The sequence below is a fragment of the Meishania litoralis genome, from assembly GCF_042611095.1.
GTDB classification, from domain to species: Bacteria; Bacteroidota; Bacteroidia; order Flavobacteriales; family Flavobacteriaceae; genus Meishania; species Meishania litoralis.
The window spans coordinates 173,015-230,685 of the sequence record NZ_JBHFPV010000004.1; the positions used below are offsets into that span (position 1 = coordinate 173,015).

Consider the following 57,671-nt stretch of genomic DNA (forward strand, 5'->3'; position numbering starts at 1 on the left):
ACCTTGTTCTAGATTATGAACAGCTGGAAGATTATCAGGATAGTAAGCCGGCCATTTGCCGGATCCCGTACGCCATCCGTATTCACCGCCACTGGTCACATGGCATATTCTCGTTGGGCGGTACCAAGGCATTCCTATATCCCACTCCATATCGGCATCATAGGCGAAAAGTTCACCGTCTTGATTGAATGCCATATCAAAAGGATTTCGGTATCCTGCGGAGATAAGCTCCCAATCCGTTCCATCCGGATTGAACTTCGCGACCCACCCTCCAGGAGCCTTGATGTCATTGGCGTGTCCACGGGCATCTAAATAAGGTTCGAAAAGATTGTCTTCGCCCCAATTGGTAGGCAACAAGCTATTTTCCTTCAATGTTTCGGGTACCAAAACATGATTCCCGGCAATAAAATAGATTTGTGTACCATCTGGTGAAAGCACAAAACTATGTGGCCCGTGTTCGCCGGCACCGTTTAATTTTAATAACATTTCGGTTTTGTCGAGCGTACCGTCGCCATCGGTATCCGTTAGACGATACACCCCACTACCATATTCCTTTTCATCGGGCAGGTCGTCGCTCCAATTTTTATTTACCGCAACGTAAAGGCTGTTGAAGGCCCAAAGTAGGCCATGGGCATGACCAATTTTAAGATTTAGCGGTATTATTTCATCGGCATTTATGACGCTGCCTTCCGATGGTGCTTTGAACTTATATATTTTTCCGTACTGATCGCAGGAAAAAAGCCAATTGTCCGGACCTTGGGCTAAAGCGACCCATGATCCCTGTTCATTCTCACTCGGGCTGTAGAGTTCCTCTAGTTCAAATCCATTGGGTACGTTTAATGATATGTCATCTATCGTAATCTTTTGGGGTTCGATAGAATGAACTTCTTTTTCTTGCTTGCATGAAATAAAAAAATAAATAAGGGCGATTAATTGGGTGGCCTTCTTCATACCTGAAATTTAATGTAACTAATATACCAAAAATACCTTTTAATGAGCCCAATGAAAATAAGGACGGCGATGGTATAAGATCTTGAGTGAAACAAAAGTTCGTTACCGCACTATTTATTACTTCATATAAACCTTTATCCAATCAGTAAATGCCTTCGCATTTTTAGAGGCCTCAGGTGCAGTATCTGAAAATGGTTTTTTTTCTTCTGCCAATGCCTTAAAGTAATCGGAAAACATGTATGCAGAAATTTCGTTGGGATGGTCAAGACCTCTTGAGGTCGGGAAAGAATTCTTATAGAAGGGAATGTCATCAACGGTTTTATAATTAGGATTTTGTAATGAGTCTTTTTGAACGAAGTAATTGCCGTTCATTTTTCTTATGATAAAAACCTTATCTACGAAGTCTTTGCCCATAACAGGAATTCCCTTGCCTTTCTTCAAAAGTGTGCGCAACCAATAATACGAATCTTTATCTACGGGATTCGAAATTAGCCACTCTGCAATAGGTGCATCAGGATTTGATACCTGATCAACTTTAATACTTTCATCGACCGTAATATCTGCGCGTACAAAATTCCAATTCTCGGTATAGAGTTTTGTAAATCTTGACTTATATGTTCGCTGTAGCGAGTGCATTTGCTCGTGTACCAAGAGCCCGCCTAATTTGACGACAAGTGCTTGCTCATCTTCAGGAGTCATATTTTCGCTCCATTCCTTTGTCAAATAGTCGATATGCCTTTGGCTTAAAATAATATAAGTTCCTCTGGTATGGGCGAAGCCACCACATAACCAATCCTCTATTTTTATGAAACGCCATGGTTGATCCGCCATCAGCGAAATACTATTTTTTTCAAGAATTTCTATTACCCTTTCGGTAACATATGAAATACACTTTTTTTCCTTTGGTGTAAAATTGGTAACTGCCGAGGCGAATTTTTTTCTTGCAAACACTCGGGCACTATCAACTTGCTGCAATGGAGGATTCTCTCCTACAAAAGCTGATATTTCACGAATCTGGAGTTGAGAAAAATAGGGTTCAAAAGTTTCGTCCAAAATGGCGATTTCTCCTTTTTCTTTCTTCAGAAAATCTATTCTGGGGTGTACCAAATTGCTTTTGCGAACGATATCGATTTGATAATCGGTAAGACTATATTTTGGATCAATACGATCTTTGAAATTCCCATCACCTTGAATATTAGGAACATCGTCTGGTATATTATCATCATCAATAATATGCTTAAGGGAAAGATTATGCCCTACTTCATGGGCGATTACAAAAGCTTGCATGTATTTAAGTTCACGGTCATCCTCTTCTTCGGTACGCTCTCCTAAAGCTATAAATGTAAAGTTTCCATTCATCATCCCCCTTCCTAGAGGTCCTTTATTTCCATCTACCGCGTTAACGAAAAACATGTTGACCACATCATCTTGTCCTCTCAATATTCCTTCTTTTCTCACATTTTCGACTATTTCATCAAGATTGATTAGACCATCTCTGGTCTTGGTGTCATTGTAGAAAATAGGTTCCAGAAAGCGAAAATCGACCCCTGCTTTTTCGTACGATCTATCAACTAGTTCTTCTGGAACAGCAATGGAGGCCGGATTGTCACCTTTGTCGCTTTGTACTACTATCGGTTGAATGATAAGCACATAGGGTGAACTAGTTTTTTTTTGTTGAGAACATCCTAAAAAATGGATTGTAATCAATAAGAATCCAAGAATAGCATGTTTCATACAAATTCTAATTTGTTGTACGGCCAAAATAAACTTTTATTTTTTTTAAAACAATGATTAAGTTTCAAGGCCATTGAACAAAGATGGATAGCTTAAGGAATAGATTTTCTCAAACCCTCATAAACGACGATACCAACCGCATTTGCCAAATTCAAACTGCGTATACGACTATTGTACAAGGGAATTCTATAGAGCATGTCGGTATTTTTTCCGATAATGTCTTTTGAAAGTCCAACGGACTCCTTTCCAAATATTAAAAACATATCTTCTTCGAATTCGATGGACCAATGCTCTTTTTTTCCATGACTTGAAAAGAATGCCATTTTTTTATCCGCATGAAGTGAGAAGAAATCACCAACGTTCTCATAAATAGATGGTGAAAGATATTTCCAATAATCAAGTCCCGCCCGTTTAAGGTGTTTGTCATTAAGTTCGAACCCGAAAGGTTTTACCAAGTGCAGTCTTGAACCTGTAGCCAGTGCCAATCTGCCGATATTACCGGTATTATTGGGTATTTCAGGTTCTATTAGCACAATATTGAATCCCATTTAACTAATAATCGATTTTAAATACAGCTATTCGACTTTTTTTCTGGCCCATGGCGTTCTTCTCAAGAATTTTAAACTTGACTTTATGGAAGGGTTGTTATTGAAGCAATTGATATTTATTTCGGATGCCAATTCATTCCATGTGTAATTTTGGGTAAGGTGTTCCATTATGTCCAATAATTTTACACCATGAAGTGGATTGTTCGGTTGTTCATGATTTTCAGTCATGGTCAAGTGCTTTAAAAAAGGAATTGATCTACGCCTTAAATGAAAAAACTCCGGTAATCAGCCGGAGTTTATTCATCAATCAAAAAACGAACAGTCATGATAAACTGTTGTTGTGCTTCACAAATTACAACTTTTGTTCCATTTTTCCAATTTATGGAAAATTTAACATCTAACTTGTGTCTTGGCCTGTAAATTCCGCCAGTTTGACGGGTTATCTATCCAAGATAGGTCTTCAATATTTTACTTCTCGAAGTGTGTTTCAACCTTCGAATCGCCTTTTCTTTTATTTGACGCACCCTTTCCCTTGTAAGGTCGAAGGTTTCACCTATTTCTTCCAACGTCATCGAATGTTGTCCGGCTAAGCCAAAATACAAACGAATTACATCAGCTTCCCTTGGTGTCAAAGTTTCCAGGGCACGTTCGATCTCGGTTCTTAGTGATTCATGCAACAATTCTTTGTCAGGATTTGGAGATTCACCGCTACGAAGTACGTCGTAGAGATTTGAATCTTCACCGTCGATCAATGGGGCATCCATCGAGACGTGACGCCCTGAGTTTTTTAAGGATTGTTTTACATCTTCGACGGTCATGTCCAACTCTTTTGCAATTTCCTCGGCGGATGGCTGACGCTCATGTGCTTGCTCCAAAAAAGCAAAAGTCTTGTTGATCTTGTTTATAGATCCGATTTTGTTCAAAGGCAAGCGCACGATACGCGATTGCTCGGCCAATGCCTGTAAGATGGACTGACGGATCCACCATACGGCGTACGAAATAAATTTAAATCCACGTGTTTCGTCAAAACGTTGGGCGGCCTTGATCAGGCCAAGGTTTCCCTCGTTGATCAAATCCGGTAAAGTAAGTCCTTGGTTTTGGTACTGCTTGGCGACCGATACCACGAATCGAAGATTGGCCTTTGTGAGTTTTTCAAGAGCGATCTGGTCGCCTGCCTTGATGCGTTGTGCCAATTCTACTTCTTCATCTGCGGTAATCAAGTCAACTTTGCCTATTTCTTGCAAGTACTTGTCCAAAGATGCGGTTTCCCTATTGGTAACCTGTTTTGTGATCTTGAGCTGTCTCATGTACGTAAATTAAGTTCAAATTGTATAGACTGCATATACTTATACGTAAAATTCGCAGGAATGTTACAAAACAGATTAAAAACTTCGATTTATCGGGTAAAAGACATAAAAAAGGCCCCGATTTATGTATCGGAGCCTTTTTAGAAATTTCTAATAATCAGAGATCGTTAATCCCTTCTAGGTTTACGATCGCGGTTGTCACGACGGTTGTCCCTTCCGCGATTATTGTCCCTTCGTGGTGGTCTTTCCGTAAAACCTTCTGGTTTTGGTAAAAGAGCCTTTCTTGAGACCCTTTCTTTCTTGGTACGGGGATCGATGCCTGTATATTTTACGTCGAAAACATCGCCCATGTTTACCACATCGGAAACGTTCTCGGTTCGTTCCCATGCCAATTCAGATACGTGAAGCAAAATTTCATTGCCCGGAGCTTCGGTATATTCTACCACGGCCCCAAAATCGAGCATCTTGATAACTTTAACTTCGTAAACACTGCCAACTTCGGGTTTGAACATCAACGAATCGATTTTTGCCAGTACGGCATCGATTCCGTTTTGGTCGGTGCCCAAAATCTCAACAATGCCCTCTTCGGTCACAGGGTCTTCATTGATTACGATGGTAGTATTCGTTTCTTTCTGAAGCTCTTGAATCACTTTTCCGCCGGGGCCAATAAGTGCACCGATAAACTCATTAGGGATGGTTCTAGTGACCATTTTGGGCGCATGTGCTTTTACATCTGCGTTCGGAGCGGCAATGGTATCGGTTAATTTTTCTAGAATATGTAAACGACCGTCGCGAGCTTGTTTTAAAGCTTTAACCAAGATTTCATAAGACAGGCCTTTCACCTTGATATCCATCTGGCAAGCCGTAATTCCGTCAGCGGTTCCGGTAACTTTGAAGTCCATATCACCAAGATGATCTTCATCGCCTAAAATATCGGAAAGGACGGCATATTTTCCAGAATCGGTATCGGTAATCAGTCCCATTGCAATCCCTGAAACGGGTTTTTTCAATTGTACACCGGCATCCATTAGTGCCATAGTACCTGAACATACGGTCGCCATTGAGGAAGAACCATTCGATTCCAATACTTCTGAAACCACACGCACGGTATAAGGGCAATCATCGGGAACCATGCCTTTTAAGGCACGCTGCGCCAAATTACCATGACCTACTTCCCTTCTAGATGTACCACGGATGGGCCGTGCCTCTCCCGTCGAGAAAGGTGGAAAGTTGTAGTGTAGGTAAAAACGTTCCTCACCCTCATGTGAAGGCATGTCTATCTGATTCGAATCCCTCGATGTTCCCAAGGTTACGGTAGCAAGAGCCTGGGTTTCGCCCCGGGTAAAAATAGCCGAACCATGCGTCGACGGCAGGTAATCTACCTCGCACCAGATGGGACGAATTTCATCGGTCTTGCGACCGTCCAATCGTAAACCTTCATTTAAGGTAAGGTCGCGGACGGCAGCTTTTTCGGCCTTGTAAAAATATTTAGAGACCAAATCGCCAAAATCTTCGAGTTCTTCTTCCGAGAAAGTTGCTACGACCTCTTCTTTGATGGCTTCGAAAGCAGCACTTCTTTCATGCTTGGCAGAACCTGCTTTGGCGACTGCATATACTTTGTCATAGGTAAGCTCATGTACTTTTTTCGCCAAGTTCTCGTCTTCTCTTTCGGGCTCGTATTCGCGCGTTTCTTTCTTACCGAAAGCTTCGGCCAATTTTAATTGGGCGGCACATTGTACCTTAATGGCCTCGTGCGCATATTTGATCGCCTCGGTCATTTCTTCCTCCGAAATCTCGTCCATTTCACCTTCTACCATCATAACGGAATCGGCAGAAGCACCGATTATCATATCGATATCCGATTCTTCCAATTGTGCTCTAGTGGGGTTGATGATGAACTCACCGTTTACACGTCCTACCCTAACTTCTGAAATGGCGCATTCGAACGGGAAGTCCGATAGCTGTATCGCTGCCGACGCCGCCAGACCGGCCATGGCATCGGGCATTACGTTTTCATCGTGTGACATCAATTGGATCATCACCTGGGTCTCAGAATGATAATCTTTTGGAAAAAGTGGTCGCAGTACGCGGTCTACCAAGCGCATGGTCAAGACTTCTCCATCGCTAGGTCTGGCCTCTCTTTTGAAGAAGCCGCCCGGGTAACGTCCGGCGGCAGCGAACTTTTCACGGTAATCTACGGTAAGCGGTAGAAAATCGACATCGCTTTGCTTGTAGTTTGAAACTACCGTACACAATAACATACATTTGCCGGATTGCACGACGACAGAACCATGCGCCTGTTTCGCCAATTTTCCGGTTTCGATGGAAATTTCCCTTCCATCGCCAAGGTCGATGACCTCTTTAAATACTTTTGGAATCATAAATTTGATTTTATTCCGCACGTGCGGAACTGTTAAACAATGGTCATCCGGATGTTGAGACCGGAAGGTTGTGTTGTTGTGTCGACCAATGAAAAACCAAGTGTAGCTTTTTATGCTTGCCCTCCGAACCAATTTTCGGATTTCATATTCAGGACTTGGAATATATATAAAATTCAGGGCCGGAAATTACCGACCCTTAACTTTTATAAATTACTTTCTTATATTCAATTCTTTGATAAGCTCTCGATATTTTACAATATCCTTCTTTTTTAAATAATCGAGAAGACTTCTTCTTTTACCTACCAAACGTACCAGTGAACGCTCGGTGTTGAAGTCTTTGTGATTTCTTTTTAGGTGACCGGTCAAATGGTTGATGCGATGCGTGAACAATGCGATCTGCCCTTCGGTCGAACCTGTGTTTTCAGCGTTACCCCCATGTTTCTTGAAGATTTCGGCCTTTACTTCTTTGGTTAAATACATTCCAATATTATTTTAAATGATTATTATGTATCCGACTGTCTTTTCCTTCGACAAGCTCAGGACGAGACAATCAGGCGGCAAAGATAAGATTATTATGGCTTTGACGTAAGATTATGTGATTTTTTTTGAGGTGGAAGAATTTCGCGTAGACCGGTACGCCTCCTAAAAATCACAACCTGTCGGGAGTGGTTCTTCCGTTTCCAAATCTTTGGCAAATTCAATGTCAAGATCTTCGGCCAAGAATCCCTTTGTCACGGAACCCCTGAACACTTTGTTAGAATATCCTGAATTGTTCATGTGCACACGAACGTAGATTTCCAAATCGGCCGCGATTTCGACAGGGCCGCCCGTTCGCGTAAAAGGCTGTTCGTTCGTATGGCTATGTGTCAAAATCCTTCTATAAATAAGATTTCCGTCCAGATCGAATACTTCCCACCAATCGGCATATTGATTACAACCTGTGTCCGGGCTTTTGAGGGTTACGCTTAAGGTATATGAATTTTCACCACCCGATACGGTCACGTTCGTAACTTCGGCCAATCCGGTATTTTGTTGATACATGGCCATTTCCTTGGTCATGGCAATGGCAATGGTATTTTCTTTATCGGTTGAACAGCAACAAAACCATACGATTATAAAGGGAATAACATGAAAAGGTTTCATGATTGCCGCTTAGGCCCGAATCGGGTTATTCTGGATCAAATCAATGTACAGATTTATTTTCTTCTTAAGGTCTCTGCGGTGAACTATAAAATCAAGGAAACCATGTTCGAGAACAAATTCGGCGGTCTGAAAGCCTTCGGGGAGTTCTTTGCCCGTGGCCTCTTTAACTACTCTTGGCCCGGCAAAACCGATCAGTGCACCGGGCTCTGCAATATTGATATCGCCCAACATGGCATACGAAGCCGTGGTGCCTCCAGTGGTAGGGTCGGTGCACAACGAAATATAAGGTAGCCCCGCATCGGAAAGCTGTGCCAGTTTCGCAGATGTCTTTGCCAATTGCATCAATGAAAGTGCAGCTTCCATCATTCTTGCCCCACCAGATTTCGAAATCATTACAAATGGTGTCTTTTTCTTGATCGCATGGTCGATGGCACGGGCTATTTTTTCACCTACCACACTCCCCATCGATCCACCGATAAAACTGAAATCCATACAGGCCACGGTAAGGTCTTTGCCCATCGATTTTCCCCTCGCGGTACGCACCGCATCTTTAAGTGACGTTTTTTTCTGGGCAGCCTTCAATCTTTCCGAATACTTCTTGGTATCAACGAACTTCAATGGATCCTTCGAGGTAAGCTTTGCATCCAATTCGGTAAACTTGTTATCGTCGAAAAGAATTCCGAAATACTCTTTGCTTCCAATACGTACGTGGTAATCATCTTCGGGGCTTACATAAAAATTCTTGGCGAGATCTTCGAACTCGACAATTTTACCTGTCGGTGATTTATACCAAAGTCCTTTCGGGGTATCTTTTTTCTGGTCGGTAGAAGTCTGAATTCCCTTTTCTTTTCTTTTGAACCAAGACGACATAGTATCGATTTTTTGGGTTTGGCAATTGGTGTTCAACTACTATAACGTATTCACATTATTAAGGTCTTCGAAAGCTTTTTTCAAACGATCGATAAAGGCTTTTTCGCCTTCGCGAAGCCAAACTCGGGGGTCATAGAATTTCTTGTTGGGTTCGTCGGCCCCGTTCGGGTTTCCTATTTGGGATTGAAGAAAATCTTTTTTGTCTTGTATATAGTCACGAACACCCGAAAGGAAGGCATATTGCATATCGGTATCGATATTCATTTTTATTACGCCATAGCCGATGGCCTCACGTATTTCTTCGATGGTCGAACCTGAACCGCCATGAAACACAAAATCGATATGATTATGGCCAACGCCATATTTTTCGGAAATATATTCTTGCGAGTTCTTAAGAATTTTCGGGGTCAACTTTACGTTGCCGGGCTTGTAGACACCATGCACATTGCCAAATGCCGCGGCCACCGTAAACCTGTGACTGACCTTCGAGAGTTCTTCATAGGCATAGGCCACTTCTTCGGGCTGGGTATATAGTTTTGAATCGTCTACATCTGAATTATCGACGCCGTCTTCTTCTCCGCCGGTTATGCCCAACTCGATTTCGAGCGTCATATTCATTTTGGCCATGCGTTCTAAGTAAACCTTGCAGAGTTCTATATTTTCCTCGATCGGCTCTTCTGAAAGGTCGATCATGTGCGAGCTAAACAATGATTTTCCGGTTTCGGCAAAATGTTTTTCGCTGGCGTCAAGAAGGCCATCGATCCACGGCAACAATTTCTTGGCGCAGTGATCGGTATGCAAAATAACCGTGGCACCATATGCCTCGGCAAGTTGATGAACGTGTTTGGCACCTGCGATGGCTCCTTGAATCGCTGCTTTTTGGCCTTCGTTCGAAAGTCCCTTGCCTGCATTGAACTGGGCTCCTCCATTTGAAAACTGTATAATGACAGGAGCATTCAAGCTTGCCGCGGTCTCGAGTACTCCATTTATAGTATTGGAGCCGATAACATTAACGGCCGGAAGTGCGAACCCCCTCTCCTTGGCATAATTGAAAATATTTTGAACGTCATCGCCGGTGGCTACACCCGGTTTTATATTGTGGGCCATAATTTTTAGGTCTATCGGTTTGTAAATTGAACGGCTAAAGTAATAAATTATTAACTCTAAAAAGGATAATTGATGCCGATTTGAAGTACGGAATTCGAAAAGTTATATGTTCGAAACCATCTTTTTGACTGCTCTTCAGCAGGATTATACGTCTTGAAACCCAAATCTACCCTGAAAAGAAAATACGTAAAATCGTAGCGTAGGCCGAACCCCGTACCCAATGCTATGTCGGCCAATGAGCCGATACCGTTAAAAGTGGCATCGGGGTCATCAACATTATCAAAGACGTTCCAAATGTTGCCGGCATCGGCGAACAGGGCGCCATTGATATCACCGACCACCGGAAAACGGTATTCCAAATTAAATGCAAGTTTCAAGTTGGCCTCATTAAAATTGTTGATGGCGCGGGTCTTTCCGGGCCCCAACGAATATGGGTACCAAGCCCTGTTGTCGTTAGAACCGCCGGCGAAATAACTTCGCACGAACGGAATATTGTCAGAATTGCCATAAGGCACGGCGATACCCAAAAAACTATGGAACGCCAAAACATTCGACCGCCTAAGATCCCAATACTTCACATAGTCGAACTCGGTCTTTATATATTGTGAATAAGGAACGTTGAAGACCAAAAGTTTATCATTTTCTTGGTCAAAGGGTATCAAATATGAAAGCCCCGATAGAAGATTTCCGGCACTTTCGAGCTTCCAACGGAACCTATAAAAACTATTGTCGGTCAGGCCATTCCTATTATTGGTGTTCAAGGTATAGTTACTGGCAAAAATAAGATTGTTCTCCGTCAGCCTTTCTCGACGTTCCTCAATGCGCACAACGTCAATATAATCCTCATCCGATGTCGGTATAAGTCCTTGGTTTTTGACGGCTTTTATAAAACCGGCCGTACCATCGGGTGTATCGGGGTCATCATCGGGCAATAGCAAACTGGCATTTCCGTCATCATCAAAAGTATAGAAATCAGATACTAAGGGGTTGCCGATATAATTTTTAACCGGATTTGTTGCAATGTCGTTCAATTGATTATAAGCACTGGTGTACACGTTGAAAAAACGATCCGGATTCAGATTCTTCACGAATTGAACGTTCAATAGTTCCAATGAATGTCGCCTAAAATCAGATGGTGCCCAATTGTAGCCAAAAATCGTATTGAAAGTCCGTTTATCGAGACCTATATTTCTTTGCGAAGTGGTGCCCAAAGTGACCCTGGTCTGGGGCAACATATAGTTGGCTATGATTTTGTCGGTCTTAATGAAAGGAAACCAGATTCTGGGGAAATTGAGGCTAAGGTCGACCCCCCATTCAAGGATATTGAAAAAACGGTTGTCATCGATTATTGGGTCTTTTGACGCTCCCAGGTTTACACGCCCCGACAAGCTTAGGTTCTCGGCTCCCCTGAACAAATTTCTGGCCTGTAGCGATTGAGTGAGCCCCATACCTATCTGCTGGAAGTTTGAACGTGTTACATTGAACTCTGAACCCGATGAATATTTAGGCCTTGCGGAAAGGTAAATATTGGCGGTCAGATCTGTATTCGTACTATCTTCCTCTATCACGATACTCGGATATTTGAATACATTTAGGTTGGTAATCTGACGATAGGTTCGTATGCGGTCTATTTCCCTGTAGATACTATCCTTTTCAAAAAAAATGGCATCGGTAAGGGTCTTGGGTTTGAAGCGTAATTTATTTCTGTAAAATATGGTATAGTCACCAAAACGTTCAAACTTAAGCTCGCCATCGCGCTCGTCAAAAAGAAAATCGGTATAGATATTGACCTTGTCGAACTTATGGACCTTATATTCAGAAGTGGTCAGGACATTTTCTTGCCTCGCCCTTAGATCATCTATTTGTAAAAGAACATCAAGTTCTTTGTCGACGCCTTTAGCTGTCGAATCGCGTAAAATTTCAAAACCAATGGAACTTTCCTGAAAATTGTAGACCCCTGAATTTTTGAAAATCGCCGTCAACCTTTCACGTTCAAGGGCAAAATCTAGTGAATTGAACTGTTTTCCTTTGCTGATCAGCGATGCTTCACTGTGGGCAAAGTACAATGAATCGATGGCCTTAGAAGAAATATCATGCGTAATTGAATCAATGAAATAGGGTTGTCCAAGGTTTATTTTGTAAGCCACCCCGACCCGCTGTTTTCGCTTTTTACCAACAATTTCATAGGTAGTGCTGTTGTTGAAATAACCTTTGCCGCTGTAATATGCACTAAGACGCTGCAAGGTCTTGCGGGTGGCACTTGTGTCCAATATCACAGGGGCCTCGCCAATGTTCTTGAGCCATTCGCTCATGCCTTTGACCAAAAATGACTCTCCCAGTCTATTGACCTGTTTTTCCGATAGCAGGTCGACCAAACGTTGCTTGCGCTTCTGTTTACGGTAAAGCCATGCCTGAAAAGAAGAATCAGGATTCACTTTGGCCAAATTGTAAAGGTTTAGGCGCAGTGGATACCCCAAAAGACTGCTATTGGGTTCTTGAATGATCAAACTCTCTATCTCTTCGTTGTTGACCTTTTCGTCGTCAACGAAAACCGTGTTCTTGACGATTAATGATTCGTCATCTTCAACGCGTCGAAGCGTATTGCACGATGAAATCGCCACCGCTAGCAATAATAAGCTTATTTTAGCCATGCATCTTGGATTGCGCAACGGGGTCATCATAGAAATCAAAAATACATTTTTTGTATGGTTGTCAAAAGCCAAATAAAACTTATCAAAAGCTTACAGCAAAAAAAGTACCGCAGTAAAAACCGAATGTTCGTGGTAGAGGGAATCAAGATGGTTCAAGAGCTTTTGAATTCAAATTTTACGGTCTTTAAGATCTTTACCACCGATTTGTCGAATTTCAAGACTCGGGCAGATATTGTTGAGGTTGTTTCCAATTCTGAACTACGCCAAATGAGCGGCCTTAAGAATCCTAATCAGGCCTTGGGGGCCTTTTACATTCCTGAATCGAAAACGGTTGATTTTGATGATTGGATATTGGTGCTCGACGATGTTCGGGATCCTGGAAATTTGGGTACCATTATCAGGCTGTGTGATTGGTTCGGCATAAAAAATTTGGTCTGTTCGAAGAACACGGTCGATTGTTATAACCCAAAAGTACTTCAGGCCAGTATGGGCTCGATAGCACGGGTAAATGTTGTCTATAATGATTTGGAGCATTTTCTGGATAATACAGGTAAACCTTTATATGGCGCCTTTATGAGTGGAAGTTCGGTTTACAAAGAGCAACTTCCTAAGGGCGGAATATTGGTCATGGGCAACGAAGCCAATGGGATCTCAAAGAACGTGGAAAAATTGATATCTTCTAAAATAGCCATTCCACAGTTTGGCGATAGTACAACTGAAAGCCTGAATGTCGCCACCGCTACGGCAATTTTATTGAATGAAATCAGGAGAAAATAGCTTGATCGATTTTATTCGAAGGTAAAATTGATGAATATGCCTCGGGTTCGCATGGCGTCCAAATTACCGGTCCAAGGACTGTTAGGCTCCAAATCGCGAACAAGTTCGTCGGTAATGGCGAAAACACCGCGGATCGACGGGGTGAATTTGAAATATTCAAGATAAAAGTCGATGCCGAAACCGAGTTCGTAGTTATAGACCCATTTTGTCATGCGAAAAGTTCCGGCCGAATTGTCATCAATACTGCTCTCGTTGCTTCCTAAATTTAGAGATGCGGATCCACCCCCAATTATGAATGGCTTCCAGTTTCCGAAGCGTTTTGTACTTACTTTTAGCAACAGCGGAAAGTTGATATAAGTCGATTTGACCTCCCTGACCGTATTGCGCTTAATGTCATCCTCCCCGGTAAACCCTGGAAAGTTCAGTATTCGCGAATTGTAAAGTAATCCGGGTTCGAAACGTAGATCTAAAAAGCGATTTAGCCGCAATTCACCTATAAGTCCGACATTGAATCCTATTGACTGATCGACCAAAATGTCATCGGTGAAATCTTTGTAATCAAACTTGAAATCATAACGGTTGAATCCCAAAAAGTAACCCCAGTTGAGCAAAGGCTCATCTTCGTTCTCTAAATTGAGTACCGGATTTTCCTTAAATTGGGAATAGCCATTTTGGCTTAAAATGACACCTAACGCCACCAGAAAAAACAACTTCTTCATTTACGCAAATTAAAAGGGCCGGAAATGGGAAAATGAATCCTGCCGAACCGACCTCAAATTTTGATAACGACCATTGGTTTGTAGTGTAACAAGTCAATTGGCCTTAGTTGCAATATAGATAGAGGCGACGCCCATCGTCTGAGGCCTGTTCTCTACATCTATAAACCCGATTTTGCGCAAAATATTGTTGAAGTCCTCACCATGCGGAAAAACCGAGGCTGATTCGCTCAAATAGCCATATGCGCTATTGTCTTTTGAAAAAATGCGGCCGATGACAGGCAAAATGTATTTCGTATATAATCGGTAGCCCTGTTTGAAGGGGGGTTTCGTCGGAATAGAAGTTTCCAATACTATAAAAGTGCCTTTTGGCCGTAAAACACGGTATATTTCCAAGAGTCCTTTTTCCAAAGTTTCGAAATTTCGCACCCCGAAGGCAACCGTAACGGCATCGAAAGAATTCTTCTCAAAAGGGAGGTTTTCGCTGTCGCCGACGACCATTTCGATAACATTTTCCATATTTTTTTTTCGCACTTTTTTTCTACCAACATCAAGCATGCCCGGGGAAATGTCGAGACCTACGATTTTTTCTGCCCCGGTTTGTGTTAAATTGATGGCCAGGTCACCTGTTCCCGTGGCTATGTCGAGTATGTTTTTCGGCTTTTTTGTCTTCAGTAGATCGACTACCCTACGACGCCATTTTACGTCAATGCCAAAAGAAATCACTCGGTTCAGTCCGTCATAATTGTCACTAATTGTATCGAACATTTTTGTAACCTGCTCTTTTTTGCCGAGTTGGGAGTCCTTATAGGGAATTACTTTTTTTGCCATCGTGTAATTTTCGTCAAAGATACTATAAGACAGGTTCGATTAATGGTATATGAAGACAATAATGAAGATCCTTCAGAGTTCTTTACTTGTGTTTTTTAAAGGGCAATCGAATTTATTTGTGTAATTTCGTATTGCAATATTTGCGAATTTTTTGCGAAATGGGCTTTACTATGGCTTTCGAACCCGATTGGGTTTTTCTTTCTGATTCTTGTTTGAAGATATTTGGCTTCGGCGTAAATACAACTTAAATTCTAAATGAAAATAATAATTGCCGGCGCAGGCGAGGTAGGCTTTCATTTGGCAAAGCTTCTTTCTTATGAATCGCAGGATATTACCTTGATCGATACAAAGAAGGAAAGCCTTGCATATGCAGACAGCCATCTTGATATCAGGGTGTTACGTGGCGATGCCACCTCGATAGAGGTATTGACCGATGCAAAGGTACAGACCTCAGACCTGGTTATCGCGGTCACTTCTTCTGAAACGACGAATATCACCCTTTGTATGCTTGCCAAACAGTTGGGCAGTAAACGAACCATTGCCAGAATATCGAATACCGAGTTCATCGAAAATAAAGATGCCATTAAATTCTCGGAGTTGGGAATCGACGAACTTATTTCTCCCGAAGAATTGGCAGCGGCCGAAATTCAGCTTTTGTTGAACAAGTCGGCCTTTAACGACACCTATGAATTCGAAAAAGGCGAGTTGATCATGATCGGGGTTTCTTTGGGTAAAACCGCCCCTTTTGTCGGCAAAATGGTAAAGGAGGCCGCGAAAATTTTTCCCGAACTACATTTTATGCCGATAGCCCTGCAACGTTTGGGTACGCAATTCACGGTTATTCCGCGTGGGGATACTATTTTTAAGGAGGGTGACCGGGTATATTTTATTACCGTGAAGGAAGGCGTTGATGAACTTTACAAGCTTACCGGAAAAAAGAAGCGCGAAGTAAAAAATGTAATGATTCTGGGAGGCAGTAAAGTGGGGTATAAAGCGGCCCGAGACCTATGTGCAAAAAGTTTCAACGTTAAATTGATCGAGAAGGATAAAGAAAAGGCCTTTGATTTGGCAGATGAACTTCCGAACGCCTTGGTGATCAATGGTGATGGTAGAAATGTCGAACTTCTTGAAGAGGAGAGTTTAGACTCGATGGATGCCTTCGTCGCCGTTACTGGAAATTCGGAAACGAACATTATGTCTTGTTTGGTCGCCAAGTCCAAACATATCAGAAAGACGATCGCTTTAGTAGAGAATATGGATTATTTTCAACTGTCGCATTCCATTGGTATCGATTCTTTGATAAATAAGAAACTTTTGGCCGCCAATAACATTTTTCGGCATATAAGAAAAGGTGAGATCGTTGCGTTGATGCGCCTGAACAATCTCAATGCAGAGATTTTGGAATTTGTGGTAAAGCCTGATTCAAAAGTTACGGGCAACGTCATACGCGAACTCGATTTTCCTAAATCGGCTACCATAGGGGGGGTGGTAAGAGATGGCCAAGGTATTATTGCCCTTGGTGGTTTTGAGATTATGGCCGGCGACAGGGTGGTCGTATGTTGCCTGCCCGAAGTCATACCCGTCATAGAGCGTTTATTCTTATAAAATGGAGCTGAACTCCAGAATCATAATACATTTAATGGGCCTGCTATTGCTTTGCAACGGCGGTTTTATGCTTTTGGCCGCCCTGGTGAGTGGCATATATGATGATGGGGCTACCCTTGACATTGCCATTGCCGCAGTGACAACCTTGTTCACAGGGGTTACGGCGATGTATTTTACCCGCGGACATAAGAAAGAAGTCAAACGTAAAGAAGGGTATATAATAGTCACGTTTGGCTGGATAGTAATGTCTTTATCAGGCATGTTGCCCTATTTGTTTTCAGGTTCGATACCGACCATTACCAATGCCTTTTTCGAGACTATTTCGGGCTATACGACCACAGGAGCCTCTATTTTAGACGATATCGAGGCATTGCCCGAAGGCATTCTTTTTTGGCGCAGCCTTACACATTGGATAGGGGGTATGGGAATAATTGTCTTGGCCATTGCCATACTACCGCTTTTGGGCATAGGTGGCATGCAGTTGTTCGCGGCGGAAGCCCCCGGCCCCAGCGCCGATAAATTGCACCCGCGTATTACCGATACCGCTAAAAGGCTGTGGTATATCTATGTAGGGTACACCCTCGCCGAAACCTTGCTGCTGAAACTTGCGGGCATGTCTTTTTTCGATGCCATAAACCATTCATTGGCAACATTGTCAACGGGGGGGTTTTCAACCAAGAATCTGAGCCTTGCCTTTTGGAATGATCAGCCGCTCATTCAATATATCGTTATACTATTTATGTTTTTGGCAGGTACGAATTTCGTACTCAGTTATTTCGCTTTTAAAGGTAAGGTACAACGTGTGTTGAAAGATGAGGAATTCAAATATTATGGTGCGCTTATCGTATTTTTTACATTGATTGCCACATTGGTGATTTATTTTAAGGCCGAGGTTCCGGTTTCAGAATATCATCCAAAAGTTCTGGGTACGGCCGAAAGTTCGTTTCGACATGCCCTATTTCAGGTAATTGCCGTAATTACGACAACTGGATTTGTGTCAGCCGATTTTACTAGTTGGACGCCGTTCTTGACCATCTTCTTTTTCGGGCTGATGTTTTTGGGGGGATCTGCCGGATCCACTGCGGGCGGTATCAAGGTGATGCGGCATGTATTGATCATTAAGAACGGTCTGCTCGAATTTAAGCGAACCTTGCACCCAAGTGCCATTATTCCGGTGCGGTATAACAATAAGACGGTAAAGGAGCATATTGTCTACAACATTATCGGTTTTTTGATTTTGTACATGCTACTTTTTATCATCGGTGCCCTGGTCTTGGGTGCTCTGGGATTGGACTTCGTAACCGCTATTGGAGGGGCGGCTTCATCGTTGGGCAATGTGGGCCCGGCCTTTGGCAGTTTGAATCCACTGAGCAACTTTAACGGATTGCCCGATCTTGGTAAATGGTGGTGCGGATTTCTGATGCTGGCCGGTCGTTTGGAACTTTTTACGGTCTTGATCTTATTGACCCCCTATTTTTGGAAACGAACTTAAAGATAATATCGGTTCTGTAGAGACCTTATCAATTTTAACCTTCGAAATTTCATATTTTTCGTTTGAACAAACGCAACAAAATTGTCACTGGTCATAGGCTCTGTGAGCGAACTCTTGAGTCTAGGGGTTAAGAGGGTAGTGGTGCGAAAAGCTTACTATACTACTGATTTGATCCTTGCCATGGCCTCACGGATCTCTTTTTCCGATGCGGCATACGAAATACGAATACAATTGCCATTGCCAAAGGCATCACCGGTTACGGTAGCAACATTGGCGGCCTCCAAAAGATACATTGCAAAATCGGACGCGTTGTTGATTAAACTACCGTTCAAGGTCTTTCCAAAAAAAGCGGAGACATCGGGAAAAACATAGAATGCCCCTTCGGGTTCATTGCAATTGAATCCTTCAATTTCGCCTAGAAGATCCAATATCAATTTTCTACGTGTTTGAAACTCATCGACCATATATCGGATGCGGTCCGGCGACTCGGTCAAAGCGGTTATCACGGCACGCTGAGCAATGCAGTTGGCACCACTGGTAACTTGACCTTGAAGTTTGTTGCAGGCTCTTGCCAAATAAGCGGGGGCACCGATATACCCGATACGCCAGCCTGTCATCGCGAATGCCTTGGCCACCCCGTTCACGGTTACCGTTCGCTCATACATATCTGAAAATTGGGCCATTGAGGCATGTGCGGTGACACCGTAATTAATGTGTTCATAAATCTCATCGCTCACGACGATGATCTGTGGGTGTTTTTGCAAGACATCTGCCAGGGCCCGGAGCTCATTTTTGCTGTAAATAGACCCGCTGGGGTTACAAGGAGAGCTGTACCATAACATCTTTGTTCGGGGCGTAATGGCAGCTTCTAGCCGTTCGGGGGTCATTTTGAAATCGTTTTCAAGCGAGGTTGGTACCTCTACGGGAACTCCATCGGCTAATTTGACAATATCGGAATAACTTACCCAATACGGACAGGGCAGAATGACTTCATCACCTTTGTTCAGGCAAACCTGAGCTATGTTGTACAATGATTGCTTGGCACCCGTGGAGACCACGATCTGTGCCGGTTCATAGATGAGGTTATTGTCTCGCTTGAACTTGGTTATTATAGCTTGTTTTAATTCGACATAGCCATCGACCGGAGTGTACGAATTGTAACCGTCGTTCACGGCCTGAATTGCGGCATTTTTTATATAGTCAGGAATGTCAAAATCGGGCTCGCCTAAACTTAATCCGATGATATCTTTGCCCGAAGCCCTTAGTTCACGGGCCTTTGCGGCCATTTCTAGAGTAGCGGAAGGAGTAACGCTGTTAATCCTGTCCGAAAGTTGTTCGTTCATTGTGAATTTAAAATTACTAGTACTGCAGTGAAGGCTGTTTGCCCAATTCCTTTAAATGTTTGAAGTGCGAAATTATAGCTTTTCTAGTAGTTTTATATTCGTTATAAGGTAAATTAAATTCTTTGGCCGTTTGTTTAACGATTTTTGAGATTTTTGTGTAATGAATATGGCTGATATTAGGAAAAATATGATGTTCGACCTGATGGTTCAACCCACCTGTAAACCAATTGACGATTCGGTTTTTGGTGCCAAAGTTGACCGTTGTGAACAACTGATGTATGGCCCAAGTATTTTTCATGTTGCCGCTTTCATCGGGTAGGGGCGTTTCCGCTTCGTCAACAATATGGGCCAATTGAAAAACGACGCTCAAAATGACCCCTGCGACATAGTGCATGATAAAGAAGCCCAAAAGAACTTTCCACCAAACTATGTCAATGAATATCAGTGGAATGATAATCCAAATAGTCAGGTAGAGCATCTTTGTTATTACCAACGTGCTCCAATTGATGACAGGGTTGGGCAACTTGCCATAGGCCAATTTTCGCTTCATATAACGATACATTTGCTGAAAATCGGTAGTTACGGCCCAATTGAAGGTTAGCAGTCCATAAAGGAAAATGGAATAAAAATGTTGGAATTTATGGTGTTTCTTCCACTCGGCATGTTTTGAGAAACGCAGTATACGGCCCGCTTCCATGTCTTCATCATGTTCGTGGATGTTCGTATATGTATGGTGGAGCACATTGTGCTGTACTTGCCAATTGTAAACGTTTCCCGCTAAGATGTAAATGCTGCTCCCCATTATTTTATTGACCCATTTTTTGTTCGAATACGCCCCGTGGTTTCCATCATGCATGACGTTCATTCCTACACCGGCCATACCGATTCCCATTACGATGGTCAATAAAAGATTTGCCCAATTTGGCAACCCTAATGTTAATATCAAAAAATAAGGGGTCAAGAAAAGGGCGAACATGATGACGGTTTTCAGGTGCAAACGCCAATTACCGGTTTTTTTAAGCTTATTCTCTTTGAAATAGTCATTGACCCTTTGGTTCAAGGTCTTGAAAAATTTAGCTGAATCTTTTCGGGAAAATCTAATGGTCGTATTCTCCATAGGATGAAATCTTTTAAATAAAAAAGAGCAATCGCCTTTTTTGTCGAAGGGATTTAATATGGACAGGAAATCGCGCCTTCGAATATACTATTTTTGTTCAAATACAAAGATAAGCATGAGTGCACAAATATTGTTCGAATATTTCCCAAACTTGACCCAAAGCCAAAAATCACAATTTGAACGGCTCGAGGTGCTCTACCAAGATTGGAACCAAAAGATAAACGTCGTTTCTAGAAAAGATATCGAAGAACTCTATCTGCGCCATGTGCTACATTCATTGGGAATCGCCAAAATACATCGATTTAGGCCGGGAAGTTCAGTCTTGGATGTTGGCACGGGCGGAGGTTTTCCCGGTATTCCATTGGCCATTCTTTTTCCCGATACCCAATTTACATTGGTCGATGCCATCGGTAAGAAAATAAAAGTGGTGCAAGAAGTGGTGGACGGTTTGAAACTGACCAACGTGACCGCAATACATAGCAGGGTCGAAGATTTAGATGCCCGGTTCGATTTTATTGTCAGTCGGGCCGTAGCGGCCATGCCTACTTTTGTTTGGTGGGTAAAGGGACGTATAAAAAAGGAATCTATCGACGAGAATCGACGTAACGGAATACTTTATTTGAAAGGGGGTGATTTGACCGAAGAGATGGCGGACTATAAAACGGCACAGATTTATGACCTTTCGGATTATTTTAAAGAGGGTTTCTTTGAGACGAAAAAAGTGGTCTACCTGCCAATGAAATTCAAAGGGTAAACTTATACGCTCAACATACTCAAATAAGAATTTCTGCACTTTCTGGCATAAGACCTTACATAGCTCTGAACGCGTATTAAGAACGATGTCCTCGGCTCACTTTTTTGTGTCACATGGGTATTATCTTTCATTGTTAGCGATTGTTAGGTAATCAACGGCTAAAGTTAAATTACTTAAAATTTACAATTACTTAACGTTAAATTTACATTTAGATTGTCCTAAAGCGACAAAAGCGTAGTTTTTCTGCCCAATTATAGGGACGACCTAAGTATATGGACTTTTCAATGCGTAGCTATTCACAGGCAAAATTTAAGGGTTTGAATAGCAGTTGAATATTCGTAAAATCATCTAAAACGAACTCATTGCCTATTTCCCCTAAATTTTGGCCCTCGCAATCATGCACGGGAACAATAACGTTGGCCTTTGGGTCACAACTACGATAGAGAAAGACAGTCTGGCCTTCAAACTCGGCACTTGAAATATATTGGTATTTTGCATCTTCTGAAACATCACGTCTCCTTATGGCTATTTCGGATCTTAACCAATCGAGTTCCTCGATGGGATCGGTGGTTCCACAGACTGTATTGAGGGTATCATCGCTATCGGAACATGATATTGTTGCCGTAAATGATAGGATCAAGAAGAAAGAACATCTTAAAAGATTGATTTTCATAGGGACACTTGATTTAATGGTTCTTTTGCATTTTTATATTCCGTACCTCCTTTTGGCCATGAAATTGCCAAATAAGTATATAGCTCCTGTCATTTTAAATAAAAAAAACCTTCAAAGACATTGCTTCGAAGGCTCGATATGGTATCATTGGTTCGGTATTATTGAAGACTCCAAGGCGGAGTGACACCATTGGATCTGGCATAGGCGATGAGTTGGCCCTTATGTTCGCCGTTATGTTCCATAATGGCCAAAAGACCACCAAGCTTGTTCATTCTGGCAAAGCCGAAATCGACCTCTTCGCCAAATTGGTCACTTTCAACCATCGGGATATTTTTCAACACAAATTCGTTCGATTTTCTCAGTGCTGCGATGACATTTTCCTTTCCCGTAATCTCGCCCAATTTCATCACATCAACATCTGCGGGTGGGGCGAACCCCAATTTTGATGCAAGAAAGTAATTGCCGCCCGCAATGTGCAGGAGAGCTTCACGAACTGAATTTACTCCCTCCATTGGTCGCCAGTCATACTGATCTTCTGAAAAGGCTTGGGCAAGTTGTATCACCTGTTCTTGATTACTTGCCAATAGACCTTGAATTGTGTTTTGGGCCAAATTATCTTGTGCATAGCAGCCGAACGCTACGATGAGCATCGCTGCCATTAATACTAATTTTCTCATTTTTTTTGTTTTTTAATAATGTCCTGTGTTTGTATGTATTATTTATGAAAAGTAATAAAAATCTAACTAATCATTACTAAAACCTAATTCTTTAACTTCTTAATTAGCCCAGAAAAGGGTATCGATAATCTTCAGGCGACACAAATGTTTCCTTGATCAATCTGGGCGAGACCCATCGCAAAAGGTTCTGGGCCGAACCTGCTTTGTCGTTCGTGCCCGAAGCCCTAGCGCCGCCAAAAGGTTGTTGGCCTACGACCGCACCTGTCGGCTTATCGTTTATATAAAAGTTTCCGGCACAATTTTGAAGTACTTGGGTGGCCTCTTCGATTGCGTAACGGTCTTTTGACAGTACCGCACCGGTCAAGGCGTATTCAGATGTTGCGTCAACGAGTTTTAGGGTCTTGGACCAATCGGCGTCCTCATAAACGTAAATGGTCACCACTGGACCGAACAATTCGGTTTCCATTGTTGTGTAATGGGGGTCTGTGGTCAATATGACCGTCGGCTCAATGAAATACCCTTTACTTTTATCACAGTTGCCACCGGCAATAACTTCGGCGTTTTTGTCCTGCTTGGCCTGATCGATATATTTCGCCAATTTATCAAAAGAATTTTCATGGATCACCGCCGTAATAAAATTGGACATGTCTTCCGGAGAGCCTGGTTTATTAAAGGATTCAATATCCTTTTTTACCAGACCTAGAATTTCTTTTGATGTTGATTTTGGAAGATATACCCTTGAAGCGGCGCTGCACTTCTGGCCTTGAAATTCAAAAGCTCCTCGCGTAATGGCAGTGGCAACTTGTTGCGTATTCGCGGTCGGGTGGGCAATAATGAAGTCTTTTCCGCCGGTTTCACCAACAATTCTTGGGTATGTTTTGTAAATGTCAATGTTGTTTCCGATTTGTTTCCAAAGACTCTTGAATACATGGGTAGACCCCGTAAAATGTATCCCGGCGAAATCAGGACTGCCCAAAATCGTTTCCGTAATCATTACGGGGTCGCCATAAACGACATTGATGACACCATCAGGTAAACCGGCCTCTTTAAAGACATCTACAATGACCTTGGCGGAAAAAATTTGACTGTCACTGGGTTTCCAAACTACTACGTTGCCCATCATCGCCGCACTGGCAGGTAGGTTTCCGGCAATTGCCGTAAAGTTGAACGGGGTGATCGCATATATGAATCCCTCTAACGGACGGTATTCGACCCTGTTCCAAATACCCGCGGCAGAATCGGGTTGTTCTTCATAGATCTGAGACATGTACTGCACATTGAACCGAAGAAAATCGATTAGCTCACAGGCCGAATCGATTTCTGCCTGATGAATCGTCTTTGACTGTGCGATCATGGTCGCAGCATTGATTTTCGCACGATACGGCCCGGCAATCAACTCGGCAGCTTTTAGAAAAATAGCGGCGCGCTGCTCCCATTTCAAATTTGCCCATTCATTGCGGGCATGCAGACAATTATCTATAGCTTGGGCGACATGTTTTTTTTCGGCCAAATGGTATTTGCCCACGATATGTTTGTGGTCATGCGGTGGCGACATCGGTTTGGTGTTTCCTGTCACGATCTCTTCACTGCCAATATAGAGCGGTACTTCTACTTTGCCGTTATAATATTCTTTGTATTGTTTAAGTACTTCTTCCCTTTCAGGTGAGCCGGGAGCGTAACTTTTTATCGGTTCGTTGAACGCTGTCGGCACTTGGAAAAAACCTTTACCCATTATGCAGTTTTTTAAGTTAAAAATCGCTGCAAAGGTACTAAATGCAATTCGTTTAAAACCAATTTAAGGCCAAAAGAGGGTCGTTAGTTCAATGCAAAGGGCGCACTGAACTTGAAGGTAGGAATGTAAACCCTGAACTTTTCAGTAGAGCTGAAATTAACCATGTTGTAATAACCTTTCATGGCACCGATAGGAGAGGCCAAAAGACAACCTGAACTATAAGTATGTGACTCTCCGGGTTTGATTACCGGCTTTTTCCCTATCACCCCTTCGCCATCCAAAGCCTCCATTTCATTCAATGCATCATAGATATCCCAATGGCGTGAGGTCAATTGCACCGAATCCTTACTTTGATTCTCGATGGTAATGTTATAGCCAAACGCAAAATGCATCTTATAGTTCTTGAAGAAAGTGCCTTCAAAACTGGTCTGTACCGAAATCTTTATGCCTTTGGTTACCTGTGTGATCATAGTTTATCTCTAAAATGTAAAAATATTTCCAATGAAAAATAGGAGCGTTGAAAACGTTGCCAATATAAAAAAAACCGTATTCAAATACATGTACTTGACACCTGTTTTAAAAATGCCTTGGCGATAGAATCTTTTCATGGCCAAAAACAGGTAAATCAAAAATAGCAATAAGAAAATACCGTTACTGGAAAGACCAAAAACAGAATCGATCAAATAGCTAATAATGAGCAAGATAATCAACGCCGAGGTATTGTGAAAGCTAAAGATGAGATGATCGGTATAATTATATTTTTTTCTGATGTACGCCAGTTGAATGAACAGTGCGAAGAGTGGTAAAAAGAAAAATATGGCGAAGGGAACTTTTGAGATCAGTGAGCTGAAGAATTCACTTGGCCGCTTTTTTGCCTTTGAAATACTTTTGGCCGCATTAAAGACTGTCTTGTTTTCAGTAGTTGTGGGAATATCGTATTTGGTCGTTATTTCCGATAGGTCGCGAACCCCTTTTTTGTCTATCAACGTGCCGAAAAGTTCCCTTTTGTCAAAAAATCGTTCTATAAGTCCCTTTTGTGCAAGGGTATCGTAATGTGCCTTTGGATCTGCAATCATCAAAGAATCCTTCTTTTTGATCTGTTCGTTGATCTTTTCCAATTCGGGGATGGAATCCAAAGAAGTTACAATGTCTTGGCCAACATCATTTTTTTTCAACTTTAGGTTCATTATGCCCTCTTCCATATTAAAGTCTCCAGTCTCATTGTCAGCCGCAAAACGATCCAATGTGCTAAAATCGCCACCGATATTGAGCATTAAAAAATATACTATGGAAAGGCTCAATAGAAACCGAAACGGATTTGTATATCGTACCCTTTTTCCATTGATGTAATCGCTCGTAATCTTGCCCGGTTTTAAAAGCATCGCCGAAAGTGTGTTCAAAAGTTTCGAGTCGTAGGAGATAAGGGAAGAAAAGAACTCATCGAAAAAGTCCTTAAGCGTCAATTTTTTGGTGCTATTGGCCTGTGAGCAATTGGGGCAATATTTGTCGCTCATATCGAGGGGGTGGGCACAATTTGTACATTCCGTTCCCCGATATTGAAGTTTGTACCTTCCGGTAGTCTTTATGGTTGGTTTATTCTCGTCCATCTATCCGTGAATGGGGATAAATATACGTCAATTGCTAATACTTCTTGAGTTGGTAGAGCCGACCCCGATAATACTATCGTATAGGTCTCCGAAATTGCGGTAATACACTAAAATAAGATAGTTGTTCTCGGTAAAGTGAAAGTTGCCACAGATAGTATTTAAATCGATAATGCCATCATCGCGTTTTATCACATATTTATAGTTGTAGAAGCCTTGTTTCATTTTTAAGCTGACTTCCATCATACCATTATCTTCATTGTAGGTCATTTTGTTTTCATCGTTAAGCCCATAATTATTGAACTTTCCAAAAATGTACACGTCGTCAAGGCCCAATTGCTCTTCATAGGGAAGACTAAAATGCACATTGGTGTACTCGGCTTCGCGTGAAATATCATCACCTTGCAACGTGCGGACGACAAAATCGCCATTGATGTCAGGATAGTAGGTATAAGGCCTGTCAAAGCGAAAACGATCTGAAAAAAGATAGTGGTTATAAATGTCGGTCAATTCAATGTGCGAAATCGCCGAAGTCGGGGCGCGAAGGTCTTTGGTGTCGAAGTTATAGAACTCGTTGCCACCAAAAAAGCTGGTCTCCTGGTCGTATTTATAGACCAATTCAGAGCCAAGGGTATACTGGGGTTGAATATTGTAAAGGGCTGTAGGCCAGTAATGATTTTGTATGATAGCGACCTTAACCTCCTTTTTAGGGTTCACCAAGCGAAAATTGCCAGCATTGATGCTGAACTGTACCACTTGCTTTTCGTTCAAAAAGTCGAAATCACGTGAGCGCTTGACCGTTGCGGCCACTTTCACGGCATCAGAGTAAACAACGAACCTTCGGCTGAATTGTAGGTCATAACTGTCGTTATAGACTTCTAATAGATAGTTGCCGGTAACCTTTAGACCTACATTATTATTGGGTAGGGTCAATCTATAGTTCGAATAAGGTTGTAGCGTATTGTAACTGTTGCCGTAATCGATTATGCGCTGGTTGTCCACGCCATTCAGATATTGCGATTTCAGTAGGTTTGAGGGTTTCCAGTCGTAATTGCAATGAACGATTTTATAATAATAATCGCTTTCCTTGGCCGTGATATCGTCAAATTCAAGGTAAATCGGGTCGCCGAGCTTTACTACCGGAAATTGGTCATCCGTAGGTCCTTTGAAGATAATCGATTTGATGTTCTCTGGCGGATCGACTTCTTCTTGAACTTGCGCAAAAAACACCTGAACGAACAAAAGAAACAAAACCTTGCTAAGAATTAGGCGCATTTAAAAGCTAATTTGGGGCAAAGGTAAACAAAAAGCATACCGAACAAATTATCATCGTTGTACTGCCCAAATTTATGGGCAATAATTATGAAAACTTTCTTTTATATGCTATTTTTGCCCCAAATTTTGATAACCTAAGGTCTACTAGAATATGTCCAAAGACATCCGGATCAAAAAAGGCTTGAACATCAACCTTGTCGGTGCTGCAGAGCAAACTACTTCAAAAGCCGTTTTAAGTAATGTTTACGCCCTAAATCTTGAAGATTTTCACGGAATTACCCCAAAAATGATGGTCAAGGAAGGTGCCGAAGTCAAAGCGGGAGAAGCACTTTTTTACAATAAGAACCGCGAGGGTATGTTGTTCGTCTCCCCGGTCAGTGGTGAACTGGTGGAAATAGAAAGAGGTGCAAGAAGACGTATTCTTACGCTGAAAATATTAGCTGATAAAGATCAGGAGACCTTGGAACATGCCGTACCGGATCTAGAAAAAGCTTCGATACCCGCTATAAAGCAATTTTTGCTTAAGGGAGGGTGCTGGCCCTTCATCAAGCAAAGACCTTACGATATCATTGCAGATCCCGATAGTACTCCCAAAGCAATCTTCATTTCCGGAACCAATACGGCCCCATTGTCGGCTGATCTTGATTATGTCTTGAAAGGAAAAGAAAAAGAATTGCAGGCGGCGATCAACGCACTATCAAAAATGACACCTGGCAAGGTACATATATCGATTGGAAGGTCATCATCTTCGCCTTTTGCCGAATTGAAAGGTGTTGAGCTGCACAAAGTTTCAGGACCGCACCCTTCGGGGTTGGTCGGTACACAGATCAACAAAATCGATCCGATAAACAAAGGTGAGATTGTGTGGACGGTCAGCGCCCAAGATTTGGTCATAATCGGCGAGCTATTGTTGACCGGAAAGTTCAACGGCGAGCGAATAGTGGCGCTTGTGGGGTCTTCGGTAAAACAACCAAGATATTACACCACCAAAATCGGGACAGAGATTTCTACGTTTCTTTATGCAAGTGGAGTGAACAATGAAAATTTTAGGGTCATAAACGGCGATGTGCTCACAGGTAAAAAATCAAGTCAAGATGGGCACCTTGGCTATTATAACAATACGGTAAGCTGCATACCCGAAGGTGACGACTATGAACTTTTCGGATGGAACAAACCGGTTTTCAATAAAATTTCCGCAACTAGGGCCATGACCTTTTCGTGGTTGCAACCGAACAAGAAGTACGACCTTAATACCAATACAAACGGTGAACATAGGGCATTCGTGGTTACCGGAATGTATGAAAAGGTCTTTCCTTTGGATATTTACCCGATGCAATTGTTGAAAGCATGTATGGTCAAAGATTTGGACGAAATGGAACAATTGGGTCTTTACGAAGTGGCTCCAGAGGATTTTTCGCTAACCGAGTTCATATGTGTATCGAAACAACCGCATCAAAAGATTATTCGCGAGGGACTAGATCTATTGCATAAAGAAATAGGATAATATGAGTGACAAAAGACTGACATTCAAAAAAAGACTGCACATACTTAAACATCGGTACCGTGACAAAAAAATGGCTCCCGCTTTCAATGCGTTCCATACCTTTTTGTTCTCTCCCGATGAGACTACGCACAACGGCTCACATGTGCGGGCGGTCGATGACTTGAAACGAACGATGAATACGGTCATAATGGCACTTGTGCCCGTATTGATTTTCTCCATGTTCAATGCAGGGTATCAGCATTATTCGGCAATTAATGGCTTTCCTCAAGAGTTTTCGGTGACCGAACATTTCTTGACGTGGGATAATTTTTGGATAGGGGTTGTTAAAGTACTTCCCCTCTTGGTCATTTCGTATGGTGTCGGACTTTTGGTGGAATTTATCTTTGCGGTAATCAAGGGGCATGAAGTTGAAGAGGGTTATTTGGTTACTGGTATGCTCGTTCCGCTTATAGTTCCTATTGACACACCACTATGGATGTTGGCCGTTGCCGTCGTATTCGGTGTGGTCATTGGCAAAGAGGTTTTCGGGGGTACGGGAATGAATATTTTGAATCCCGCTTTGACCATTCGTGCATTTCTATTCTTTGCTTATCCGACCTGGATGAGTGGCGACAAGGTCTGGGTGCACGGGGCACGCGAAAGGGCAGATCAGATTGCCGAGGGTGCCACGAATGTCGATGCCATTTCTGGTGAGACCGTTCTTGGGTTTTTGGCACAGAACAAGGGCGCTGAAATGTCTTATTCCACCTGGGATGCCTTTTGGGGCTTTATTCCGGGTTCCGTTGGTGAGACCCCGACATTCTTGATTCTGCTGGGGGGCTTGTTCTTGATATTTTCGAAAATAGCGAGCTGGCGCATAATGCTCAGCGCAGTTTTGGGTTCGCTGTTCATGGGACTCATTTTCAACCAGGTGGTAGAAATGGGTTGGATAACCGAAACAAGCAAGTTTTACGGCTTGATGAGCTACGAATTTTGGAAACATTTATTGGTTGGTGGCCTAGCCTTCGGTATCGTATACATGGCGACCGATCCAGTAACCGGGGCACAGACCAATCGCGGAAAATGGATCTATGGTTTTCTAATCGGATTTATGTCGGTAATGATCCGAGTGTTCAACCCCGCTTACCCCGAAGGTGTTTTCTTGGCAATTCTTCTAATGAACGTGTTTGCACCTACCATCGATCATTACGTGGTGAGGGGCAATATCAAAAGAAGGATGAAGCGCTTGAAAAATGCAGTTGTCTTACCCAAGGATTCCGATCAAGAGGCGAAAGAACTTAAAGCAGAAACGGTTTAACTATGGCGATCAATACTGAAAAAAATACGTACACCGTACTATTCGCGGCAATAATGGTTATCGTGGTGGGTACCATCTTGGCCTTTTTGGCATCGGCCCTGAAACCTGCGATAAAGGAAAACGAGCGTTTCGAAAAACAACAGAACATTCTTTACGCTATGGGCGTCAATGAAAATGAAGGGGAAGGAAGCGTGAATTTTGTTCCCACCGATAGAGTAGAAGCAGAATTCCATAAGTATATCAAAGAGCAACTGGTTATTAAGGGAGATGAAATTCTTAATAATGACGAAGCCTATCTTATCGATATGAAAAAGCAATTGGCATTGGCCAAAAAAGGCGAGACTCCAGAATTGCCGCTTTTCATTGGTGAAAAAGACGGTAAGAAATTCTATATCATCCCAATGTACGGCAAGGGTCTTTGGGATGCTATTTGGGGGTTCATTGCGCTAGACGACAAAATGACGGTACAGGGGGTTTATTTTGACCATAAAGGCGAAACACCTGGTTTGGGAGCCAATATTAAGCAACGCTATTTCATGGATGATTTTTCGGGGGAGACCATTTTGAACGGTAACCGGTATTCAGGTATTTCCGTTGTCAAGGGTAACAACGACCCATTGAACAAGGTCAAGGATGATAATGAGATCGATGCATTGGCAGGGGCTACCATAACCGGCAATGGCGTATCTGCAATGATCAAAGAAACGGTCACTTTATACAAAGATTATTTAGAAACCATAAGAACGAAGTAACATGGCACTACTTTCAAAGAAAGACACCAATCTAATATTGGATCCGTTGGCCGATAATAACCCCATAACCATTCAGGTTTTGGGTATCTGTTCCGCCTTGGCGATCACTGCCGAGCTTAAGGCATCGGTCGTTATGGCACTGGCCGTTATTTTCGTTCTTGGCTTGGGCAACGTGGTCATATCCTTGATGCGTAATATCATTCCTTCGAAAATTCGGATCATCGTGCAATTGATTGTGGTCGCCACCTTGGTAATCATCGTTGATCAAGTGCTCAAGGCATTCGCCTATGAGCTGAGCAAGACTTTGGCCGTTTTTGTAGGCCTGATTATTACGAACTGTATTATTATGGGGCGTTTCGAGGCTTTTGCCTTGGGTAATGGTCCATGGAGGTCGTTCTTAGATGGTATCGGCAATGCCTTAGGATATGGGGTAATACTTGTTATTGTCGGTTTCTTTAGAGAACTGCTGGGATCGGGCACGTTGTTCGGATATCCCGTTTTCGGAGATCCCATCGCCAAGACAGGTTTGTATTCAACTGGGTATGAGAATAACGGATTTATGATTATTCCTCCTGCCGCACTGATAGTCGTAGGTATAATAATCTGGGTGCAACGTTCAAGAAATCCGGATCTTGTCGAAGAAAATTAATTAAGAATTTTAGCAAACGATCATGTTGGAACATATAGAATTGTTTTTCAAATCCATTTTCATAGACAATATGGTATTTGCCGTATTCTTGGGAATGTGTTCATATTTGGCGGTTTCGAAAAAGGTGGCCACTGCCGTTGGTTTGGGCGCGGCGGTAATTTTCGTGCTCGGGGTTACGGTTCCCCTGAACTGGTTGCTCGATAAATATTTGTTGCAAGACGGTGCTCTGGTTTGGTTGGGCCCTGAATATGCCGATTACGATTTAAGCTTTTTGTCGTTCATACTTTTTATCGCCACTATCGCCACTATGGTACAATTGGTGGAGATCGTGGTAGAAAAATTTTCACCTTCGCTATATAATAGCCTCGGGATCTTTTTGCCATTGATAGCGGTTAACTGTGCCATTCTGGGAGGTTCTTTGTTCATGCAGGCCAGACAGATAGAAACTTTGGGATTGGCATTCAACTATGGGATCAGTTCGGGTATCGGTTGGTTCTTGGCGATTTTGGCCATTGCGGCTATTCGTGAGAAAATACGTTATTCAAATGTGCCCGCTCCTCTGCGCGGTTTGGGAATCACCTTCATTATTACAGGATTGATGGGGATCGGGTTTCAAAGTTTTGGAGGAATGTTGACAGGTGGAGATGATGCCGCCGAGACTCCCGTTGATGATACTACCGCCAAGAAAATTGAAAAAGAGAAAGAATTAAAGAAGGAAATCGATGAAAATGAGATTTCCTATAATGATGTCATAAAAGAATAAATATGATCTTAGCTGCAAGTACGGGAGGTACCATTCTGATTACCGTAATAGCATTTTTGACATTGCTCATGCTGTTGGTGGCCTTATTGTTGTTCACCAAAGAAAAGCTGTCCCCATCAGGTCCCGTAACCATAACTATCAATGGCGAAAAGAAAGTGCAAGTAGGATCCGGCAATTCTTTGTTGACCACCCTTGGCAATCAGAAGATTTTCTTGCCATCTGCCTGTGGTGGTGGCGGAACGTGCATTCAATGTGAATGTCATGTGCTTTCAGGTGGGGGAGAGGCCCTACCTACCGAAACGCCCCATTTTTCAAAAAAGGAATTGGATCATGGTGCACGCTTGGCCTGTCAGGTCAAAGTAAAGCAAGATATGGAGATTACCATTCCCGAAGAAGTATTCGGGATCAAGAAATGGGAAGCCACGGTGGTCCGAAATTATAATGTTGCCTCTTTTATCAAGGAGTTTGTGGTCGAAATACCTGAAGATATGGGGTACAAGGCGGGGGGTTACATCCAAATTGAGATTCCACCCTGTGAGATCAAATATTCCGATATCGATATTACTGCCCACCCTGAAGAACATGAGACTCCGGATAAATTTCAGGCCGAGTGGGACAAGTTCAACCTTTGGCCGTTGGTCATGAAAAACCCTGAAACGGTTGAGCGTGCCTATTCCATGGCATCTTACCCTGCAGAAGGAAGGGAAATTATGCTCAACGTGCGTATCGCTACCCCGCCCTGGGATCGTGCAAAAAATGGATGGATGGATGTAAACCCCGGTGTGGCATCTTCCTATATTTTTGCGCAAAAACCGGGTGACAAGGTTATTATATCCGGACCTTATGGAGAATTCTTTATAAACGAATCAGAAGCCGAGATGCTATACGTTGGCGGAGGTGCGGGTATGGCCCCGATGCGTTCGCACTTGTACCATCTTTTCAAAACTTTGAAAACAAATAGAAAAGTTACCTATTGGTACGGTGGGCGTTCAAAAAGGGAATTGTTCTATCTGGATCATTTTTATCAACTGGAAAAAGATTTCCCCAATTTCAAATTCTATTTGGCTCTCTCTGAACCGCTACCCGAAGATAACTGGAAGGTAAAGGAAAATATCGATGCCCCAGGTGATGGTTTTGTCGGCTTTATCCACAATTGTGTTATCGACAATTATCTCAACCACCATGAGGCACCTGAAGATATAGAGCTTTATTTCTGCGGCCCCCCATTGATGAACAAAGCGGTGCAAAAAATGGGCGAAGATTTCGGGATACCCGATGAAAACATACGTTTCGATGATTTTGGAGGGTAGATAGTGGTTTTACTATAAAATTATGGTGGGACCCGATTTGGTTTGCCACTACATAAATAACAAATGCCGATGTTTTTAACGTCGGCTTTTTTCGGATTAAGTTTATCAAATGGGAAAACCCCTGACCCAACAAGAATTGCATAATCTCGCCATGAATATCGTCGGTAGGCGATTAGAGGCAGACGGGTACGAATTTATGGGGGTAAACAGCAAGCCCAAAAAAAATCCGCAATTCGTTTGTCTCAAAGAGAAACAACTTCATTTTATAGTGGTCAGGAATGTGTCCTTTCCCGAGGATCCCAAGAACTACGATGAAAATTTGATGGCAAAGATGAAAGAGCATGCCGAAAAGCATGAGGCAAAGGCGTATTATGCCGGTGTGGGCCTCTCGAATGCCAATGACCGAACGTTGCCTGTGTATTTAAATGAGGCATATATAGTAGATTATGAAGGACTTATAGAAATTAAGGATGATGAGTAGATTCTTGGTGTTTTTTCTTTCACTTGGCATAATGGGATGTAGTCTCAATAATGGTCCTGTAGAAAATGTAAGTGAAGGTGGCGCTCTCGGCACTTCTTATAGATTGATCTACATTACTGAAACTGAATCGGATTTTAAAACAGAGATCGATTCCGTTTTTGCTGCAATTAATAAATCATTGTCGACCTACATATCCGATTCCGATATTTCAAAAATAAATAAGGGCGATTCGACCTTGGTCATTGATGCCATGTTCGATGACGTGTTCGTGCTTTCAAAAGATGTGTATCAGAAAACCAATGGATATTTTGACCCGACGGTAGGTACGTTGGTCAATGCATGGGGTTTTGGGCCTGAAGAACAAATAGCAATGGACAGCACTAGGGTAGATAGCCTTTTGGAATTTGTTGGCTTTGACAAAGTCTGTATTACCGATAATGGGACCGTTGAAAAAGAGAACCCTAATATCTATTTTGACTTTAATGCCATAGCAAAGGGGTATGCCATCGACCGTCTCGCCCATATGATGGATTCCAAAGGAGTTCAAAACTATCTTTTGGAAGTCGGAGGCGAACTGGTAGCCAAGGGAGAAAACATTATCAAAGATAAGTCTTGGGTCGTGGGTATTGACGATCCCGAAATGGGGGTTACGCGAGAATTGAAAAAACTGATCTATTTAAAAGACAGGGCACTGGCCTCTTCCGGTAATTATCGCAAGTTCAGGATCGATGAAGCGACTGGTAAAAGATATGTACATACCATAGACCCTAAAACGGGCTTCACCAAAAACGGCAATACCTTGGCCGCTACGGTACTTGCCAATACATGCGCCAAGGCCGATGCCTATGCCACAGCTTTTATGGCGATGGACCTTGATGATTCGTTCAAGCTGCTCAGTCAATTAAAGGAACTGGAAGGATATATCATCTATATCGACGAAAACGGAACGACCCAAGAATTTATGACCGAGGGGTTTGAGGATTTGGTGGTAAAATAGCACCATTATTTTCTGACGAGCGGAATAATCTCCCCCTTTGCCAACCGGTATTTCTCAATTTCTTCACGGGTAAGTTTGGCGGTATAGTCGACTTCATCTACTTTAAATCCGACATTTCGAAGCTTGTCAAAATAATCACGCCCATAAATGCGTACGTGATCGTATTGCCCGAAGATTTTGGTCCGTTCTTTTTTATCGGTAATCGAATCATCCTCAAAGGTCTTCTCCCGTTTCAAATCTTGCGGAATTTGAAATATGCCCCAGCCGTTAGGTTTCATAACGCGATACAATTCGTGCATGGCCTTGGTATCTTCGGGTATATGTTCCAATACATGATTGCATAGTACTAAATCGAACGAGTTATCTTCAAAAGGCAGGTTGCAAATATCGGCTTTCACATCGGCCAGTGGAGAATTGAGGTCGGTAGTGACGTAATCAAGGTTTTTTAATTTTCGAAAACGTTTGTAAAAAGCTTGTTCTGGGGCAAAATGCAATACTTTGAGCGTATTGGTAAAAAAGTTTGTCTCATTTTTTAAATACAGCCACAACAGGCGATGCCGTTCGAGTGAAAGGGTAGAGGGTGAGAGTACATTTTCACGAGGCGTTTCATATCCGTAGGGGAGAAAACTTTTGAACTTTTTGCCATCAATGGGGTCGATGTAATTTGAGCCTTTGTACGACCAAATCAATATCGGGCGAACATAATAGCTCAATGTAATGAGAATGGGTCTTGGAACGGTATTCAGAATGCGTTTGAAGATTTTCTTCATGCCGAAAAGCTACAACTTCAATTGCTTTTGTCGAAATTCATCTTCTTCATCACTTTCAATACCCAAGGCTTCATAAATATATTGAAAGGTTGATAACAATTCGGGTTTTCCGTTGACAATGGCCACATTATGTTCAAAATGGGCACTAGGTTTGCCGTCAGCGGTTAAAATGGTCCAGCCATCTTTCAGCTGTTTGATATTTTTGGTCCCCATATTGATCATAGGCTCAATGGCCACGACCATACCTTCGGCGAACTTTTTTCCCCTTCCCCGTTTACCGTAATTGGGCATTTCAGGTCCTTCATGCAGTTTTTTGCCCAGTCCGTGCCCCACAAGTTCACGAACCACTCCATAGCCATGGCCCTCACAATGGTTTTGAATGGCATAGGCCACATCGCCAACGCGGTTACCTAGTTTGAATTCACGTATTCCCAAATACAAAGATTCTTTGGTGACCTGTAACAGTTTTTTCGTCTCCGGTGCCACTTCACCGACTTCAAAGGTATAGGCGTGATCGCCATAGTACCCATTTTTTAACGAACCGCAATCAACAGAAATGATATCACCGTCTTTTAGAGGTTCACTATTGGGAATACCATGCACAACTTGTGCATTCGGACTCATATTCAATGTATTCGGAAAGTCGTACATACCCAAAAATCCGGGTTCGGCGCCCTGTTCGCGAATAAACTCTTCGGCCAATTTATCAAGATATAGGGCATTTACACCAGGTTTGATTTCAGAGGCCAACATTCCCAATGTCCTGGAAACCACAAGGGCACTCTCGCGCATCAATTCGATTTCTTCCGGGGTCTTCAGTTTTACCATAGGCCCGTAAAGGTAAACAATCCCCTAATTTTATCCGTTTGAAAAACCACTTTAGTATTGATCGGTCAGTTCATATTAGTGAATGGCATGTCATTTCCTTGGGCTGGTCAATTCCCATTAAGTGGAGGATAGTCGGTGCGATATCCCCCAAAATACCATCCTTTATTTCCTTAATGTCCTTATCGACCAATATCAGGGGAACAGGGTTCGTAGTATGGGCCGTATTCGGACTTCCATCGGGGTTTATCATGGTATCGCAATTGCCATGGTCTGCAATGACCAGGGTGGAATACCCGTTTTCGATGGCGGCGGTGATTACCGATTTTGCACAGTTATCGACCGTTTCACAGGCTTTGACGGCCGCCTTCATATCTCCCGTATGGCCTACCATATCGGGGTTGGCAAAATTCAAGCACACAAAATCCACCTCTTGTTTTTCCAATTCGGGAATGATGGCATCACGTATTTCATAGGCGCTCATTTCAGGTTTGAGGTCGTAGGTAGCGACTTTGGGCGAGGGACAGAGAATTCGCTGTTCACCTTCGAACGGTATTTCCCTTCCGCCATTGAAGAAAAAGGTGACGTGGGGATATTTTTCGGTCTCTGCGATACGTATCTGTTTTTTTCCTGATTTTTCCAAGACTTCCCCCAAAGTCTCCCTTATGTTTTCCTTGTCATAAACCACATGGACCTTTTCAAAAGAGTCGTCATAGTTCGTCAAAGTCACATAATAAAGGTTCAATTTATGCATGTTGAGTTCATGCATATCTTCTTGGCTGAGCACTTGGGTCAATTCCCTGCCGCGATCTGTACGGAAATTAAAAAAGATAACCACATCATCTTCCCCTATTTTTGTAAGCGGCCTAGAATTGGGGTCGACCATTACAATAGGTTTGATAAACTCGTCGGTAATACCATTATCATAACTTTGTTGCATGCTTAGGGAAATATCGGTCGATTTTTCACCGATTCCATTGACCATTACATCATAGGCAAGTTTTATGCGTTCCCATCTTTTGTCGCGATCCATGGCGTAGTAACGACCGATTACGGAAGCTATTTTTGCATTCTTATCAGAACAGAAGGTGTTGAGGTCTTCCAAGAAACCTTTCCCGCTTTTAGGGTCCACATCACGACCGTCTGTAAAGGCATGCACGAACATGTTATCCAGCCCAAAACTGCTTCCGGCCGAAATGAGACCTTTTAGATGGTCGATGTGACTGTGCACCCCGCCATTGCTCAATAGGCCTAAAAAATGAACTGGTTTGTTGTTTTTTTTGGCATACTTGAAAGCTTCTTGCAATGCTTCCTCATCTTTTAGGGTATTTTCTTTGACGGCCAAATTTATCTTTGCCAGATCTTGATAAACGATTCTACCAGCCCCAAGGTTCATGTGTCCTACTTCACTATTGCCCATTTGGCCTTCGGGAAGACCTACGTTCATACCATCGGTCAGAAGGTTCGCATCGGCATAGTTCAGATAAAGCGAATCTATAAAGGGCGTATCGGCCTGATCGATCGCCGAAACTTTTGGATCTGGCGATTTACCCCATCCGTCGAGAATCATCAAAATAACTTTCTTATCCATGTTGGCGTGTATTGAGGGACCAAAAATAAGCCGATTTGAGTAGTTAAACTAGATTTTTACAATGCTATTTTATGGTGATAACACATAAATTGTTAATTCTTTAACGTTGAAAAGCGGAGCCTTGTTAAATTTTAGTTATTTAACTGTTAACGGTCTACCAAAGTGGCATAGAAGAAGTTTATATTTAAATAATCAAAATTTATTCATCAATCAGCCTGTTTCTTGACAGGTACAAATCGTTCATCATGAAAAAAACAATCGTATCGGTTGCCACGGCATGTCTGTTGGTAATCGCGGTGGCCAAGGCCGACCAAAAACCAAATCACAATTTTTTTGAACAAAGTACGGTTACAAGTTCCTTTGAGCTAAACTCGTTTTGCAAAGCGATCATGCAGGGAGATTTGGAAACCGTCAAGCGCATGATCGCCTTGGGCGAGGATGTGAACAAGAAATCCTTAGGGATGACCCCGGCCATTTTCGCGGCACGCTACAATAAGGCCGAAATATTAAAATTGCTCATAGCCAATGGGGCCGATTTGAGCATACGTAGCGATAAAGGATATACCATTAAAAAATATGCCGAGCTTTCAAATGCCCAGGATGCCCTTGCGGTTCTTGAGGCTGCCATGTGATTTACGGTTGCCGTAAACACAAAAAACCCGTTCTGCAAAATCTTTTCAGAACGGGTTTTTAACTTTTAATTTAACTACTCTAAATAGTGTTCAAGTAAAAGAGCGCAAAAAAAATCAATTAAAAGTCAAATCCTGTGAACGCCCTGTACATAAATGCGTAGACGGCCATAGATAACATCAATACACAAAAAACCGAGTAAGCTTTCAATATCATTACAACGATGTCGGGCTTACAATTTTCAAAGGCTTCGGTGTAGATGTTCTTAAAATGTAAAAGTGTTCCCATATAGTTTCATTTAAATACCCAACCAAGGTTCGGCATATATTATTTAAATCAAAGCTACAAGGGTTAAATTTGAGGCACTAAAGACCGGGGATTTCCAAATATAGCCAAAATTGGCAAAGAATTACTTCTAAGGCCTTATTTTAACAGGAAAAAGCAGGTTTATACGATAAAAGGCCAATAGTATCGATGTTCAGTATTTAATATGAATCTTAGCGCTTAGCCTCCGTACTTTGCGATTGCCTCCTTTATCTTTTCGATCCGATTTTCGGGATCAGGGTGTGTACTTTGAAATTCTGGAACGCGATTGGGCCCGCTGGCGGACTTAAGAATTTCCATCACTCTTATCATTTCCCGTGGATCGTAGCCTGACCGGATCATAAGCAAAACACCTAGATCATCACTTTCGAGCTCATCGCCCCTACCATTTTTGAGCAGCGTGTTTTGACCGATGCCACTGACGAGCCCTCCCATGTCACCACCTACCGAGGCGCCCATGGTCAAGGTCCTCCAAAAGTCGCTTTCGGCAATGCGTTCGGCAGAATGCCTACCTATAACATGGCCAATTTCGTGGCCCAAGACCCCCGCTAGTTGAGCTTCGTTAAGTTGTGAAAAAAGGGCGTAGGTGATGAATATCTGTCCTCCTGGAAGCGCGAACGCATTGATGGTGCGTTCATCGGCCAATAGGTGAAAATCGTACTGGTATGGGGTTTCCCGGGCCATACTATTGTTGACCAGCTTGTTGCCCACCGCATCTACAAAGGTCTGTAACCGCTCATCAGGGTATAGTCCGCCATGTTGTTGGGCCATTTCAGGGGCGCTTTGAAGGCCTATGGCAATTTCTTGTTCGGCGGTCATGTTTATAGTTTGTACACGGCCTGTGTACTCATTGGTCTCTTTGCTATTGCAACGTTTGATGAAAGCAAAGGCCACAATGGCAAGTCCGATCAGAATACGGATTTTCCAACTACTTCTTCTCATTTTTGTTAGTGTTCGTATTGAAGTTCAAGATACAAAACCGTTATAATAGGTCAGTATTAATATCCAAAATATTATTGCGTATATACGATTTGACAAAACCGTTCGTAAAATGTTCTATGCCCATAAATTCTTCGCGTTCGAGTAAGGCTTGTATATTCTTACTTCGAAATGCCGTCAGCATCGGAATCGAAATTGGTGCGTAGCTATAGTGCCATGGTTCATATTTGAACCCTTTTCTTTTTGGGTCGTCGGTATATACCAAATGAAAATCGAATTTTTTCGAGTTTTCATCCATCCATTTTTTTAAATCCTCGAACGGCCCCCCTGCCTCAAATTTTTCGGGTACGAGCACATCACCTTCGGTTTTTCGATATCCGTCGATAATATCTATATCGGTGCCCCAGTGATGCCTACTTGTTCCGGGTATGGTCGAATATTCGATAATCTTGTCGATAGCGGCAATGGGTTCCATGCCGTCTTCATCGGTATATCTTTGATACTTGCCTTCCCAAATGGCCTCTTGGCGGTAAAAATCTCTGTAACTCGATACTATTTTTATGTCGATACCATCGCTGTAGGCGGCTTTTTTCATTTCCAAGAATGCATCATGGGCCGGCTTGCGAAGATTTATTCCTTCTCCGTACAGGTCGACATTGGCTTTTCCCATAAGTTCCGTTATGCTAAATTCATTCTCCTGGATTTGCGAAAAAGAAAGCGTGGGTGCCGCGCCAAACGCGACTAACGAAATGCCCCCGGTCTTAATAAATGATCTTCTCTTCATGGATGTTTTTTACCTTGTGGAAACTTTATTTAACACTATCAAAAAGGTTGCCAATTTTTGATGGTTCGTTGGAAGTTCTAAAATTAAGGAAATAAACCTATTTCGCGATAATTTTTGACAATGTAAGAATAGCTTTTGAAGGAGTAGAAAGTAAAAAATCAGTTTTTCACCTTTGAGGAGATATATAGATAACCTTGATGTTTTTGTCTTAGATTGACAAAGGTGATAATGTAGAAGTAGATTCCTGAGGCCAGGCCTGATTCCCTGCCGATCACCGAATTTCTGTTCGATACACCATTGAACTCATTTTGATAGTTCTTTTTGGAATAGACCAATACGCCGTATCGGTCAAAGATTTGGATCGTATTGTTCGGAGAGTTTTCGATTCCGTCAAATACGAGAAAGTCGTTTTGCCCATCTCCATTTGGGGTCATAAAATAGTTGTCCAATTCAATGGTGGAGAATGATTCCAATTTGTCATCGTTTCCACCAAGTGTGATGATTTCATATTCGTTCGGAACAAATTCTTCGGAAGTTACCGAACCATATGACATTTCACCTTGAACATCGGTATTCCCCAGGTTTATCCACTTCTTTTGTTTTTTGTTCCATCCGACTACCTTGATGTCACTTATGTAGGTGGCAAAAGTATTTATATCGCTCCAATCATCCCATGTTAGTGTCACAGTGGTGGGCAGCGCACCTTCTAGGTGCCAAAATTCCTTTTCACTTATCGCCAGAAATTCGGAGTCCTTGCTCGAGGTCTTATAGCTTTTAGAGAATGTCGATGGCGTATTCGGGCTTTCATAAAAATATGCGCATTTCACCAAAGGATTAATTACCATCGAAGAAATGGTCAACGGTCTAAGGCGTTCATCGTCGCCTACCGGAAACGTAAATGTAGATTTATTGGTTATAGCTGCATATCCATCGATAAGGGAAACATCGTTTTCCCCAACGTAAAAGGCATTGTCGATGAAGTTGGGAAATATATCTGTATTGTTTCTAGGGGTTACAACGTCTCCGGTAATTAAATTGCCATTGTTAATGACCCCGATACCGGTATCGAGATAAAGTCCATTGTCGACTACGATCTCGGTGTCGTAAAAGACAGGGGCGAAGGCACCTGAAACCGTCATGGACCTATCGTACCCATAAAAACCGATGAGGCCTTTGTTCTGATCAAAACTCCCATCGTTTATTAAGTCCGTATGAAATCCGACGGCACCGGATTCATGAAGTTGCATTGATCCATAATTATGTATGGCGTCTTGTGCATTGACCAGGTAACCCAAGCAAAAAAAGAATAAGATGATTCTTGTTCGCATGGCGCTATCTTAATTTGTTGATTATAAAACTGGATTCTCCAGCTCCACTGAATCGCACCGTACCGGAATTTGCCTCTCTAAACATGATTATTGATATGACGTCGTTGGCACTCAATTGTAATATTTCACTCACATGAATGCTGGATTGTTCATGTCCGCCTGCATATCTGATGTAGCCTGAAGCGGCGTTTGCTCCAATAGGAGTTCCGTTTATGGCAATACGCGCATTGGCATTGGTTCTTTGTTCGGATGACGCGCTTGAGTTGATTCCTTCTAGCGATAAATTGGCCCTGATGTCATATCTTCCAGATTCTTTGACGATCAAGGTATTGCCGCTTACCTGGTACAGGTTGTTTCCGTCGTCTTTATAATCTTGGTTCCCAAAAATAGGAGCGACCGTATTGTTTACGTTAAGATCGGTGCTGGTATTCGAATTTGTCCATCGGGCGCCATAATTCACTTTGGATCTTTTCAGAACCCCGGTGGCATCGGCAGCTATTATGTTATCTGAATCTACTGCATTGCCCAAAGTTCGTATTCTTGCATTCCCGTTTACATCCAATTGCTCAGAAGGAGCATTTGTATTGATTCCGACCTGACCTCCATTTTCAAGAAATAGACGATAATCCGCAACATTGGATTCCACAAAATTCAAACCGTTGGCAAGAAGGTTCCAGTGCCATTTTGGCGTACCTGTATTATCTTGAAATGCAAGTACATCAACACCGTTTGCCTTGATTACAAGAGGATGATTGTTGAATGTCCGTGCTTGATTGATAAGCACCTGACCCTTGTTTTGAACCAATCTAATTTTTTCGGAATTATTTGATTTTAAAACAAGGTCTTGGCCATCTGTTGTTCCAATAAAGTTGGTCGTAGCATTCGTGCCATTGTTGCCCAATAGCTCCCAAGAGGGATTCGCAGCATCTCCTTTTTCACCTTTCTCGCCTTGGATGCCCTGTGGACCTACGTCTCCCTGGTCACCCTTGTCACCTTTATCTCCTTGGATACCTTGGATTCCTTGGTCGCCCTGGTCACCTTTCTCTCCTTGGATACCCTGGGGGCCAACATCGCCTTGGTCGCCCTGGTCTCCCTTGTCACCTTTCTTGCCTTGGATACCTTGGACCCCTTGATCGCCCTGGTCACCCTTATCGCCTTTTTCACCTTGGATACCTTGGATACCTTGGATTCCTTGGTCACCCTTGTCGCCTTTCTCTCCTTGGATTCCCTGTGGACCGACATCGCCTTGGTCACCCTTGTCACCTTTATCTCCTTGGATACCTTGGATTCCTTGGTCGCCCTGGTCACCTTTCTCTCCTTGGATACCCTGGGGGCCAACATCGCCTTGGTCGCCCTGGTCTCCCTTGTCACCTTTCTTGCCTTGGATACCTTGGACCCCTTGATCGCCCTGGTCACCCTTATCGCCTTTTTCACCTTGGATACCTTGGATACCTTGGATTCCTTGGTCACCCTTGTCACCTTTTTCACCTTGTATTCCCTGTGGACCTACGTCACCTTGGTCTCCCTTGTCACCTTTCTCGCCTTGGATACCTTGGACCCCTTGATCGCCCTGGTCACCCTTATCGCCTTTTTCACCTTGGATACCCTGGATTCCTTGATCGCCCTTTTCGCCTTTCTCACCTTGGATTCCCTGGTCACCCTTGTCACCTTTTTCACCTAGTATTCCCTGTGGACCTACGTCTCCTTGGTCACCCTTGTCTCCTTTTTCTCCCTGGACACCTTGGTCGCCCTGATCACCTTTTTCACCTTGTATTCCCTGGGGCCCTACGTCCCCTTGGTCTCCTTTCTCCCCTTGGATCCCCTGTGGACCTACGTCACCTTGGTCTCCCTTGTCACCTTTCTCGCCTTGGATACCTTGGACCCCTTGATCGCCCTGGTCACCCTTATCGCCTTTTTCACCTTGGATACCCTGGATTCCTTGATCGCCTTGGTCGCCCTTTTCACCCTGGATACCTTGGTCTCCCTTGTCTCCTTTCTCTCCCTGGATACCCTGGATCCCTTGATCGCCCTGGTCACCCTTGTCGCCTTTCTCGCCCTGGATACCTTGATCGCCCTGGTCACCCTTATCGCCTTTTTCACCTTGGATTCCCTGAGGACCTACGTCACCCTGGTCGCCTTGGTCTCCCTTGTCGCCTTTTTCGCCTTGGATACCTTGGACCCCTTGATCGCCCTGGTCACCCTTATCGCCTTTTTCACCTTGGATACCTTGGATACCTTGGATTCCTTGGTCACCCTTTTCGCCTTTCTCTCCTTGGATACCCTGTATCCCTTGGTCACCCTTTTCGCCTTTCTCACCTTGGATTCCCTGGTCGCCTTTGTCACCTTTCTCTCCTTGGATTCCCTGCGGACCTACGTCGCCTTGGTCTCCCTTTTCTCCTTGGATACCTTGGATGCCCTGCGGACCTACGTCGCCTTGGTCTCCCTTATCGCCTTTCTCTCCCTGGATTCCCTGCGGACCTACATCTCCTTGGTCACCTTTCTCGCCTTGGATACCCTGTGGGCCTACGTCGCCCTGATCACCCTTGTCACCTTTCTCTCCTTGGATGCCCTGTGGACCTACGTCTCCCTGATCACCCTTGTCACCTTTTTCACCTTTCTCTCCTTGGATACCCTGTGGACCGACATCGCCTTGGTCTCCTTTCTCCCCTTGGATACCTTGTATCCCTTGGTCACCCTTGTCACCTTTCTCTCCCTGGATACCTTGGATTCCTTGGTCGCCCTGGTCGCCTTTCTGGCCTTGGATGCCCTGTGGGCCAACATCTCCTTGGTCGCCCTTGTCACCTTTTTCCCCCTGGATACCCTGGGGGCCAACATCGCCCTTGTCTCCTTTCTCACCTTGGATTCCCGGTGGACCTACGTCTCCTTGGTCACCCTTGTCGCCTTTCTCTCCTTGGATTCCCTGTGGACCTACGTCTCCTTGGTCTCCCTTTTCTCCTTGAATACCTTGTATCCCTTGGTCGCCCTGGTCACCCTTTTCACCTTGGATTCCCTGTGGACCTACGTCTCCTTGGTCACCCTTGTCACCTTTCTCTCCTTGGATACCCTGTATCCCTTGGTCGCCTTGGTCTCCTTTCTCACCTTGGATGCCCTGCGGACCTACGTCTCCTTGGTCGCCCTTGTCACCTTTCTCTCCCTGGATACCTTGGATTCCTTGGTCACCCTTGTCACCTTGAATACCTTGTATCCCTTGGTCGCCTTGGTCTCCTTTCTCCCCTTGGATTCCTTGGTCACCCTGGTCGCCTTTCTCACCTTGGACACCTTGGTCTCCTTTCTCCCCTTGGATTCCTTGGTCACCCTGGTCGCCTTTCTCACCTTGGACACCTTGGTCTCCCTTGTCACCTTTCTCCCCTTGGATGCCCTGTGGACCTACTTCCCCTTGGTCACCCTTGTCACCTTTTTCGCCTTGGATACCCTGTGGGCCTACGTCGCCCTGGTCACCCTTTTCCCCTTGGATACCCTGTATCCCTTGGTCACCCTTTTCTCCCTTTATCCCTTGGATTCCCTGGTCACCTTTCTCTCCTTGGATACCTTGTATCCCTTGGTCGCCTTGGTCACCCTTTTCACCTTTCTCGCCTTGTATTCCTTGTGGGCCTGTCAGATTTTGGGAGGTAAACGAGGTGCCATCGGAATAATTTATGGTAAAGGTGCCATTACCATTATTTACAAATGAAAAAGTTCCTTGATTAGAGCTTTGGCAAAGGTTGTTCCATTGCATTCCATCGTAATAATGAATGCATTTTGTATCGGTATTATAGACCATAGCACCACGAAGTGGAACAATGTTCTGCATTTGGTTCGTGGTCAGTCGTGTCAAGACCAAAGCTTTTGAAGTACTTTCCATTTCTACGATCGAAGTGGGATCGATGGAATTTGGATTTTCACCAATTTTTAACTGTGCGGTCGCCACATTTATGTAGGCAAAGAAGAGCAATAACAGCCCAAGTTTTTTTAAGTCCATTTTAGATAAGATTTGGATCGGTTATCTAATCAAGAAGTAAAATTAGATGCTGGCACTCAAAATCACCATTAAATGTTGTAAGCGCCTTCTAAAATGTTGTAAAATGAGAATTGAAGACCAATCGCCTAAGAATATGGCCTTTAAACGAGGACATTATCGGGAAAATTTATCGGGTCAAGTAGAAAAACCCTTGAAAATCCAACCCGACATCTTTCATTGAAACGACGTAAAAATAGACCCCTGACGGAAGCCCTTTTTCCCTTTGGATCACAAAATCGCCCGTATTGGCAAAACCTTTAAATTCATTGGTGTAATTTACCTGTTCGAACACCTTCACTCCAAAGCGATCGTAGATGAAAAGTTCATTGTTCGGCGACTGTTCCAATTCCGCAATTTCAAGAAAGTCGTTGATGCCGTCACCATTGGCGGAGACCAAATAATTGTCAAGGTTCAACAATTCTACGGGCTCACCGGCACCGGCAAATGTGATGGCCCTGAAATTGTCAGGAATGAACTCGGCCGAGGTTACAAAACCTTGGGAAAGATCCCCTGCCTGCCCGGTGACACCCAGACTTATCCATTGGTTCGTACTTTTGCTAAACCCAACGGGGATTATCGTGCTCACGTCATCGGTGAGGGCGGCCATAGCGCTACGTTCGTTCCAACTGATGCTTATTGTTGAGGGCACCTCACCTTCCAACCTCCAAAATTCGACCGGACTTATAACACCGATATTGCTTGCTTTTCGCGTGGTATCAAAGCCATTGTCCAAACTTGGCGGATTATTCGGGTTCTCGGCAAAATAGGCACATTTGGCCAAAGTATTGATTCCCGAAGAAGTAAGTATCAAGGGGCGCAGCTGCTCAAAATCGCCAACCGGGAAGGTAAAGTTCTGTTGACCATTGATACTGGCATAACCATCGACCTTATTGAAATCGCCTTCACCGGTATAAAAGGCGTTTTCAAGAAAATTTAAGGCAATACCCGATTGTATTCGAGGCGAAAAGACGTTGCCGTCGATAAAATTGACGTTATTGACCACATTGACCGTGGTATTGAGCGTTGTACCAATGCGCGTATCGTACTCGACATCAAAAAAGGTAGGGGGGAAGGCCCCGAAAATATCTCGGAATTCATTGCCGTAAAACCCGGCCAACCCAAGATTCTCGTCGAAGACACCATCGTTGATCAGGTCGGTATGAAAGCCGATCTGCCCGTTTTCATGAATTCGTATATTCCCCTGATTATAAAAGGCGGGTTGGGCATTGGCGAGAATGCCTACTGAAAGAAATAGAATGTTCAGTATCGCTTTCAATTCGATTTTTTTATCAGGTTTTTTATAGCCTCCAATTCTTTTTTGAGAGCGATAAGTTCGTTAGAAATCGTTTGGTTTTCTTTTTGTAACTGTTTGATCTTGTTTTCTTGTTCTATGGTATGAAGAAATAATTCTTCTATTTTTTCAAGATTCTGTATGTTGGACTCACTGAGGTTCCAAGAACCCTCTTTTTTGACTTGAGCGGCCGATTTAATGCCAGGCAGGTGGTGGTATTTTTTTACAAAAGCTTCAATTTCTTCAAGGCTTTGAAAATCGTAACTATCATTCAATATTGAATTGCCCAAAAAGTATTTTTGAAAAACATAGTCAGGATGAACAGGTATACCACCAACAGTAACTGGGCCGTTAACGGTAAGATTTCCTGTGGTAACAATGTTTTGGGCGCCAAAATCCGGATTAACTCTTGTTCCATCGATGCTGCCAACAGGCAAAGAGGTCGCATCGAAAGCAAATGTGTTGCCAACGAGTGATATCCCGATACCAGCCGTATATGTTGTATCATCATCGATATCATCTGAAAAACCTGTCGGGATGTTTATAATATTGCTCCAATCGACTGAAATAGAGCTTCCATCTAAGGAAAAAGTGGTACCTGAAAGTGTCAACCCAGCGCCAGCTGAATAAGTTGTATCGTCGTCGGTATCGTCGGCAAAACCCGCAGGTACATTTATTAGGGTGTTCCAGTCGGGAGTTATCGATGAATTATCGAAGGCGAATGTCGTACCTGTGAGTGTAAGTCCTGCACCAGCGGTGTATTGAGTGTTGTCATCGATATTGTCAGCAAAACCAGCTGGAATATTGGTTATGGTTGTCCAGTCAGCATTCCCTACAGCGGGCGAGTTAATCCACTCCACGCCTGCGCCGGTCGAAGATAAAATTTGGCCTGCGGTTCCAGCATTTCCATTTATATCTCTGAGTTCATCTTCTAATTCCAGACTGCCAAAGGCCGTTATTTCCAGACCATTTCCTACGGATTCCGCCAAGCGCATCATTTCTTGTCCACCGGCACTAAAACTCAGTTCATCCTCGGCATTTCTATACATTCCCGTATTCGTGTCATTGTTGGTATAAAAACCGTAACCGGGATTTCCAACTGTGCCTTCTGTAGAGGCGAAACCATTGGACGCTGTTATTTGTCCATCAACATCAAATTTGGACCTTATAGAAGCTGGTCCGGAGTTTCCAAAATCACCAACTCCCACATTTCCTGATCCCGAAAATATTAACTCTTGCCCATTTAAATCATAAGTTCGGTTCTGACCGACCAGTTGCGTGAGGTTAGTATTGGAGAGGTTTTGACCCCCGGAGACACTGGCTATTTGGTTGTCTACATACGTTTTGACCGCATTTTGCGAGGGGTAATCCGTATCGGAATTTCCAAGAGCGATGTCGGTAGACTTATTGGCTAAATCTTCTTTCAAGGCCAAAGCAGCTGAATTTGCCGCCGTAACCGTTACCAAGGCCGAGTCATCATAAAGTGCCCCACCATCTGTACCTGGAGAAATCGAATTAGGGGTATCTGTACTGACGATTGTTCCAGCGGATACAACTTGTGCGTCTACGTATGCCTTTGTAGTTGCGTCTCCTGGGTCGATGGGTGTTCCAATGTTCTTTATGGGTGCCCCACCAGCATCGTTGCCATCGGTTAGGACCTCTGCCAAGTTCTGGATCTCGTTTCCGGGGTCATTGTCCGGGTCGTCGTAAAGCGCTCCTCCATCGATGCCCGCGGTAATCGAGTTTGGAACATCCGTACTTACTATAATCTGGTTAGAAGCCGCTATTGCTGCGGCTAATTCGATATCGGTCGCAAACACGGGATTGAGGTCTACGGTTGGTTGAATGGTAGCTCCTTCCGCGATGTCAAGACCCGTACCGTTCAGGGCAAAACTCGTTATCAATTCATCGTTAGGATTTGCGGCACCACCTGTTGAAATACCATCGATTTCTGTCTGTAGTTCTTCAATGGCCGTTTGTACATCAAAACTGGTTGTATTTCCCGTCGGGGTAAAAGTCACATCCGAGGCAGCGGGATTTCCTGATGCGGGCAAATCGACCCAAGCAACGTCGGTACCCCCTACGTTTGTTCTGAGAATTTGATTTGATGCACCAGGGGCAATTTTAAGATTGGTGACGCTACGATCCGCATAGTCAGCAGTGGTTAAAGTTCCATCGAGAATATCCTCAGATAGAATTGTTTCATTGGCAATTCGCGCAGAATTGATGGCATTATTGGCTATTTGAAATTCATTTCCCAACGAACCGTCCCCAATAATTGTATTCTGATCGGCAAGTTGGGTAGAACCCGAACCACCAGCTAATGAACTGAGATCTGCCTCGTTATTCCCAGTGGCTGGATTTGTCAATGTCAATATATTGGTGGCAGGGTTAAAAGCAAGGTCTGTGAGTTCATCGGTTGTATTTTCGGTACCTCCGGCCAAAGCTCCTAAATTAGTATCGAATACATTACCGCCTTCGGTTATCCTCAGAACATTTGTAGAGGTGATGAATTCTACGTCGGTAATCAACTCGTCATTCGGGTTGCCTCCCCCGGCTGTAATAGCAGCCAAAATCTCCGCATCGACATATCTTTTGTTCGTGGCATCCTGTGGCGCCTGTGGATCCTCCAATCCCCGAATTAAATCTCCTGCTATATTGCCCTGAGCCAAAACCTGTTGTAAAGTGGGGTCGACGAGAGCATTGATTGCATCCGTATTCGATTGAATACCATTGGCCAAGTCGGTATCGTCAAAAAAGGCCCCCCCATTATTTGTGATCGCATTGTTGGCCGCCGTGCTGACAATATTGGCGTTGGTAATAAAACCCGCATCATTGGTAAAGTCCGTCAGACCGATATTGGCATTATCAAGAGCGAAGGCCCCGACCGAGTTTTCCGATAATTTATCTTGGGTCACTGAATTGTTCTGCAACTTTCCGGGCCCGATGGATCCATTTTGAATATCCACTCCGTTTATCCCGCCATCGACGATCATTTCGCTTCGAATACTGTTTTCGGCAATCTCAATATTGGTGCCATCGGCCGAAGGGGTCAGCGCAATTGTCGGAATATCATGAATGATCGGGTCGGCCGTAATATTGGCAGTTCCGTTGTTTTCGCAAAGGTTTACCCATTGGTTTCCGTCATAATAGTGTACGCATTCAACATCGGTATTGTAGACCAGTGCACCTCGAAGGGGCATAATCGCATTCATTTCCGCGGTGCTTACCCGGGTAATGACCAATACCCTTTCACGACTTTCCAACTCCAAAACCGAGCTGGGGTCAATGATCTGCGGATTATCGCCGATTTTTATTTGTCCGTAGATCGTACAGCAAAACAGCAGTCCGAGAAGGGCGGGAATGTTGTACATTTTCATAGCGTGCTTGTTTATAAAGTAATGGTCGAACGGGTGTTTGTCAAAAAATCAAGAATGTATATTAAGGTTTTTTAATCAACCAAAAACAAACGATTTGCCGTTAAAAACCAAACGAAACAAAAATAGAATTATCTAGTCATTTACCTAGTTTTCAGCCCCAAAATATAACTATCAATGGGTAAAGTGAACGGAATCTTCGACAAACGGACATGCCATTATAATAGAATCTTATAACCGTTGATCGCGGTGAAAAAATTCTGTGAAAAACAAATTAACAAAAGTTTAGTGGCTTCGTTTTTTTTATCGGCTTAACTTGTATTTTCTTTATCAACCAGAACTTTATAATACATGAGACGATTACTACTCCTTTTATTTTTGACCGGTGCGATAAATGTTCATGCCCAAGATGATCGTCGTTTGCTGCGAGGTCAGGTGCTCTACAGAAATATTAGCGTGCCCAACGAAAATGTCATCAATGTTACTTCAGAGGCCGGCACCATAACCAATGATAGGGGTGAATTTGCGATTGCCGTCAAAGAAGGTGACGAACTTGCCTTTACTGCGGTCAATTATCAATTGATGGTCGTCAAAATTACAAACGACATTCTTCAAAAGAACCGACTTGTGGTCGAAGTCAACGAAAAAGTGACCGAATTGGACGAGGTCGTGGTAACTCCCGATGACCCTGAGCGCTTTATTCAGGTCAAGAACGAAGAGCTGAAAGAATTCGAATACGAGCAAGATCGTTCGACGGAAGTCGAAAACATCGCGATGCCACGTACGGGAAACATTCTGCGCGATGGTTTGAACCTCAAGAATTTATTTAAGGTATTGTTGAAAACCAATAAAGAAAAAGCTGCACCAGGCCCCAAGTTAAAGGTGAGCGAGGTGCTCAGGCATGTTTATGACGATGCTTTTTTTGTGCTCGACCTGAAAATACCCCAAGACAAAATCGATGCCTTTTTGCTCTATTGCGACGCCCAGGCGCCCGAGCAAGAATTGCTAAGGCAAGATCACGAGTTTCAGTTGATTGATTTTTTGGTTACCCAGAGCAAGAATTTTCGTGAAACCCTAGATGACGAAAAGTAAAGTACTTCCATGGGTTGTTATTTTGTTCACCACTTGCTTGAGTGGGCAAACTTTGTTGTCAGGTAGGCTAGAGGGCCGTGTCTATAGTGCCAATGCCGATGTGGCCGCCACACATGTTCTGAACACGACCATGCAACGGGCAACGATTACCGACGAAAACGGATTTTTCTCCATATCTGCCAATTTGAACGACACGATCGTTTTTTCGGCGGTCCAATTCAAAAGGAAGGAAATTGTGGTGAGTGCCGATATGCTAAAAAGCAAAATGTTGTCGATACCTTTGGAAGAAGCGTTGACCGAGCTCGACGAAGTGGTGATCATGCCCTATAACCTGACAGGTAATATGTCGAGGGATGTTGAGCGTATAGGTACGGATAAAGAAGTGGTGACCGCTTCTACCTTAGGTCTGCCCAACGCTTATGCATGGGTGCCGACGAAGGCTGAAAGGGAGCTGTTCGAGGCCACTTCAGGAAGTGGACTGCTACCTCTAAATCCGATTTTGAACGGTATTTCAGGGCGCACCAAAATGTTGAAAAGACGCGTTGCAAGAAACAATACGTACGCCCGTACCCAGCGGGTACGCGAAATGTATGCCGATTCACTTTTTCGGATCGATTTTCAGATTCCTCAGGACAAGATTTCCGATTTTATGTATTTCTGTGAGATCGATTCCATTTTTCAGTCCACGGTAGATACCCATGACCGTTTGAAAATATGGGACTATATGCGAAAACGGAGTGTAACCTATCGTGAAAACAATAACCTCCAAGAATCTTCAAAAGATTAGATTTTTATATAATATCGTGATTAGACCTAATTCATAGTTTTTGGCAGTCGTGTAATCGAACTGAACTACTTCACCAATTTGGCATGGCAATTGTTTATTTTAGCGATGTGTAAATTGATTCTATGACGACCTTTAAGAAAAGTTTTCTGATTCTGATGTTGCCCTTAATGGCCTTCACCGCCGCCCATAAATTCTATCTGAGCGTAACCCATGTAGGCTATTCCGAAAAAGATGATGCGCTGCAAATAACCACACGTCTTTTTATCGATGACATGGAAAAACTACTGGACGAACGTTATGGACTTAAGGCTCAGTTGGGTACCGATGTCGAATCGAAATCGGCCGACGAGTATCTGGAAAAATATTTTAGAACAAAACTCTTGTTCGAAATTGACGGGCAACCGGCCGAATATCAGTTTTTGGGGAAGAAGTACGATACCGATATGCTGATATGCTACTTTGAAATTCCTAAAATCGGTATGGATAAAATAAAGTCGATTCAAATACAGAATGAAATACTTACCGATCTTTTTGATGAGCAGCAGAATGTAGTGCACTTCAAAATAAAAGAAAAGAAAAAAAGCTTCGTATTGATCAAATCTGATACTAAAGGAATGTTAAACTTATAACATTAGCTTAACAATTTCTTAAAAAACCATTATTTTTCACAGCTTTAAAAATCAAATAAAAAAATGAATAAGATCAAGTATTGTTTTGCTTCCGTTCTTTTCTTGTTCGCCTGTGCATCTTGGGCGCAAGAGGAAGCTCCAAAGGAAAAAGAACCGGGCCATACCAACCAGAGCAAGTTCAAACAACTTTACGAAGAATTTGCCTCGCCCAATACGTATCGCTCGGCTTCGGGTGCTCCGGGCCCCGACTATTATCAGCAGCAGGCGAATTATAAAATAGATGTCGAGCTTGATGACAAGAATCACAGACTTTATGGTGAAGAAACCATTACCTATATCAACAACTCCCCCGATGACCTCGAGTTTTTGTGGCTACAGTTGGATCAAAACATAAGAACGAAAGATTCAAAAGCCCTTTTGAAAAATGGCAATGGTGTGCCGTTGGCCGAACAACCGGGTACATTTGCCGGTAAGTATTTGGGTGAGCCTTTCGACGGGGGCTTTGTCATCGAACATGTGAAGGACGCATCTGGTAATCCGATGTCGTACACGATCAATTTTACGATGATGCGCATCAATTTACCGCAACCCCTAAAAAGCAAGGATCAAATATCTTTTTCGATCAAATGGAATTATAACATTCCCGACCATACCGTTGATAGGGCGAGATCGGGCTATGAAGAGTTCAAAGACGGCAATCGCGCCTATGTAATCGCCCAATTCTTTCCGAGAATGTGTGTGTACAATGATGTTGAAGGATGGCAGAACCACCAGTTTTGGGGCAATGGCGAATTTGCATTGGTTTTCGGCGATTACGACGTGAACATTACCGTGCCCGCCGACCACGTGCTCGATGCTACCGGAACTTTACTGAATCGAAAAGAGGTATTTTCAAAAGAAATGATGAGCCGTTATGAAAAGGCCAAGAAATCGTACGACAAGCCGGTAATCATTGTTAGCCAAGAGGAAGCCGAGAAGGCTGAAAAAGGATTTTCTGATGAGAAAAAAACATGGAAATTCAGGGCCGAGAACGTTCGTGATTATGCTTTTGCAACTTCCCGGAAATTTATTTGGGACATGCAAGCGGTCAAAATGGGCGATCGAGATGTGATGGCCGTGTCTTTGTATCCAAAAGAAGGAAATCCGCTATGGGAAGAATACTCAACAAAGGTCGTGGCGCATACGTTGAAATCGTACTCGTCGCATACGTTCGATTATCCCTATCCAAAGGCCATTTCGGTACATGCCAAAAACCAAGGTATGGAATACCCGATGATCTGTTGGAACTACGGCAGGCCTAATGAAGACGGAACATATTCCGACAGGGTCAAATATGGAATGATGAGTGTAATCATCCACGAAGTGGGGCATAACTTCTTCCCGATGATCGTAAACTCAGATGAGCGTCAATGGGGTTGGATGGATGAAGGCCTTGATACGTTCATGCAATATATGGCCGAGCAAGAATTTGGCGAGGCATATCCCGAAGCAATCGCACCTAACGATGCATACCCATCAAGAAGGGGCGCCCCATCAAAGATAGTACCCTATATGAGCGGGGATCAAAGTACGATTTCGCCCATTATGTCAAACCCGGAAAATGTATATCAATTGGGCCCGAATGCCTATGGAAAACCGGCGACCGCTCTGAACATTCTACGTGAGACGGTCATGGGAAGGGAATTGTTCGATCATGCATTCAAGACATATTCAAAACGATGGATGTTCAAACACCCGACTCCCGAAGATTTTTTCCGCACAATGGAAGATGCTTCGGCGGTAGATCTTGATTGGTATTGGAGAGGTTGGTTCTATACCACCGACTATGTCGATATCGGTGTTAAGGGTATTAAAAAGTACTACGTGTCGAACAAACCCACGAAAAAAATGGAGGAATATATGGCGGCACGTAATTTAACGGAAGCCGATTTACCGCCATTGGTATATTTGGCCGAAGAGGGCAGCGAAGATTTTGACGAAAGTTTGAAGGGTAAATCCCCATCCGAGACTTCGAAGACCTTGAAAGAATTCATGATGGACAATATGACGGCCGAAGAAAGAAGAAATGTCAAGGAGCCTAAATATTTTTATGAGGTCACGTACGACAAACCAGGTGGAATACCAATGCCATTGATCGTAGAATACACCTATGCCGACGGAAGTACCGAGAATATTACCTACCCACCTGAAATATGGAGGAAAAATGATAAAGAGGTGAGTGTCGTAATTTCTTCAGAAAAAGAATTGACGGGCGTCATAGTCGATCCCAAGGCCGAGACTGCCGACATCGATGTAACCAACAATTCATGGCCTAAAAAAGAAGAGAACTCCGATTTTGACAAGTTTAAGGAGAATATCAAAGGGTAATCCTAAGCAATAAATATCATAAAGTCCTGACAATTTTATTGTCAGGACTTTTTTATTTCTCTGTTTTAAACTTCATTATATTTGTAACATGTATTTGATCCAATTTTTGTTTATCAGCGGCGGTGAGATATTCTTTATCATGTTCATCGTGGTCATGGTTTTCGGTGCCGATAAGATCCCGGGCATTGCCAAAGGGTTGGGCAAGGGTATGCGCCAGTTGAAAGACGCCACCGAAGATATTAAGAAAGAGATTCAAAGAAGTGCCGAAAAACAAGGAATCGATACCAAGATCGTCGACGATATCAAGAAAGATATCAACGATGTCAAAAGCAATCTCACCTCGGGTATCGGCGATGATATCAAGACAGGTTTTGACGATGTGAAAAAGAATGTCAACGATGTTACCGGTACGATAAAAAGAGGGTCGTGAGATTATGCTCGAGGCGATACTCGAATGGGATCGAGAAACCTTCATCTATCTGAACGGACTGGGAATAGAAAGGTATGATGCCTTTTGGTCGGCCGTAACGAATTTTAACCATTGGATTCCCTTACTTGCCCTTTTTATTTTTCTTTTCTTCAGGCAATTTCAAACAAAAAAGGCTTTGGCCGTTTTGGGCACGGTACTATTTTTGGCTCTTTTTATTACCACTTTGACCGACCTGACCAAAGAAGCCGTGGCAAGGATCAGACCCAACAACAATGAAGAAATAAATACCTTGATCCGTATTGTCAAAAGTCCGACCGACTTCAGTTTTTTTTCGGGACATGCAGCCAGTTCGTTTTCGATTACGACTTTGGTATTTTTATTTTTAAGGCGTGAAATAAGATGGTCTTGGCTTTTTTATATCTGGCCGATACTTTTTGCAATGAGTAGGATCTATGTCGGGGTACACTACCCAATTGATATTATCGTAGGCGCATTGGTCGGTATAGCCTCGGCGGTATTCATACATCTTTTGTACAAACAGCTTATCGTACCCTGCTTAGGGTTAGACCATCTCTAATGGGTAGCAAAACCGTTTCAAACCGTGGGTCTTCTTTTAACTTTTTGTTGTAATCAAGAACAGCTTTTGTTGCCTTGTCCTTTGGGTCCAACGGCTCTACGACCTTACCCGACCAAAGTACGTTATCTGACAAAATGATGCTTCCCGATGTTGTCTTTTGCAGAACCCCTTCCAAATACTTTGAGTATTCCATTTTTTCCGCATCGATGAAAACAAGGTCGAATGTGGCTTCCAGCTTGGGTATTATGTCAAGGGCATTGCCCAAATGTTGCACTATTCGGGTGCCATATCCACTTAAATCAAAATATTTGCGCTGCAAGGCGGTCAACTCCTCATTGATGTCTATGGTGTGCAGACGACCCTCTTTTTGAAGTCCCTCGGCAAGACAGATGGCGGAATACCCTGTATAAGTACCTATTTCGAGAATGGATTTTGGGTTGATCATCTTCGATAACATGCTCAGTACCCTGCCCTGAAAATGACCTGTCAACATTCTAGGCCGCAATACTTTCAAATGGGTCTCACGCGTAAGGTCTTGCAAGATTTTCGGTTCATCTTCGGAATGATCTTGAATGTACGCTTCCAATAATGGTGATAAAAAGTGCATGCCCTGATTTTTTCAAAAATATAGATTAATACGCTATCTTTTGCCTTTAAATATTTTCATGAGCGAACAAGATATTCTGATACGTGAGGCCCGGCCGGAAGATGTGCATACCTTGCTTGAATTTCAACAAGGAGTCGTAGCCTGGGAACGTCAGTATGACCCAACGATTGCCAAGAGGCATGTGTCTTATTATGACATTGAAAAGCTGATTTCAAATGAAGAAGCCATGGTACTCATTGCGGAAGCCGGTGGTCGGCCAATAGG

52 protein-coding genes (2 of these 52 running past the window's edge) are annotated in these 57,671 nt (G+C 43.2%); 20 read left to right on the forward strand and 32 right to left on the reverse strand.

Features of this window, described 5'->3' with window-relative positions:
• From ACEZ3G_RS14385 to tamL, 11 genes are all read right to left on the reverse strand, one after another.
• A protein-coding gene (locus ACEZ3G_RS14385) for a c-type cytochrome (RefSeq protein ID WP_432426211.1) crosses the window boundary here: on the reverse strand, positions 1-951 show its start. It extends 1,704 nt beyond the left edge of the window; only the first 951 of its 2,655 coding nucleotides appear in the window; the start codon lies at positions 949-951; its stop codon lies beyond the left edge, outside the window.
• Positions 952-1,068: 117 nt separating this feature from the next.
• Positions 1,069-2,685, reverse strand: coding sequence for a hypothetical protein (locus ACEZ3G_RS14390; protein ID WP_432426212.1), 1,617 nt, complete (start codon positions 2,683-2,685; stop codon positions 1,069-1,071).
• Positions 2,686-2,777: 92 nt separating this feature from the next.
• Positions 2,778-3,233, reverse strand: coding sequence for a tRNA (cytidine(34)-2'-O)-methyltransferase (locus ACEZ3G_RS14395; RefSeq protein WP_432426213.1), 456 nt, complete (start codon positions 3,231-3,233; stop codon positions 2,778-2,780).
• 27 nt (positions 3,234-3,260) lie between these two features.
• Entirely contained in the window at positions 3,261-3,461 is a 201-nt protein-coding gene (locus ACEZ3G_RS14400) for a VF530 family protein (RefSeq protein WP_432426214.1), read from the reverse strand.
• Between the two features lie 215 nt (positions 3,462-3,676).
• Positions 3,677-4,540 carry a sigma-70 family RNA polymerase sigma factor gene (locus ACEZ3G_RS14405; RefSeq protein WP_126162497.1) on the reverse strand — a complete coding sequence of 288 codons (864 nt, stop codon included), beginning with the start codon at positions 4,538-4,540 and terminating at the stop codon, positions 3,677-3,679.
• A 167-nt stretch (positions 4,541-4,707) separates the two neighbouring features.
• Positions 4,708-6,921 carry a polyribonucleotide nucleotidyltransferase gene (locus ACEZ3G_RS14410; protein ID WP_432426215.1) on the reverse strand — a complete coding sequence of 738 codons (2,214 nt, stop codon included), beginning with the start codon at positions 6,919-6,921 and terminating at the stop codon, positions 4,708-4,710.
• A 210-nt stretch (positions 6,922-7,131) separates the two neighbouring features.
• Positions 7,132-7,401, reverse strand: coding sequence for a 30S ribosomal protein S15 (rpsO, locus tag ACEZ3G_RS14415; RefSeq protein WP_432426216.1), 270 nt, complete (start codon positions 7,399-7,401; stop codon positions 7,132-7,134).
• Between the two features lie 162 nt (positions 7,402-7,563).
• A complete protein-coding gene (locus ACEZ3G_RS14420) occupies positions 7,564-8,064 on the reverse strand; it encodes a hypothetical protein (protein ID WP_432426217.1) in 501 nt (166 codons plus the stop codon).
• A 9-nt stretch (positions 8,065-8,073) separates the two neighbouring features.
• Entirely contained in the window at positions 8,074-8,934 is an 861-nt protein-coding gene (accD, locus tag ACEZ3G_RS14425) for an acetyl-CoA carboxylase, carboxyltransferase subunit beta (RefSeq protein ID WP_432426218.1), read from the reverse strand.
• Between the two features lie 39 nt (positions 8,935-8,973).
• The gene (fbaA, locus tag ACEZ3G_RS14430) at positions 8,974-10,041 is read right to left on the reverse strand and encodes a class II fructose-bisphosphate aldolase (RefSeq protein WP_432426219.1); all 1,068 of its coding nucleotides are present in this window, start codon (positions 10,039-10,041) and stop codon (positions 8,974-8,976) included.
• A gap of 56 nt (positions 10,042-10,097) precedes the next feature.
• The gene (gene tamL / locus ACEZ3G_RS14435; protein ID WP_432426220.1) at positions 10,098-12,692 is read right to left on the reverse strand and encodes a translocation and assembly module lipoprotein TamL; all 2,595 of its coding nucleotides are present in this window, start codon (positions 12,690-12,692) and stop codon (positions 10,098-10,100) included.
• Positions 12,693-12,746: 54 nt separating this feature from the next.
• Between tamL and ACEZ3G_RS14440 the strand changes: the two genes are divergently transcribed.
• Positions 12,747-13,469: a TrmH family RNA methyltransferase gene (locus ACEZ3G_RS14440; RefSeq protein WP_432426221.1), complete on the forward strand. Its 723-nt coding sequence runs from the start codon at positions 12,747-12,749 to the stop codon at positions 13,467-13,469.
• Between the two features lie 11 nt (positions 13,470-13,480).
• On the opposite strand, the gene porT is transcribed toward ACEZ3G_RS14440, so the two are convergent.
• Together porT and ubiE are read right to left on the reverse strand one after the other, a co-directional pair.
• Positions 13,481-14,188, reverse strand: coding sequence for a type IX secretion/gliding motility protein PorT/SprT (gene porT / locus ACEZ3G_RS14445; RefSeq protein ID WP_432426222.1), 708 nt, complete (start codon positions 14,186-14,188; stop codon positions 13,481-13,483).
• 93 nt (positions 14,189-14,281) lie between these two features.
• Positions 14,282-15,016: a bifunctional demethylmenaquinone methyltransferase/2-methoxy-6-polyprenyl-1,4-benzoquinol methylase UbiE gene (ubiE, locus tag ACEZ3G_RS14450; protein ID WP_432426223.1), complete on the reverse strand. Its 735-nt coding sequence runs from the start codon at positions 15,014-15,016 to the stop codon at positions 14,282-14,284.
• 255 nt (positions 15,017-15,271) lie between these two features.
• On the opposite strand from ubiE, the gene trkA reads away from it, so the two are divergent.
• Both trkA and ACEZ3G_RS14460 read left to right on the forward strand, forming a co-directional pair.
• Positions 15,272-16,621, forward strand: coding sequence for a Trk system potassium transporter TrkA (trkA, locus tag ACEZ3G_RS14455; protein WP_432426224.1), 1,350 nt, complete (start codon positions 15,272-15,274; stop codon positions 16,619-16,621).
• A gap of 1 nt (position 16,622) precedes the next feature.
• Positions 16,623-18,113: a TrkH family potassium uptake protein gene (locus ACEZ3G_RS14460; protein ID WP_432426225.1), complete on the forward strand. Its 1,491-nt coding sequence runs from the start codon at positions 16,623-16,625 to the stop codon at positions 18,111-18,113.
• Between the two features lie 155 nt (positions 18,114-18,268).
• Here ACEZ3G_RS14460 and ACEZ3G_RS14465 read toward each other — a convergent pair whose 3' ends face one another.
• Positions 18,269-19,456 (reverse strand): pyridoxal phosphate-dependent aminotransferase, encoded by a 1,188-nt coding sequence (locus ACEZ3G_RS14465; RefSeq protein WP_432426226.1) that lies wholly within the window; start codon positions 19,454-19,456, stop codon positions 18,269-18,271.
• A 16-nt stretch (positions 19,457-19,472) separates the two neighbouring features.
• Complete coding sequence (locus ACEZ3G_RS14470; protein WP_432426227.1) at positions 19,473-20,573, reverse strand: fatty acid desaturase family protein; 1,101 nt, start codon at positions 20,571-20,573, stop codon at positions 19,473-19,475.
• A 115-nt stretch (positions 20,574-20,688) separates the two neighbouring features.
• Here ACEZ3G_RS14470 and rsmG point away from each other — a divergent pair, with 115 nt between their 5' ends.
• Positions 20,689-21,327: a 16S rRNA (guanine(527)-N(7))-methyltransferase RsmG gene (gene rsmG / locus ACEZ3G_RS14475; RefSeq protein WP_432426228.1), complete on the forward strand. Its 639-nt coding sequence runs from the start codon at positions 20,689-20,691 to the stop codon at positions 21,325-21,327.
• 292 nt (positions 21,328-21,619) lie between these two features.
• Here the strand turns inward: rsmG and ACEZ3G_RS14480 are convergent, their stop codons facing one another.
• The 6 genes from ACEZ3G_RS14480 to ACEZ3G_RS14505 all read right to left on the reverse strand — a co-directional run bounded on the left by ACEZ3G_RS14480 (position 21,620) and on the right by ACEZ3G_RS14505 (position 27,288).
• Complete coding sequence (locus ACEZ3G_RS14480; RefSeq protein ID WP_432426229.1) at positions 21,620-22,000, reverse strand: hypothetical protein; 381 nt, start codon at positions 21,998-22,000, stop codon at positions 21,620-21,622.
• 158 nt (positions 22,001-22,158) lie between these two features.
• Positions 22,159-22,677 carry a DinB family protein gene (locus ACEZ3G_RS14485; RefSeq protein ID WP_432426230.1) on the reverse strand — a complete coding sequence of 173 codons (519 nt, stop codon included), beginning with the start codon at positions 22,675-22,677 and terminating at the stop codon, positions 22,159-22,161.
• Positions 22,678-22,780: 103 nt separating this feature from the next.
• Positions 22,781-24,409: an L-glutamate gamma-semialdehyde dehydrogenase gene (gene pruA, locus ACEZ3G_RS14490; RefSeq protein WP_432426231.1), complete on the reverse strand. Its 1,629-nt coding sequence runs from the start codon at positions 24,407-24,409 to the stop codon at positions 22,781-22,783.
• 83 nt (positions 24,410-24,492) lie between these two features.
• On the reverse strand, positions 24,493-24,879 hold the full coding sequence (gene apaG / locus ACEZ3G_RS14495) for a Co2+/Mg2+ efflux protein ApaG (protein WP_432426232.1): 387 nt from the start codon (positions 24,877-24,879) through the stop codon (positions 24,493-24,495).
• A gap of 9 nt (positions 24,880-24,888) precedes the next feature.
• A complete protein-coding gene (locus ACEZ3G_RS14500) occupies positions 24,889-26,016 on the reverse strand; it encodes a DUF3667 domain-containing protein (protein WP_432426233.1) in 1,128 nt (375 codons plus the stop codon).
• A 27-nt stretch (positions 26,017-26,043) separates the two neighbouring features.
• Entirely contained in the window at positions 26,044-27,288 is a 1,245-nt protein-coding gene (locus ACEZ3G_RS14505; RefSeq protein ID WP_432426234.1) for a type IX secretion system plug protein, read from the reverse strand.
• A gap of 151 nt (positions 27,289-27,439) precedes the next feature.
• On the opposite strand from ACEZ3G_RS14505, the gene ACEZ3G_RS14510 reads away from it, so the two are divergent.
• The 8 genes from ACEZ3G_RS14510 to ACEZ3G_RS14545 all read left to right on the forward strand — a co-directional run bounded on the left by ACEZ3G_RS14510 (position 27,440) and on the right by ACEZ3G_RS14545 (position 35,041).
• Entirely contained in the window at positions 27,440-28,792 is a 1,353-nt protein-coding gene (locus ACEZ3G_RS14510) for a Na(+)-translocating NADH-quinone reductase subunit A (RefSeq protein WP_432426235.1), read from the forward strand.
• Position 28,793: 1 nt separating this feature from the next.
• A complete protein-coding gene (locus tag ACEZ3G_RS14515; protein ID WP_432426236.1) occupies positions 28,794-30,089 on the forward strand; it encodes an NADH:ubiquinone reductase (Na(+)-transporting) subunit B in 1,296 nt (431 codons plus the stop codon).
• 2 nt (positions 30,090-30,091) lie between these two features.
• Positions 30,092-30,841, forward strand: a complete 750-nt coding sequence (locus ACEZ3G_RS14520; RefSeq protein WP_432426237.1) for a Na(+)-translocating NADH-quinone reductase subunit C — start codon at positions 30,092-30,094, stop codon at positions 30,839-30,841.
• A 1-nt stretch (position 30,842) separates the two neighbouring features.
• Positions 30,843-31,490, forward strand: a complete 648-nt coding sequence (locus tag ACEZ3G_RS14525) for an NADH:ubiquinone reductase (Na(+)-transporting) subunit D (protein WP_432426238.1) — start codon at positions 30,843-30,845, stop codon at positions 31,488-31,490.
• 22 nt (positions 31,491-31,512) lie between these two features.
• Complete coding sequence (gene nqrE, locus ACEZ3G_RS14530) at positions 31,513-32,253, forward strand: NADH:ubiquinone reductase (Na(+)-transporting) subunit E (protein ID WP_432426239.1); 741 nt, start codon at positions 31,513-31,515, stop codon at positions 32,251-32,253.
• 2 nt (positions 32,254-32,255) lie between these two features.
• The gene (gene nqrF / locus ACEZ3G_RS14535) at positions 32,256-33,563 is read left to right on the forward strand and encodes an NADH:ubiquinone reductase (Na(+)-transporting) subunit F (RefSeq protein WP_432426240.1); all 1,308 of its coding nucleotides are present in this window, start codon (positions 32,256-32,258) and stop codon (positions 33,561-33,563) included.
• A gap of 109 nt (positions 33,564-33,672) precedes the next feature.
• Complete coding sequence (locus tag ACEZ3G_RS14540) at positions 33,673-34,044, forward strand: Na(+)-translocating NADH-quinone reductase subunit F (protein WP_432426241.1); 372 nt, start codon at positions 33,673-33,675, stop codon at positions 34,042-34,044.
• Complete coding sequence (locus ACEZ3G_RS14545; protein ID WP_432426242.1) at positions 34,034-35,041, forward strand: FAD:protein FMN transferase; 1,008 nt, start codon at positions 34,034-34,036, stop codon at positions 35,039-35,041. Before ACEZ3G_RS14540 ends, ACEZ3G_RS14545 begins: the two co-directional genes overlap by 11 nt.
• Before the next feature lie 5 nt (positions 35,042-35,046).
• Here ACEZ3G_RS14545 and ACEZ3G_RS14550 read toward each other — a convergent pair whose 3' ends face one another.
• From ACEZ3G_RS14550 to gpmI, 3 genes are all read right to left on the reverse strand, one after another.
• Positions 35,047-35,811, reverse strand: a complete 765-nt coding sequence (locus ACEZ3G_RS14550) for a class I SAM-dependent methyltransferase (RefSeq protein ID WP_432426243.1) — start codon at positions 35,809-35,811, stop codon at positions 35,047-35,049.
• A 9-nt stretch (positions 35,812-35,820) separates the two neighbouring features.
• Entirely contained in the window at positions 35,821-36,639 is an 819-nt protein-coding gene (gene map / locus ACEZ3G_RS14555; protein ID WP_432426244.1) for a type I methionyl aminopeptidase, read from the reverse strand.
• Positions 36,640-36,709: 70 nt separating this feature from the next.
• Positions 36,710-38,227 carry a 2,3-bisphosphoglycerate-independent phosphoglycerate mutase gene (gene gpmI, locus ACEZ3G_RS14560; protein ID WP_432426245.1) on the reverse strand — a complete coding sequence of 506 codons (1,518 nt, stop codon included), beginning with the start codon at positions 38,225-38,227 and terminating at the stop codon, positions 36,710-36,712.
• 245 nt (positions 38,228-38,472) lie between these two features.
• On the opposite strand from gpmI, the gene ACEZ3G_RS14565 reads away from it, so the two are divergent.
• Positions 38,473-38,859 (forward strand): ankyrin repeat domain-containing protein, encoded by a 387-nt coding sequence (locus tag ACEZ3G_RS14565; RefSeq protein ID WP_432426246.1) that lies wholly within the window; start codon positions 38,473-38,475, stop codon positions 38,857-38,859.
• A gap of 118 nt (positions 38,860-38,977) precedes the next feature.
• Here ACEZ3G_RS14565 and ACEZ3G_RS14570 read toward each other — a convergent pair whose 3' ends face one another.
• The 7 genes from ACEZ3G_RS14570 to ACEZ3G_RS14600 form a co-directional block, all read right to left on the reverse strand.
• Positions 38,978-39,145: a DUF6747 family protein gene (locus ACEZ3G_RS14570; protein WP_432426247.1), complete on the reverse strand. Its 168-nt coding sequence runs from the start codon at positions 39,143-39,145 to the stop codon at positions 38,978-38,980.
• Positions 39,146-39,361: 216 nt separating this feature from the next.
• On the reverse strand, positions 39,362-40,123 hold the full coding sequence (locus ACEZ3G_RS14575; RefSeq protein ID WP_432426248.1) for a M48 family metalloprotease: 762 nt from the start codon (positions 40,121-40,123) through the stop codon (positions 39,362-39,364).
• Positions 40,124-40,163: 40 nt separating this feature from the next.
• Entirely contained in the window at positions 40,164-40,904 is a 741-nt protein-coding gene (locus ACEZ3G_RS14580; RefSeq protein WP_432426249.1) for a M15 family metallopeptidase, read from the reverse strand.
• Positions 40,905-41,062: 158 nt separating this feature from the next.
• A complete protein-coding gene (locus tag ACEZ3G_RS14585) occupies positions 41,063-42,232 on the reverse strand; it encodes a gliding motility-associated C-terminal domain-containing protein (protein WP_432426250.1) in 1,170 nt (389 codons plus the stop codon).
• 4 nt (positions 42,233-42,236) lie between these two features.
• Entirely contained in the window at positions 42,237-46,211 is a 3,975-nt protein-coding gene (locus tag ACEZ3G_RS14590; protein ID WP_432426251.1) for a hypothetical protein, read from the reverse strand.
• Positions 46,212-46,377: 166 nt separating this feature from the next.
• The gene (locus ACEZ3G_RS14595; RefSeq protein ID WP_432426252.1) at positions 46,378-47,526 is read right to left on the reverse strand and encodes a gliding motility-associated C-terminal domain-containing protein; all 1,149 of its coding nucleotides are present in this window, start codon (positions 47,524-47,526) and stop codon (positions 46,378-46,380) included.
• Positions 47,523-50,921: a beta strand repeat-containing protein gene (locus tag ACEZ3G_RS14600; protein ID WP_432426253.1), complete on the reverse strand. Its 3,399-nt coding sequence runs from the start codon at positions 50,919-50,921 to the stop codon at positions 47,523-47,525. Before ACEZ3G_RS14600 ends, ACEZ3G_RS14595 begins: the two co-directional genes overlap by 4 nt.
• Before the next feature lie 348 nt (positions 50,922-51,269).
• Between ACEZ3G_RS14600 and ACEZ3G_RS14605 the strand changes: the two genes are divergently transcribed.
• The 6 genes from ACEZ3G_RS14605 to ACEZ3G_RS14630 all read left to right on the forward strand — a co-directional run bounded on the left by ACEZ3G_RS14605 (position 51,270) and on the right by ACEZ3G_RS14630 (position 56,800).
• The gene (locus ACEZ3G_RS14605) at positions 51,270-52,010 is read left to right on the forward strand and encodes a carboxypeptidase-like regulatory domain-containing protein (RefSeq protein WP_432426254.1); all 741 of its coding nucleotides are present in this window, start codon (positions 51,270-51,272) and stop codon (positions 52,008-52,010) included.
• Entirely contained in the window at positions 51,997-52,797 is an 801-nt protein-coding gene (locus tag ACEZ3G_RS14610) for a carboxypeptidase-like regulatory domain-containing protein (RefSeq protein WP_432426255.1), read from the forward strand. The genes ACEZ3G_RS14605 and ACEZ3G_RS14610 overlap by 14 nt, the downstream gene beginning before the upstream one ends.
• A 122-nt stretch (positions 52,798-52,919) precedes the next feature.
• On the forward strand, positions 52,920-53,426 hold the full coding sequence (locus tag ACEZ3G_RS14615; RefSeq protein ID WP_432426256.1) for a DUF6702 family protein: 507 nt from the start codon (positions 52,920-52,922) through the stop codon (positions 53,424-53,426).
• Positions 53,427-53,489: 63 nt separating this feature from the next.
• Entirely contained in the window at positions 53,490-55,793 is a 2,304-nt protein-coding gene (locus ACEZ3G_RS14620; protein ID WP_432426257.1) for a M1 family metallopeptidase, read from the forward strand.
• 88 nt (positions 55,794-55,881) lie between these two features.
• Entirely contained in the window at positions 55,882-56,223 is a 342-nt protein-coding gene (locus tag ACEZ3G_RS14625; protein WP_432426258.1) for a Sec-independent protein translocase subunit TatA/TatB, read from the forward strand.
• A 4-nt stretch (positions 56,224-56,227) separates the two neighbouring features.
• The gene (locus ACEZ3G_RS14630; protein WP_432426259.1) at positions 56,228-56,800 is read left to right on the forward strand and encodes a phosphatase PAP2 family protein; all 573 of its coding nucleotides are present in this window, start codon (positions 56,228-56,230) and stop codon (positions 56,798-56,800) included.
• On the opposite strand, the gene ACEZ3G_RS14635 is transcribed toward ACEZ3G_RS14630, so the two are convergent.
• Positions 56,766-57,407 (reverse strand): O-methyltransferase, encoded by a 642-nt coding sequence (locus ACEZ3G_RS14635; RefSeq protein ID WP_432426260.1) that lies wholly within the window; start codon positions 57,405-57,407, stop codon positions 56,766-56,768. The two genes, ACEZ3G_RS14630 and ACEZ3G_RS14635, sit on opposite strands and share 35 nt — an antisense overlap.
• Positions 57,408-57,465: 58 nt before the next feature.
• Here ACEZ3G_RS14635 and ACEZ3G_RS14640 point away from each other — a divergent pair, with 58 nt between their 5' ends.
• A protein-coding gene (locus ACEZ3G_RS14640) for a GNAT family N-acetyltransferase (RefSeq protein WP_432426261.1) crosses the window boundary here: on the forward strand, positions 57,466-57,671 show its 5' portion. 259 nt of this gene lie beyond the right edge of the window; 206 of the gene's 465 nt are visible here — the first part of the coding sequence; the start codon lies at positions 57,466-57,468; its stop codon lies beyond the right edge, outside the window.

Coding starts and splice junctions, on each gene's coding strand:
- ACEZ3G_RS14390 (WP_432426212.1), bottom strand. CDS start 2,685: ATGAAACATGCTATTCTTGGATTCTTATTGATTACAATCCATTTTTTA.
- ACEZ3G_RS14395 (WP_432426213.1), bottom strand. CDS start 3,233: ATGGGATTCAATATTGTGCTAATAGAACCTGAAATACCCAATAATACC.
- ACEZ3G_RS14400 (WP_432426214.1), bottom strand. CDS start 3,461: ATGACTGAAAATCATGAACAACCGAACAATCCACTTCATGGTGTAAAA.
- ACEZ3G_RS14405 (WP_126162497.1), bottom strand. CDS start 4,540: ATGAGACAGCTCAAGATCACAAAACAGGTTACCAATAGGGAAACCGCA.
- ACEZ3G_RS14410 (WP_432426215.1), bottom strand. CDS start 6,921: ATGATTCCAAAAGTATTTAAAGAGGTCATCGACCTTGGCGATGGAAGG.
- rpsO (WP_432426216.1), bottom strand. CDS start 7,401: ATGTATTTAACCAAAGAAGTAAAGGCCGAAATCTTCAAGAAACATGGG.
- ACEZ3G_RS14420 (WP_432426217.1), bottom strand. CDS start 8,064: ATGAAACCTTTTCATGTTATTCCCTTTATAATCGTATGGTTTTGTTGC.
- accD (WP_432426218.1), bottom strand. CDS start 8,934: ATGTCGTCTTGGTTCAAAAGAAAAGAAAAGGGAATTCAGACTTCTACC.
- fbaA (WP_432426219.1), bottom strand. CDS start 10,041: ATGGCCCACAATATAAAACCGGGTGTAGCCACCGGCGATGACGTTCAA.
- tamL (WP_432426220.1), bottom strand. CDS start 12,692: ATGGCTAAAATAAGCTTATTATTGCTAGCGGTGGCGATTTCATCGTGC.
- ACEZ3G_RS14440 (WP_432426221.1), top strand. CDS start 12,747: ATGGTTGTCAAAAGCCAAATAAAACTTATCAAAAGCTTACAGCAAAAA.
- porT (WP_432426222.1), bottom strand. CDS start 14,188: ATGAAGAAGTTGTTTTTTCTGGTGGCGTTAGGTGTCATTTTAAGCCAA.
- ubiE (WP_432426223.1), bottom strand. CDS start 15,016: ATGGCAAAAAAAGTAATTCCCTATAAGGACTCCCAACTCGGCAAAAAA.
- trkA (WP_432426224.1), top strand. CDS start 15,272: ATGAAAATAATAATTGCCGGCGCAGGCGAGGTAGGCTTTCATTTGGCA.
- ACEZ3G_RS14460 (WP_432426225.1), top strand. CDS start 16,623: ATGGAGCTGAACTCCAGAATCATAATACATTTAATGGGCCTGCTATTG.
- ACEZ3G_RS14465 (WP_432426226.1), bottom strand. CDS start 19,456: ATGAACGAACAACTTTCGGACAGGATTAACAGCGTTACTCCTTCCGCT.
- ACEZ3G_RS14470 (WP_432426227.1), bottom strand. CDS start 20,573: ATGGAGAATACGACCATTAGATTTTCCCGAAAAGATTCAGCTAAATTT.
- rsmG (WP_432426228.1), top strand. CDS start 20,689: ATGAGTGCACAAATATTGTTCGAATATTTCCCAAACTTGACCCAAAGC.
- ACEZ3G_RS14480 (WP_432426229.1), bottom strand. CDS start 22,000: ATGAAAATCAATCTTTTAAGATGTTCTTTCTTCTTGATCCTATCATTT.
- ACEZ3G_RS14485 (WP_432426230.1), bottom strand. CDS start 22,677: ATGAGAAAATTAGTATTAATGGCAGCGATGCTCATCGTAGCGTTCGGC.
- pruA (WP_432426231.1), bottom strand. CDS start 24,409: ATGGGTAAAGGTTTTTTCCAAGTGCCGACAGCGTTCAACGAACCGATA.
- apaG (WP_432426232.1), bottom strand. CDS start 24,879: ATGATCACACAGGTAACCAAAGGCATAAAGATTTCGGTACAGACCAGT.
- ACEZ3G_RS14500 (WP_432426233.1), bottom strand. CDS start 26,016: ATGGACGAGAATAAACCAACCATAAAGACTACCGGAAGGTACAAACTT.
- ACEZ3G_RS14505 (WP_432426234.1), bottom strand. CDS start 27,288: ATGCGCCTAATTCTTAGCAAGGTTTTGTTTCTTTTGTTCGTTCAGGTG.
- ACEZ3G_RS14510 (WP_432426235.1), top strand. CDS start 27,440: ATGTCCAAAGACATCCGGATCAAAAAAGGCTTGAACATCAACCTTGTC.
- ACEZ3G_RS14515 (WP_432426236.1), top strand. CDS start 28,794: ATGAGTGACAAAAGACTGACATTCAAAAAAAGACTGCACATACTTAAA.
- ACEZ3G_RS14520 (WP_432426237.1), top strand. CDS start 30,092: ATGGCGATCAATACTGAAAAAAATACGTACACCGTACTATTCGCGGCA.
- ACEZ3G_RS14525 (WP_432426238.1), top strand. CDS start 30,843: ATGGCACTACTTTCAAAGAAAGACACCAATCTAATATTGGATCCGTTG.
- nqrE (WP_432426239.1), top strand. CDS start 31,513: ATGTTGGAACATATAGAATTGTTTTTCAAATCCATTTTCATAGACAAT.
- nqrF (WP_432426240.1), top strand. CDS start 32,256: ATGATCTTAGCTGCAAGTACGGGAGGTACCATTCTGATTACCGTAATA.
- ACEZ3G_RS14540 (WP_432426241.1), top strand. CDS start 33,673: ATGGGAAAACCCCTGACCCAACAAGAATTGCATAATCTCGCCATGAAT.
- ACEZ3G_RS14545 (WP_432426242.1), top strand. CDS start 34,034: ATGATGAGTAGATTCTTGGTGTTTTTTCTTTCACTTGGCATAATGGGA.
- ACEZ3G_RS14550 (WP_432426243.1), bottom strand. CDS start 35,811: ATGAAGAAAATCTTCAAACGCATTCTGAATACCGTTCCAAGACCCATT.
- map (WP_432426244.1), bottom strand. CDS start 36,639: ATGGTAAAACTGAAGACCCCGGAAGAAATCGAATTGATGCGCGAGAGT.
- gpmI (WP_432426245.1), bottom strand. CDS start 38,227: ATGGATAAGAAAGTTATTTTGATGATTCTCGACGGATGGGGTAAATCG.
- ACEZ3G_RS14565 (WP_432426246.1), top strand. CDS start 38,473: ATGAAAAAAACAATCGTATCGGTTGCCACGGCATGTCTGTTGGTAATC.
- ACEZ3G_RS14570 (WP_432426247.1), bottom strand. CDS start 39,145: ATGGGAACACTTTTACATTTTAAGAACATCTACACCGAAGCCTTTGAA.
- ACEZ3G_RS14575 (WP_432426248.1), bottom strand. CDS start 40,123: ATGAGAAGAAGTAGTTGGAAAATCCGTATTCTGATCGGACTTGCCATT.
- ACEZ3G_RS14580 (WP_432426249.1), bottom strand. CDS start 40,904: ATGAAGAGAAGATCATTTATTAAGACCGGGGGCATTTCGTTAGTCGCG.
- ACEZ3G_RS14585 (WP_432426250.1), bottom strand. CDS start 42,232: ATGCGAACAAGAATCATCTTATTCTTTTTTTGCTTGGGTTACCTGGTC.
- ACEZ3G_RS14590 (WP_432426251.1), bottom strand. CDS start 46,211: ATGGACTTAAAAAAACTTGGGCTGTTATTGCTCTTCTTTGCCTACATA.
- ACEZ3G_RS14600 (WP_432426253.1), bottom strand. CDS start 50,921: ATGAAAATGTACAACATTCCCGCCCTTCTCGGACTGCTGTTTTGCTGT.
- ACEZ3G_RS14605 (WP_432426254.1), top strand. CDS start 51,270: ATGAGACGATTACTACTCCTTTTATTTTTGACCGGTGCGATAAATGTT.
- ACEZ3G_RS14610 (WP_432426255.1), top strand. CDS start 51,997: ATGACGAAAAGTAAAGTACTTCCATGGGTTGTTATTTTGTTCACCACT.
- ACEZ3G_RS14615 (WP_432426256.1), top strand. CDS start 52,920: ATGACGACCTTTAAGAAAAGTTTTCTGATTCTGATGTTGCCCTTAATG.
- ACEZ3G_RS14620 (WP_432426257.1), top strand. CDS start 53,490: ATGAATAAGATCAAGTATTGTTTTGCTTCCGTTCTTTTCTTGTTCGCC.
- ACEZ3G_RS14625 (WP_432426258.1), top strand. CDS start 55,882: ATGTATTTGATCCAATTTTTGTTTATCAGCGGCGGTGAGATATTCTTT.
- ACEZ3G_RS14630 (WP_432426259.1), top strand. CDS start 56,228: ATGCTCGAGGCGATACTCGAATGGGATCGAGAAACCTTCATCTATCTG.
- ACEZ3G_RS14635 (WP_432426260.1), bottom strand. CDS start 57,407: ATGCACTTTTTATCACCATTATTGGAAGCGTACATTCAAGATCATTCC.